The organism is Streptococcus suis, from assembly GCF_016775005.1.
Taxonomy (GTDB): Bacteria; Bacillota; Bacilli; order Lactobacillales; family Streptococcaceae; genus Streptococcus; species Streptococcus suivaginalis.
Genome location: NZ_JAEUXI010000003.1, coordinates 1 through 57,671, shown reverse-complemented (window position 1 = coordinate 57,671; position 57,671 = coordinate 1). Strand labels below are relative to the sequence as shown.

The 57,671-nt window shown below is 42.1% G+C and carries 56 protein-coding genes, 3 tRNA genes and 1 other annotated feature (1 of these 60 running past the window's edge); of the genes, 26 read left to right on the top strand and 33 right to left on the bottom strand.

Going from position 1 to position 57,671, the window contains the following annotated elements:
• The 16 genes from JNG37_RS03900 to mnmA all read right to left on the bottom strand — a co-directional run.
• Window positions 1-370, bottom strand: partial view of a polyphosphate polymerase domain-containing protein gene (locus JNG37_RS03900; RefSeq protein WP_158456193.1) — the 5' portion only. The gene continues 374 nt to the left of window position 1, outside the view; only the first 370 of its 744 coding nucleotides appear in the window; it begins with the start codon at window positions 368-370; the stop codon falls past the left edge of the window.
• A gap of 72 nt (window positions 371-442) precedes the next feature.
• The gene (locus JNG37_RS03895; protein WP_158456191.1) at window positions 443-655 is read right to left on the bottom strand and encodes a hypothetical protein; all 213 of its coding nucleotides are present in this window, start codon (window positions 653-655) and stop codon (window positions 443-445) included.
• Between the two features lie 292 nt (window positions 656-947).
• Window positions 948-2,375: a M56 family metallopeptidase gene (locus JNG37_RS03890; RefSeq protein WP_187321618.1), complete on the bottom strand. Its 1,428-nt coding sequence runs from the start codon at window positions 2,373-2,375 to the stop codon at window positions 948-950.
• A gap of 76 nt (window positions 2,376-2,451) precedes the next feature.
• Window positions 2,452-2,820, bottom strand: coding sequence for a BlaI/MecI/CopY family transcriptional regulator (locus JNG37_RS03885; RefSeq protein WP_158456187.1), 369 nt, complete (start codon window positions 2,818-2,820; stop codon window positions 2,452-2,454).
• Between the two features lie 119 nt (window positions 2,821-2,939).
• Window positions 2,940-3,953 carry a glycosyltransferase family 2 protein gene (locus tag JNG37_RS03880; RefSeq protein ID WP_158456185.1) on the bottom strand — a complete coding sequence of 338 codons (1,014 nt, stop codon included), beginning with the start codon at window positions 3,951-3,953 and terminating at the stop codon, window positions 2,940-2,942.
• Between the two features lie 265 nt (window positions 3,954-4,218).
• On the bottom strand, window positions 4,219-5,739 hold the full coding sequence (locus JNG37_RS03875) for a flavocytochrome c (RefSeq protein WP_158456183.1): 1,521 nt from the start codon (window positions 5,737-5,739) through the stop codon (window positions 4,219-4,221).
• 160 nt (window positions 5,740-5,899) lie between these two features.
• Complete coding sequence (gene rpsD / locus JNG37_RS03870) at window positions 5,900-6,511, bottom strand: 30S ribosomal protein S4 (protein ID WP_024407736.1); 612 nt, start codon at window positions 6,509-6,511, stop codon at window positions 5,900-5,902.
• A 201-nt stretch (window positions 6,512-6,712) separates the two neighbouring features.
• Complete coding sequence (locus JNG37_RS03865) at window positions 6,713-7,132, bottom strand: hypothetical protein (RefSeq protein WP_187321617.1); 420 nt, start codon at window positions 7,130-7,132, stop codon at window positions 6,713-6,715.
• Window positions 7,133-7,261: 129 nt separating this feature from the next.
• A complete protein-coding gene (locus tag JNG37_RS03860; protein ID WP_002938218.1) occupies window positions 7,262-7,513 on the bottom strand; it encodes a Veg family protein in 252 nt (83 codons plus the stop codon).
• A gap of 3 nt (window positions 7,514-7,516) precedes the next feature.
• Window positions 7,517-8,872 carry a replicative DNA helicase gene (dnaB, locus tag JNG37_RS03855; RefSeq protein ID WP_158456180.1) on the bottom strand — a complete coding sequence of 452 codons (1,356 nt, stop codon included), beginning with the start codon at window positions 8,870-8,872 and terminating at the stop codon, window positions 7,517-7,519.
• A 39-nt stretch (window positions 8,873-8,911) separates the two neighbouring features.
• Window positions 8,912-9,364: a 50S ribosomal protein L9 gene (gene rplI, locus JNG37_RS03850; protein ID WP_158456178.1), complete on the bottom strand. Its 453-nt coding sequence runs from the start codon at window positions 9,362-9,364 to the stop codon at window positions 8,912-8,914.
• 9 nt (window positions 9,365-9,373) lie between these two features.
• Complete coding sequence (locus JNG37_RS03845; RefSeq protein ID WP_158456176.1) at window positions 9,374-11,335, bottom strand: DHH family phosphoesterase; 1,962 nt, start codon at window positions 11,333-11,335, stop codon at window positions 9,374-9,376.
• 81 nt (window positions 11,336-11,416) lie between these two features.
• Window positions 11,417-13,333 carry a tRNA uridine-5-carboxymethylaminomethyl(34) synthesis enzyme MnmG gene (gene mnmG, locus JNG37_RS03840; RefSeq protein ID WP_158456174.1) on the bottom strand — a complete coding sequence of 639 codons (1,917 nt, stop codon included), beginning with the start codon at window positions 13,331-13,333 and terminating at the stop codon, window positions 11,417-11,419.
• A 2-nt stretch (window positions 13,334-13,335) separates the two neighbouring features.
• Window positions 13,336-13,791: an NUDIX hydrolase gene (locus tag JNG37_RS03835; RefSeq protein WP_158456172.1), complete on the bottom strand. Its 456-nt coding sequence runs from the start codon at window positions 13,789-13,791 to the stop codon at window positions 13,336-13,338.
• Window positions 13,781-14,212, bottom strand: coding sequence for an NUDIX hydrolase (locus JNG37_RS03830; RefSeq protein WP_158456170.1), 432 nt, complete (start codon window positions 14,210-14,212; stop codon window positions 13,781-13,783). Before JNG37_RS03830 ends, JNG37_RS03835 begins: the two co-directional genes overlap by 11 nt.
• Before the next feature lie 160 nt (window positions 14,213-14,372).
• Window positions 14,373-15,497, bottom strand: a complete 1,125-nt coding sequence (gene mnmA / locus JNG37_RS03825) for a tRNA 2-thiouridine(34) synthase MnmA (protein ID WP_158456168.1) — start codon at window positions 15,495-15,497, stop codon at window positions 14,373-14,375.
• Between the two features lie 214 nt (window positions 15,498-15,711).
• On the opposite strand from mnmA, the gene sdaAB reads away from it, so the two are divergent.
• Window positions 15,712-16,383: an L-serine ammonia-lyase, iron-sulfur-dependent subunit beta gene (gene sdaAB / locus JNG37_RS03820; protein ID WP_002938202.1), complete on the top strand. Its 672-nt coding sequence runs from the start codon at window positions 15,712-15,714 to the stop codon at window positions 16,381-16,383.
• Window positions 16,384-16,395: 12 nt separating this feature from the next.
• Window positions 16,396-17,268 (top strand): L-serine ammonia-lyase, iron-sulfur-dependent, subunit alpha, encoded by an 873-nt coding sequence (sdaAA, locus tag JNG37_RS03815; RefSeq protein WP_158456166.1) that lies wholly within the window; start codon window positions 16,396-16,398, stop codon window positions 17,266-17,268.
• Between the two features lie 39 nt (window positions 17,269-17,307).
• Here the strand turns inward: sdaAA and JNG37_RS03810 are convergent, their stop codons facing one another.
• From JNG37_RS03810 to yfmF, 11 genes are all read right to left on the bottom strand, one after another.
• Window positions 17,308-17,961, bottom strand: coding sequence for a hypothetical protein (locus JNG37_RS03810; RefSeq protein ID WP_158456164.1), 654 nt, complete (start codon window positions 17,959-17,961; stop codon window positions 17,308-17,310).
• A gap of 119 nt (window positions 17,962-18,080) precedes the next feature.
• A complete protein-coding gene (locus JNG37_RS03805; protein ID WP_158456162.1) occupies window positions 18,081-18,749 on the bottom strand; it encodes a response regulator transcription factor in 669 nt (222 codons plus the stop codon).
• A 3-nt stretch (window positions 18,750-18,752) separates the two neighbouring features.
• The gene (locus JNG37_RS03800; protein WP_158456160.1) at window positions 18,753-20,129 is read right to left on the bottom strand and encodes a sensor histidine kinase; all 1,377 of its coding nucleotides are present in this window, start codon (window positions 20,127-20,129) and stop codon (window positions 18,753-18,755) included.
• A gap of 144 nt (window positions 20,130-20,273) precedes the next feature.
• Window positions 20,274-20,816 carry an aggregation-promoting factor gene (locus tag JNG37_RS03795; RefSeq protein WP_158456538.1) on the bottom strand — a complete coding sequence of 181 codons (543 nt, stop codon included), beginning with the start codon at window positions 20,814-20,816 and terminating at the stop codon, window positions 20,274-20,276.
• Between the two features lie 130 nt (window positions 20,817-20,946).
• A complete protein-coding gene (locus JNG37_RS03790; RefSeq protein WP_158456158.1) occupies window positions 20,947-21,741 on the bottom strand; it encodes an energy-coupling factor transporter transmembrane component T family protein in 795 nt (264 codons plus the stop codon).
• A complete protein-coding gene (locus tag JNG37_RS03785; RefSeq protein ID WP_158456156.1) occupies window positions 21,734-22,576 on the bottom strand; it encodes an energy-coupling factor transporter ATPase in 843 nt (280 codons plus the stop codon). The genes JNG37_RS03790 and JNG37_RS03785 overlap by 8 nt, the downstream gene beginning before the upstream one ends.
• Entirely contained in the window at window positions 22,552-23,388 is an 837-nt protein-coding gene (locus tag JNG37_RS03780; RefSeq protein ID WP_158456154.1) for an energy-coupling factor ABC transporter ATP-binding protein, read from the bottom strand. Before JNG37_RS03780 ends, JNG37_RS03785 begins: the two co-directional genes overlap by 25 nt.
• A complete protein-coding gene (pgsA, locus tag JNG37_RS03775; protein ID WP_158456152.1) occupies window positions 23,388-23,927 on the bottom strand; it encodes a CDP-diacylglycerol--glycerol-3-phosphate 3-phosphatidyltransferase in 540 nt (179 codons plus the stop codon). The genes JNG37_RS03780 and pgsA overlap by 1 nt, the downstream gene beginning before the upstream one ends.
• 10 nt (window positions 23,928-23,937) lie before the next feature.
• The gene (locus tag JNG37_RS03770; RefSeq protein WP_158456150.1) at window positions 23,938-24,789 is read right to left on the bottom strand and encodes a helix-turn-helix domain-containing protein; all 852 of its coding nucleotides are present in this window, start codon (window positions 24,787-24,789) and stop codon (window positions 23,938-23,940) included.
• Between the two features lie 73 nt (window positions 24,790-24,862).
• Window positions 24,863-26,140, bottom strand: a complete 1,278-nt coding sequence (gene yfmH, locus JNG37_RS03765) for an EF-P 5-aminopentanol modification-associated protein YfmH (protein WP_158456148.1) — start codon at window positions 26,138-26,140, stop codon at window positions 24,863-24,865.
• A complete protein-coding gene (gene yfmF, locus JNG37_RS03760; protein WP_158456146.1) occupies window positions 26,137-27,390 on the bottom strand; it encodes an EF-P 5-aminopentanol modification-associated protein YfmF in 1,254 nt (417 codons plus the stop codon). Before yfmF ends, yfmH begins: the two co-directional genes overlap by 4 nt.
• Before the next feature lie 77 nt (window positions 27,391-27,467).
• On the opposite strand from yfmF, the gene yaaA reads away from it, so the two are divergent.
• Both yaaA and recF read left to right on the top strand, forming a co-directional pair.
• Complete coding sequence (yaaA, locus tag JNG37_RS03755; protein WP_158456144.1) at window positions 27,468-27,878, top strand: S4 domain-containing protein YaaA; 411 nt, start codon at window positions 27,468-27,470, stop codon at window positions 27,876-27,878.
• A gap of 1 nt (window position 27,879) precedes the next feature.
• Complete coding sequence (gene recF / locus JNG37_RS03750; RefSeq protein WP_158456142.1) at window positions 27,880-28,977, top strand: DNA replication/repair protein RecF; 1,098 nt, start codon at window positions 27,880-27,882, stop codon at window positions 28,975-28,977.
• A 76-nt stretch (window positions 28,978-29,053) separates the two neighbouring features.
• Here recF and guaB read toward each other — a convergent pair whose 3' ends face one another.
• Complete coding sequence (guaB, locus tag JNG37_RS03745) at window positions 29,054-30,535, bottom strand: IMP dehydrogenase (RefSeq protein WP_012028051.1); 1,482 nt, start codon at window positions 30,533-30,535, stop codon at window positions 29,054-29,056.
• 219 nt (window positions 30,536-30,754) lie between these two features.
• Complete coding sequence (gene trpS, locus JNG37_RS03740) at window positions 30,755-31,780, bottom strand: tryptophan--tRNA ligase (protein WP_158456140.1); 1,026 nt, start codon at window positions 31,778-31,780, stop codon at window positions 30,755-30,757.
• 51 nt (window positions 31,781-31,831) lie between these two features.
• Window positions 31,832-32,035 (bottom strand) — a binding site (T-box leader).
• Window positions 32,036-32,143: 108 nt separating this feature from the next.
• Between trpS and JNG37_RS03735 the strand changes: the two genes are divergently transcribed.
• From JNG37_RS03735 to JNG37_RS03725, 3 genes are all read left to right on the top strand, one after another.
• The gene (locus JNG37_RS03735) at window positions 32,144-33,007 is read left to right on the top strand and encodes a YitT family protein (RefSeq protein WP_158456138.1); all 864 of its coding nucleotides are present in this window, start codon (window positions 32,144-32,146) and stop codon (window positions 33,005-33,007) included.
• Window positions 33,008-33,070: 63 nt separating this feature from the next.
• Entirely contained in the window at window positions 33,071-34,693 is a 1,623-nt protein-coding gene (locus JNG37_RS03730) for an ABC-F family ATP-binding cassette domain-containing protein (RefSeq protein WP_158456136.1), read from the top strand.
• A gap of 45 nt (window positions 34,694-34,738) precedes the next feature.
• The gene (locus JNG37_RS03725; protein WP_158456134.1) at window positions 34,739-37,333 is read left to right on the top strand and encodes a YfhO family protein; all 2,595 of its coding nucleotides are present in this window, start codon (window positions 34,739-34,741) and stop codon (window positions 37,331-37,333) included.
• A gap of 99 nt (window positions 37,334-37,432) precedes the next feature.
• Here the strand turns inward: JNG37_RS03725 and JNG37_RS03720 are convergent.
• Together JNG37_RS03720 and JNG37_RS03715 are read right to left on the bottom strand one after the other, a co-directional pair.
• Window positions 37,433-37,505, bottom strand: a tRNA-Asn gene (locus JNG37_RS03720).
• Between the two features lie 5 nt (window positions 37,506-37,510).
• Window positions 37,511-37,582, bottom strand: a tRNA-Glu gene (locus JNG37_RS03715).
• 111 nt (window positions 37,583-37,693) lie between these two features.
• Between JNG37_RS03715 and JNG37_RS03710 the strand changes: the two genes are divergently transcribed.
• Window positions 37,694-37,767: transfer RNA gene (locus JNG37_RS03710), tRNA-Arg, on the top strand.
• Window positions 37,768-37,779: 12 nt separating this feature from the next.
• On the opposite strand, the gene JNG37_RS03705 is transcribed toward JNG37_RS03710, so the two are convergent.
• Window positions 37,780-38,454 (bottom strand): YoaK family protein, encoded by a 675-nt coding sequence (locus tag JNG37_RS03705; protein WP_158456132.1) that lies wholly within the window; start codon window positions 38,452-38,454, stop codon window positions 37,780-37,782.
• Window positions 38,455-38,486: 32 nt separating this feature from the next.
• Window positions 38,487-38,966, bottom strand: coding sequence for a 23S rRNA (pseudouridine(1915)-N(3))-methyltransferase RlmH (rlmH, locus tag JNG37_RS03700; RefSeq protein WP_158456130.1), 480 nt, complete (start codon window positions 38,964-38,966; stop codon window positions 38,487-38,489).
• Between the two features lie 148 nt (window positions 38,967-39,114).
• Between rlmH and JNG37_RS03695 the strand changes: the two genes are divergently transcribed.
• From JNG37_RS03695 to JNG37_RS03610, 18 genes are all read left to right on the top strand, one after another.
• Complete coding sequence (locus tag JNG37_RS03695) at window positions 39,115-40,314, top strand: S1C family serine protease (protein WP_158456128.1); 1,200 nt, start codon at window positions 39,115-39,117, stop codon at window positions 40,312-40,314.
• Window positions 40,315-40,375: 61 nt separating this feature from the next.
• The gene (locus tag JNG37_RS03690) at window positions 40,376-41,134 is read left to right on the top strand and encodes a ParB/RepB/Spo0J family partition protein (RefSeq protein ID WP_158456126.1); all 759 of its coding nucleotides are present in this window, start codon (window positions 40,376-40,378) and stop codon (window positions 41,132-41,134) included.
• Between the two features lie 203 nt (window positions 41,135-41,337).
• Window positions 41,338-42,720, top strand: coding sequence for a chromosomal replication initiator protein DnaA (gene dnaA / locus JNG37_RS03685; RefSeq protein WP_158456124.1), 1,383 nt, complete (start codon window positions 41,338-41,340; stop codon window positions 42,718-42,720).
• A gap of 155 nt (window positions 42,721-42,875) precedes the next feature.
• Entirely contained in the window at window positions 42,876-44,012 is a 1,137-nt protein-coding gene (gene dnaN, locus JNG37_RS03680) for a DNA polymerase III subunit beta (RefSeq protein ID WP_158456122.1), read from the top strand.
• 73 nt (window positions 44,013-44,085) lie between these two features.
• Window positions 44,086-44,967 carry a diacylglycerol/lipid kinase family protein gene (locus tag JNG37_RS03675; protein WP_158456120.1) on the top strand — a complete coding sequence of 294 codons (882 nt, stop codon included), beginning with the start codon at window positions 44,086-44,088 and terminating at the stop codon, window positions 44,965-44,967.
• A gap of 9 nt (window positions 44,968-44,976) precedes the next feature.
• Complete coding sequence (locus JNG37_RS03670; protein WP_158456118.1) at window positions 44,977-45,180, top strand: DUF951 domain-containing protein; 204 nt, start codon at window positions 44,977-44,979, stop codon at window positions 45,178-45,180.
• A gap of 103 nt (window positions 45,181-45,283) precedes the next feature.
• Window positions 45,284-45,643, top strand: coding sequence for a helix-turn-helix domain-containing protein (locus JNG37_RS03665; RefSeq protein WP_158456536.1), 360 nt, complete (start codon window positions 45,284-45,286; stop codon window positions 45,641-45,643).
• A gap of 84 nt (window positions 45,644-45,727) precedes the next feature.
• Window positions 45,728-46,843 carry a redox-regulated ATPase YchF gene (gene ychF, locus JNG37_RS03660; RefSeq protein ID WP_158456116.1) on the top strand — a complete coding sequence of 372 codons (1,116 nt, stop codon included), beginning with the start codon at window positions 45,728-45,730 and terminating at the stop codon, window positions 46,841-46,843.
• A 158-nt stretch (window positions 46,844-47,001) separates the two neighbouring features.
• Window positions 47,002-47,571, top strand: coding sequence for an aminoacyl-tRNA hydrolase (gene pth, locus JNG37_RS03655; RefSeq protein WP_158456114.1), 570 nt, complete (start codon window positions 47,002-47,004; stop codon window positions 47,569-47,571).
• Entirely contained in the window at window positions 47,571-51,065 is a 3,495-nt protein-coding gene (gene mfd / locus JNG37_RS03650; protein WP_158456112.1) for a transcription-repair coupling factor, read from the top strand. Before pth ends, mfd begins: the two co-directional genes overlap by 1 nt.
• A 50-nt stretch (window positions 51,066-51,115) precedes the next feature.
• Complete coding sequence (locus JNG37_RS03645; protein WP_158456110.1) at window positions 51,116-51,406, top strand: RNA-binding S4 domain-containing protein; 291 nt, start codon at window positions 51,116-51,118, stop codon at window positions 51,404-51,406.
• Window positions 51,375-51,746 carry a septum formation initiator family protein gene (locus JNG37_RS03640; RefSeq protein WP_158456108.1) on the top strand — a complete coding sequence of 124 codons (372 nt, stop codon included), beginning with the start codon at window positions 51,375-51,377 and terminating at the stop codon, window positions 51,744-51,746. The genes JNG37_RS03645 and JNG37_RS03640 overlap by 32 nt, the downstream gene beginning before the upstream one ends.
• Window positions 51,743-51,865 (top strand): SP_0009 family protein, encoded by a 123-nt coding sequence (locus JNG37_RS03635; RefSeq protein WP_398582963.1) that lies wholly within the window; start codon window positions 51,743-51,745, stop codon window positions 51,863-51,865. The genes JNG37_RS03640 and JNG37_RS03635 overlap by 4 nt, the downstream gene beginning before the upstream one ends.
• Before the next feature lie 25 nt (window positions 51,866-51,890).
• A complete protein-coding gene (locus tag JNG37_RS03630) occupies window positions 51,891-53,171 on the top strand; it encodes a serine hydrolase (RefSeq protein WP_158456106.1) in 1,281 nt (426 codons plus the stop codon).
• Window positions 53,171-54,436: a tRNA lysidine(34) synthetase TilS gene (tilS, locus tag JNG37_RS03625; protein WP_187321624.1), complete on the top strand. Its 1,266-nt coding sequence runs from the start codon at window positions 53,171-53,173 to the stop codon at window positions 54,434-54,436. Before JNG37_RS03630 ends, tilS begins: the two co-directional genes overlap by 1 nt.
• A gap of 4 nt (window positions 54,437-54,440) precedes the next feature.
• On the top strand, window positions 54,441-54,983 hold the full coding sequence (gene hpt / locus JNG37_RS03620) for a hypoxanthine phosphoribosyltransferase (protein WP_158456102.1): 543 nt from the start codon (window positions 54,441-54,443) through the stop codon (window positions 54,981-54,983).
• 20 nt (window positions 54,984-55,003) lie between these two features.
• Window positions 55,004-56,974, top strand: a complete 1,971-nt coding sequence (gene ftsH, locus JNG37_RS03615; protein WP_158456100.1) for an ATP-dependent zinc metalloprotease FtsH — start codon at window positions 55,004-55,006, stop codon at window positions 56,972-56,974.
• A 104-nt stretch (window positions 56,975-57,078) separates the two neighbouring features.
• The gene (locus JNG37_RS03610; RefSeq protein WP_158456098.1) at window positions 57,079-57,543 is read left to right on the top strand and encodes a sigma-70 RNA polymerase sigma factor region 4 domain-containing protein; all 465 of its coding nucleotides are present in this window, start codon (window positions 57,079-57,081) and stop codon (window positions 57,541-57,543) included.
• The last annotated feature ends 128 nt before the right edge of the window (window positions 57,544-57,671 follow it).

Genomic DNA, 57,671 nt, shown 5'->3' with positions numbered 1-57,671 from the left:
TGGTAATCGTTTCATCCACAATCGAATGATGAATAAAATCCAAAACCGATTTTGGACGAGAAGTCAACCGATCCTTCAATCCTACGCCATTTTCTTTTTTCTTAATTTCTAAAAATACCTGACTATCTTCTGTCGGATAGGCATCATAGGTCCGCATCCGAATTTTTTCTCGTTTCCACAATCTCTCTGCAGAATCTTGGATCATTTGATAGCTTGGGGTATCAAAATAAATATTGGAAATGGTAGAGGTTGGATAGTCATCTTCCACTAAATGATTTTTGAAATCATCTAAAACTGCTGCAAGCTGCTTACAGTCTAAAATATACTTGGTTTCAATTCGTTTAAATTTGGTTTCTACTTTCTTCGACATACTATTCTCCTTTTTCTACATTTGTCGTTTTATTGTGTTAAGTGAAGAGTGGTTTCCCACTCCTTGTAACATTTATCTATTGCCAACTTTTTTTGATTCCACTTTTTTCTTCATAATTTGACCAGTTATTCCGTTAATCTTGTAATCAAATTCGGAGTTATTCGCAACAGCCTCAATTTTGTACATCCCTTTTTCAAGGTCAACTTCTTTGAAGCGAACTTGACTGGCTGATAAACCTAGATCCTTTAAAGCGATGGATTTTGCTGCTTCTACTGATTTGAGCAACAGATACGGTTTGGTGCAGACCAACTGATGTTGCGACTAGTGCTGTCAATGTTAGTAATTTTAAGTGTTTCATATAGAACTCCAAGATGTTATTTCTACATTTGTAGTAAGTGTTTTTTTAGAATAGAGTGGTTTCCCACTCCACTTTCTACATCTGTAGTATAATTATATTCTACACTTGTCGTTTTATAAAGTCAAGTCTTATGCTTCAAATTTTTTTGTCTGTTCAATTTCAATAAAAAAGATCAGTAGTTTCCTACTAATCTTCTACAAAAAAGCATCTCAAACCAAACTAGTCCTCCACATCCTCTGTTTCAGTATCTTCCACATCATCCGTATCAGGTTCTTCAACTGGGGGAATAGGTGTTGGGGTTGGGGTTGGGGTGGACTGACTACTTGTTGAAGCAGGAGTAGATACTGTTGTTTGGGATTGATTACTTGTTGTTACAGTTTGAGTAGTAGAAGCAATTGTCGGCTGACTACTCATTTCTGAAACTGTTTGACTCGCTTGGCTACTACTGGTTGAGGTTGAGGTGGAAGAAGATGAAGACTCTGCTACTATCTTTAGTGTCTCTTTTTCTATTTGTGTTATTGACCTACTAGCCTTATCCACTTGAACACGGTATAGAGTCTCTTCATGGGAAAATTCAATTAGGTAATAATCTCCTTGGTCACTAGCTTGGACATCAGTCACAGCTGACGCTTCGAGAGATTGGTCCCTTAGGGATATTTGAATGGCATCCTCTTGTGTAAAGGTTGCTTCCTGTGCTTTATGTAATGGTGTTTCACTCATGGCCACTACAAATATCGAACCCGAGAAAATCAAGGCACAGCTAGTGACAAAAGTGACAAGAATAGCAAGAGAAGGCTTTGGTAAGCGGCTATCCATAATACCGATAATCCGACGCTTGAGATTGAACTTATTTGAGTAAAAACAGCTAGACAACAAAATCGGTTGCTGACTCTTATGAATCATGGTAATTATCGTCTCCCCATAGAAGGAGCGATAAGCCTGGTCTCTTTCATGTAGGACACTATGATCACAGTAGCTCTCTGCAGCCTCTTGAACCTCCTTACAGGCAAAGGCCACAATCGGATTAAACCAATGGGCAGCTTTTACCAGTAGCACCAAGAGATTGACATAGATATCCCGGTGACGGTAATGAGTTAGTTCATGCTCAAAGATCAAATCAAGCTCTTCGTCCGTATAATCTATTGCAGGAAGAAGAATGATTGGATTGCGCAATCCAAAGAGCATCGGACTTGAGACCTGCGGATAATGGAAAAGTCGAATCGACTTCTGAATTCCAAATTCTGCCTTAATAGCTTGGAAATTAGCTAAAATACGAGCATCCGCAATTGGATTTCCCCATCGTTTCAACAAATTCCGAAATTTTACATAGGCAAAGATTGCACGACCAATCACCACTAGGAACCCCGCCAACCAAACAAGCAAAAACAGTTCTACCCATGGTAACCCCAAGAAAAGTTCCCAAAGGCTTGGTTGACTGGCAGCAACTTCTGTCCCTGTTTGGCTAACACCTCTTGCTGCGCTTGTCGCTAGATTCTGACCATGTTCAATCGTGACCAATCCTTGTCCAAATCGTGGACGGAAAGGAAAAATCAAGCTAACCAATAGAACCAACCAGGTCAAGTAACGAACCCGAGCTGACACACGATTTTTCAGTACGATAAAAAGCCCACTAAACAATAAAATCAAAAATGATTTATATAAACTGATCAGCAAAAAAGATAGTAGTGCCGACGCCATAATAATCCCCCAATTATTCTTTTTCCTATTTGTTCAACAATCCCCTTAGCTCATCCAACTCATCTTCTGACAAGGCATTCGATGAGAAGAGAGTCTTCACCAATCCTCCTAAGGAGTTACCTTGGTAACGATCTAAAAAGTTTGATGTTTCAACAGCCATGTATTCTTCCTCAGAAATAATCGCTGTATAGTGGCGCTCGCGCCCATTTCGCTCACTCTTCAAAAAACCCTTTTCTGTCAGACGAGCCAAAATCGTCAGTAGGGTTTGTGGTTTCCAGTGATTATCCTCTCCTAAATGACCGATAATCTGTGCTGAGGTTACTGGGTTGGGTAAATGCCAAATGACGCGCAATACATTAAATTCCGCATCTGGCAATCGTTTCAATTCATTCATTTGTGAAATCCTCTTTTCTTTTTATTATTCTACACTTGTCGTTTTTCTTTGTCAACAGAAATAACCTGCTTCCAGAAAAAGAAAAGAAGAAAGCCCAGTTGTTCAGCTTCCTTCATTCCTTAATTAAATCCATAAATCCGTTTGGCAATCTTATAAACGGCGTTGGAGATCTTACGACCTGGATAGCCATAGAGATTGGTCAACTGACCGAGTAAACCTTTGCGAACAATCTTGAAGAGGGCTGGATTATTGTCCCGAATGTAATGCCAGAGTTCCTGCTTCTTCATCATATGCTCAGCTGTGCCACCACGGTTGAGCAGGGCACAGGAGATAATGGTGGTAATCTCCACATGATTGAGCAGATAGCTCCGCAAGTCAGGATTGGTCAACTGGTCCAGCTCCAACTGGTCCACCAAGATTTTATTGACTTTGATCTGCTGATCAATCCGTTTGATCATGACAGATTCGTTGACAGATTGGTCATTTCGGCCGATAAAGTAGCGGTAAAAATCCACCGGCAGATAGTACATGGTCTGAACTGCCTGTAAAGGTGTAAAGACAAAAATGTTATCCACATAGAAGGTATGCTCTGGCAGGACCAGACCCACTTCTCGTAGTAAGTCTGTCCTGTAAATAAGAGAATGCATCATCATGTACTGGCCCTTAGAGAAGGCACCCACATCCTCCCAGCCAAAAAGACGATTTTCAGGGAGGACATCCTGATAGGACATGGATTTTTTCCGCGACTGACCTTCTTTTTCATAGACAAAGTTGGAAATGAAGGCATCGACAGGCGTATTTTCTACTTCCAAGGCCTGTAGTTTTTCCAAAATCTTCAGATAGGCTCTGCTATCGACCCAATCGTCTGAATCCACGACCTTGAAATAACGTCCCTTGGCCTCACGAATCCCTGTGTTGACCGCTCCGCCATGTCCCTTATTATCCTGATAAATGGCACGCACATTTGGGTAGCGGGCCGCCAAATCCTCGGCAATAGCCTGGGTCTGATCGCTCGATCCGTCATTGATAACCAAAATCTCGACCGCATCCCCGCCGATGACCAGCGAGTGAACGCAGTAGTGCAGGTAATCTTGGGCGTTGTAGCTGGGAATAACAATGGTTAGTAGGGTCATCTTTCTCTCCGTCTTGGCACAATTTGTTACTATTTTATCACATTTTTTAAAATAAGGCTCAGCTTCTTTTGAGGAAAACTACTTATGCACAGCCTGTGGATAAGTCTGTGAACAAGCAGAATAAATCCCGTCAATCCAAACCTTTCCTTCCCTTTTTACTGCTTATTTAAGAGATGTTTGCCTGTAATTCCCAGAAAAATAGTGAAACTTTTCCACAGTTTTCCAAAAAAAGTCTTGAAAAAAGACCCGTCTGGGTCTTTTTCTCTTATTTCGCAAATGTAGCCGCTTGTTCTCCAGCCTGACGTCCAAATACGATAATATCTGCAACTGCATTGCCTCCAATTCGGTTTTTACCATGGACACCGCCTGTGACTTCACCAGCAGCGTACAAACCAGGAATCGCTTGTCCGTCTGCTTTCAACACTTGGGTATTGGTGTTGATTTTCACACCTCCCATGGTGTGGTGAACACCAGGTGCGACTTTGATAGCATGATAGGCTCCTGTATTCAAGGCATGGTCCATACCAGAACTTCGGCCAAATGCTGGGTCATTCTTGTCTGTCACAGCTTGATTCCAGCTATCCAAGGTAGCTTGTAGCGTAGCAGCTGGAAGATCGATTTCTTTAGCTAATTCTTCTACGGTCGCAGCTGTTTTTACCAGCCCTTTGCTTTCATACTGTGCGATGGCTTTCACACGATCCTTGAGGGCATCGTCAAAAATGACATAGGCATAGTTGGGGTCTAGGGAGTTAATGGCCGCGGAAACCTTATCTCGCGTTTCTAGTTCATTCACGAAGCGCTCACCTTTGGCATTGACCAATATGGCCCCTTCGCCACGTACGGCTTCTGTAATCAGGTAGGAAGTTTCTTGCTCAACAGTTGGGTGAATCTGGATTTGTTCCATATCAACGGTTGCTGCCCCTTTATCCTCCGCAAGAGCAATACCATCACCTGTTGACCCTTCCTGGTTAGTCGTCACGTAACCTTCCAAGGCTGGATTGAGTTTGGCAACCATGTCTAGGTCTGCCCCGAAGCCACCTGTTGCCAAAACGACTGACTTAGCTGTGATAGTTTTGCTTTTACCAGCAATCTCCACTTCAACACCTGTCACGCTACCTGCTTCTTCTTGTAGATCTGTTACTTCAGCATTGACGAAAATCGGTACTTCTCTCTCAACAAGATTGTAGTAGAGGCCGTTCACCAAGTAGCCTCCAACTGCTGAGCCATCTGCTGGTCGGTGGGTCCGTTTTTCGCTCATACCTCCAGTTGTCGTAATATTACTGAGAGTAATCCCAAGCCCATCCAGCCAATCAATAGCAGCGGCAGAATTGTCCACTAGGTAGCGAAGCAATTCTGGGTCATTTGTTCCACCGCCACCTTTGAGGGTTTCTTCGTAGAATTTGTCGTTGCTATCCGCAATACCTTCTGCTTCTTGGAACTTGGTCTGAGAAGCATTCATCCCTGCAGAGGATTTGGCTGTATTGCCCCCGATAACGGGCATTTTTTCCAAAATCACAACATCTGCACCAGCATCCTTAGCCGAAATAGCCGCTGCCATACCTGCACCGCCAGAGCCCACTACAATGACATCGTAACTATCCTTGAGTTCCGAAGGATCTGTATAAACCTTTTCTGATGCACCAGAAACCGTTTCTTCCTTACTGGATGAAGAAGTCGAAGTTGAGGACTGGGAACTGGATTGATCGGACTGAGTCTGGCTACAAGCAGCTAGAAAGACAATTCCAATAAAGCTGAGAAGCAAGCCCAACCAGTATCTTTTTTTCATAAAAAGACCTCCTGTTATATTATTATGTAACTTGATTGTACAGAATTTAGAGGCGATTTTCAAGCAGTTTTGTTTACTTTTTCACAAAAATAATCAAAATAGTAGGAGCAACAAAAAAACCAGCCTGAGATAGACTGGTTTGAAAAAACAGATATAAATCTTAGAGCATTTTGTTGTAGAATTCTACGACAAGAGCTTCGTTGATTTCTGGGTTGATTTCGTCGCGTTCTGGCAAGCGAGTCAATGAACCTTCTAATTTTTCAGCATCGAATGATACGAAAGCTGGACGTCCAAGAGTTGCTTCAACAGCTTCAAGGATAGCTGGAACTTTGATTGACTTCTCACGAACTGAGATCACTTGACCAACTTCAACGCGGAATGATGGGATATCAACGCGTTTGCCGTCAACAAGGATATGACCGTGGTTTACGAATTGACGTGCTTGACGACGAGTAGTTGCCAAACCAAGACGGTAAACGACGTTATCCAAACGACGCTCCAAAAGAAGCATGAAGTTGAAACCAAGAGTACCTTGCTTGATTTTAGTAGCTTGTACGAACAAGTTACGGAATTGTTTTTCACCCAAACCGTAAGAGAAACGCAATTTTTGTTTCTCAGCCAATTGCAAACCGTATTCTGACAATTTAGAACGGTTGTTTGGTCCGTGTTGACCTGGTACGTAGTTACGACGTGCCAATTCTTTACCTGTACCTGTCAATGACAAGCCAAGACGACGAGCTTGTTTCCAAGATGGTCCTGTATAACGTGACATAGTTATGTCCTCCTAAAATAAAATATAAAAATTATTTGTAGGAAATAACGTTTTAAGCAAACCTGATTCGTGCAGGAGGCCTTCATCGAAACAGCAACGATTACTCTTCTTGCTGACCTTCTGTTGACGAGCTTCATTTTGCTCTGCTGTTATTTCGCACAAAGATTAGTATAGCACAAAAAAAAGGCTCTGTAAAGCCTTTTAGTCATTCATTTTTTCAAATCCGAGAAAGTAAAATATCGTAGCAAACTCACTAGCCGTAGTCGTTTCGATATCCGCTAACATTTCCAAATCACCTTCTCCAACAATTTGTGAAATCATGTTAAAATCAGCAATCGCAGGGTCGATGTCAATGACCAGACGCCACACTCTTTCCCTAGGAAAATGGCTTGCCACCTCAACTCCATCAACTGTTTCCAGCTCTGCCAATTCAGGAAGGGAGTACTCATAAAATAACTCCTCTAACATATCTCCAGCTTCTTTTGGACTCGATGCTCCTATTTCACCGAGATAGGCATCAGTTAGTTCCACCTCGTAATAGACCTTGAATCGATGAAGAGCATCCTGCTCATGAGTCATACTGAAATAAGTCCAAGCATTATCTGCTTCATCTGATACCAATCTATAAATATCAGTTCTTTGCTGACCTGAAGGAGCAACCGAATTGTTGTTTACTACACATCCTACCAAGAACATGCAGCTAACCAGTAGGAGAACTACCCGTTTTAAACACTTCATCATGTCATCACATTAGTCTAAATAATGAATCAAAATCTTTTCTGTCAAAATGTCCGAGTAAGTATAAGATTCCACAAAGGTATTGTTTGGATCTTCAAACTCAACGATAAAGAGGGATTGATATACCTCCACAATACGCCCCTGCTTATTCTTCTCACGCTTACGACCATTTTCAAGGGTCAACTCAACAATTTGTCCCTCATGGTCTTTAATATCTTGTTTGATTTGCTTCATTTTAGCAACATCTGTAAATGCATCACTCATTCTCTATCCATCCTCTCTCTTGGAAATACTTGCAAATTTATTGTATTCTTTTTGGAACATGAGTTCCACGGTACCACGCGCACCGGAACGGTTTTTCTCGATGATCACTTCAACCGTATTGTTAGGAATGCCACCATCTTCTTGCTCACCACGCTCATAGTAATCATCACGATACAAGAAGGCAACGATATCCGCATCCTGCTCAATAGACCCAGACTCACGAATATCGGACAAGACGGGACGCTTGTCCTGACGTTGTTCCACACCACGCGACAACTGACTAAGAGCGATAACTGGCACTTTCAATTCCTTAGCCAAAATCTTCAACTGACGGGAAATCTCCGAAACCTCTTGTTGACGATTTTCCCGACCAGTACCTGTAATCAACTGGAGATAGTCAATCAAAATCAAACCAAGGTTTCCAGTCTCCTGAGCCAACTTGCGTGAACGCGAACGAATCTCTGTAATCTTGATACCAGGCGTATCGTCGATATAAATACTCGCACGCGCCAGATTGGCCTGGGCAATGGTCAACTTCTTCCATTCTTCATCCGACAACTGACCAGTACGAATAGAACGCGAATTGATAACCCCTTCTGCCGCCAACATACGGTCCACTAAGCTCTCCGCACCCATCTCCAGAGAGAAGATGGCAACTGTCAAGCCCAGCTTGGTCCCGATATTCTGAGCAATATTGAGGGCGAAGGCCGTCTTACCAACGGCTGGGCGAGCCGCCAAGATGATCAATTCTTCTTCATGCAGACCCGTTGTCATGGCATCAAGAGCAGGATACCCCGTCGCAATCCCTGTGATATCCGATGTCTGCCGCGACCGGATTTCTAGATTTTCAAAGTTGGTATTGAGGACATCATCAATCCGCTTAAAGCCGCTTCGACTAGCCCCCTCACTAACATCGATTAAGGCCTTCTCTGCCTGGGCGATAATCTCATCTGACTCATCCGCACCTTCATAAGCAGAATTGACCGCATCTGTCAACCGCTCAATCAGTTTCCGGAGGTTTGATTTCTCCGCGACAATCTTGGCATAATATTCCGCATTGGCGGATGTCGGTACAGAGTTGATGACTTCTGCCAAATAAGCCAAGCCACCAATACTCTCCAAATCACCATGATTGGCCAAATAGTTGCGCATAGTCGTCGCATCAATGGCCTCATTGCGGTCAGACAGGGCAATCATGGCCTTGAAAATCAGCTTATGGGCATGTTTGAAGAAATCCTCAGCCTCAATGTATTCTCGAACGAAGACCAACTTGCCTTCGTCAATGAAAATGGCACCTAAGACCGACTGCTCCGCTAAAATATCCTGGGGCTGAACCCGTAATTCATCAATTTCTGCCAAGTTCTCACCTCCTCCATCCTCTCCATTGAACTGACTGTATTAGGCTTCTTTTACGCTCAAACGAATCTCACCAGTGATGTCCTGGTAGATTTTAACAGGGACTTCAATCAAGCCCAAGGCACGAATTGGATGATCCAATTGAATGTGACGCTTGTCAATCTTGATTCCAAATTGTTTTCCTAACTCTTCAGCAATTTTCTTGCTGGTAATCGAACCAAATGTCCGTCCATCTGGACCAACCTTTTCCACAAATTGCACCAAGGTCGCTTCATCAGCCAATTTTGCCTTAATCGCTTCTGCCTCAGCCACCATCTCAGCGTGGGCTTTTTCTTTGGATTTCTCTTGGCCACGCAATTCGCTAATAGCTTGGTTGGTTGCTTCTTTTGCAAGGTTTTTCTTGATCAAAAAGTTTTGGGCATAGCCTGTCGGCACCTCCTTGATTTCACCTTTTTTTCCCTTACCTTTTACATCTGCTAAGAAAATAACTTTCATCTGCTTTACCTAACTTTCTTTTAATAGTTCTTGTATCTTATCGATAATGCTAGCCTGAATCTCAGTCATGGACTGATCGTAGATTTGAGCAGCAGCCAAGTTAAAGTGACCGCCCCCTCCCATCTCTTCCATGATACGCTGAACATTAACCTTGCTACGGCTTCTAGCGGATACAGCGATATAGCCCTTGCTATTTTTCGTCACCACAAAGACCGCCTCAATACCAGACATGCCCAAGATAGTATCTGCCGCCTTGCTGGTTACGACACTATCATAGGTTCGCTTTTCATCCCCACAAGCTACAACGATATGGGGCGTCACCTTTTGACCGCGCAAGATTAACTCATTGATTTGCTTATACTCTTCGTAATCCGTTGCCGCAATCTGTTGAATTTCCAGATTATCACTACCCCTGCTACGGAGATAGCTAGCCACGTCAAAAGTCCTGCTGGTCACCCTCGAAGTAAAATTGTGGGTATCCAACATCATCCCCGCCATCAGCAAACTAGACTGAAGACGATTGAGTTTATGGTGCTTGTCATTTTGAAACTGGATCAATTCTGTCACCAACTCGCTGGCTGAACTAGCGCCACTCTCAATATAGGTCAAAATAGCATTTGTTGGGAAGTCTGAGTCTCTTCGGTGATGGTCCACCACAACCACTTGACTAAATTCTTCGTAGAGTTCCTTGGAAAGGGTCAAACTAGTTTTCGAATGATCAACCATAATCAAGAGAGACTGATGGGTCACCTTCTTCATCGCTTCTTCAACAGTTAGGAGGTTAGAACAGTTTTCATCCGATAGTTTTTTAATGGCACGAGCAATGTCTGGTGCCATTTCATTGGGATTATAGACCGTATAGGCATTGTTCATGATATTTTGAGCGAAATACTGCATCCCTACAGCCGAACCCAAAGCATCCAAATCCAGATTTTTATGTCCTACGACAAATACGCTATCCACAGACTTAAGCTTGTCAGACACCGCCGTCATCATGGCACGGGTACGGGTACGCGTCCGTTTAACAGAAGAAGCTGAGCCCCCACCAAAGAAGATCGGTTGCTTGCTTTCATCATTTTCCTTGATAACAGCTTGGTCACCTCCACGAACCTCAGCCATGTTGAGGTTTTGAAGAGCAACCTGGCCAATCTGATGATGGTTCCCATCGCCATAAGCCAAGCCCATACTAAGGGTCAAGGCAAGTTCCAAATTTTTAGCTTTTTCACGAAACTTATCAATTACAGAAAACTTGCTTTCAATCAAACTTTCCAAGACACCATAGTCCGTGAAGAAATAGAACCGGTCCATGGTTCCCCGACGGTAGTAAATGTCATACTCATGACAGAAATCCGATACAAATTGAGCCAAGAAGGAATTGACCTGGCTAATCTGCGAATCGGTAAAATTATCCTCAAGTTCATCATAATTATCGACAGAGATAATACCGATAACTGGACGACTTCCAATCAAATGGGTCGTTGCCTTGTACTCAGTTGATGCATCAAAAAAGTAAAAGAGCCCCTGTTCAAAGTCCACATTGACAGCGTACCGTTTACCGGAAAAATTAGCATAAATCCGATCTTGATCCAGGCCAACATCAATAATTTCACGCAGTTTCTTCTGATCAAAGGTCCCATTTTCCTGAGCAAAAATGAGTTCTGCATAGGGATTAAACCACTCTACCTGGTTACTGTCCATCCTCACCTTGATCACACCAACGGGCATCTTATCCAAAAGTTGCATCAAGCCTGAATTGGCTTGATTGTTTAAGTATTCAATTTGCTCAATTTCACTGAACTCGTAAGAATGCTTTTGGTAGATAAACAAAACAATCAGGAGTAGGAGGGTGACAAAGAGAGCGAGTAGCATCAAGCTAGACGCAGGAAAAAGACTACTGATAGTTGCCAATAGTCCAAACAGTATGACACCGATCATCACAAAATGAAGTGTTACAAACCGAAATTTTTTCATTATAAACCTCTTCCTGCCATTCTACCACAAATAGTCCTAAATTGCTAGCTTTCTCCAACCTATCAGAAGAAAAGAACAGCCTTAGCGACTGTCCTTTGATTTGTTTTTAGAAATAGAACGACTGCGTCCTTCCAAGTAGACCATGAGAATGGAGATGTCCGCTGGATTGACACCGGAAATCCGACTAGCCTGGCCAATGGTTTCTGGTGAAATCAGCTTGAATTTCTGACGAGCCTCCGTCGCTATGGAATCAATGTCATCCCAGTCAATGTCGGCTGGAATACGCTTTTCTTCCATGCGTTTCATCTTCTCCACCTGATCCAAGGCCTTGGCAATGTAGCCCTCGTACTTGACCTCTGTTTCAATCAATTCAATGGTCTTGGCATCCAAGTCCTCTGCCGCAGGGCCGATAAAGGCCACCGCATCTGCGTAAGTCACATCTGGACGGCGCATGAATTCCTTGGCGGTCAAAGCGTCTGTCAAGGGCTTGAAGCCCATAGCAACAACTTTTTCATTAGTTTCCTTGATTGGCTTGAGTTTGATAGATTCCAAGCGTTTCATTTCATTGTCAAATTGATTTTTGTGAATCTGGAAAACCTGCCAGCGTTCATCATCTACCAAGCCAACCTGACGACCGATTTCTGTCAGACGCATATCGGCATTGTCATGACGCAGAATCAAGCGGTATTCTGCCCGACTGGTTAAGAGGCGATAAGGCTCCACCGTTCCCTTGGTCACCAGGTCATCAATCATAACACCAATGTAGCCGTCGCTTCGTTTCAAAATCAACTCAGACTTACCCTGTACCTTAAGGGCGGCATTGATACCAGCGATAATTCCCTGACCTGCCGCTTCTTCATAACCTGATGTTCCGTTGGTCTGACCTGCTGTAAAGAGCCCCGAAATCTTCTTAGTTTCCAGCGTCGCCCGCAATTGATGAGGCATAACCATATCGTACTCAATGGCATAGCCCGTCCGCATCATCTGAGCATTTTCCAAGCCTTTGATGGAGTGGATCAAGTCCTGCTGCACATCTTCTGGCAGACTGGTTGACAGCCCTTGTACATAGATTTCATCGGTATTACGACCTTCTGGCTCTAAGAAAAGCTGGTGGCGTTCCTTGTCGGCAAAACGCACAATCTTATCCTCGATTGACGGACAATAACGGGGTCCAATCCCCTTGACAATCCCTGAAAACATAGGGGCTCGGTGAAGATTGCCGTTGATAATCTCATGGCTGGTCGCATTGGTATAGGTCAGCCAGCAAGGAATTTGGTCCTGCAAATAATCCTCGTCCTTGGACAAGAATGAAAAGTGATTTGGCTTTTCATCGCCTGGCTGAATCTCAGTTTCTTCGTAGTTAATAGTGCGAGCATTGACACGCGGTGGCGTCCCTGTCTTGAAACGACCGATTTCAAGTCCTAATTCTTTCAGATTATCCGCCAGCGTGATGGAAGCTAAACTGTTGTTTGGCCCTGACGAATACTTGAGATCACCAATGATAATCTCGCCACGCAAGGCTGTACCTGTCGTCACCACAACTGCCTTAGCGGAGAATTTCTGGTTGGTAGCCGTGCGGACACCGATAACCTTGCCGTCTTCCACCAAAATCTCATCAATCATGGTTTGGCGCAGGGTCAGATTTTCCTGACGCTCGACCGTCCGCTTCATCTCCGCTGCGTACTCTGCCTTGTCCGCCTGAGCCCGCAAGGCACGAACAGCTGGCCCCTTCCCCATATTGAGCATCTTCATCTGGATGTAGGTTTTATCAATGTTGCGGCCCATTTCGCCACCCAGAGCATCGATTTCCCTTACCACAATCCCCTTGGCAGAACCACCAATAGAGGGATTACATGGCATAAAAGCCACCATATCCAAGTTTATCGTCGCAAGCAGGGTCTTACAGCCCATCCGACTAGCTGCCAATCCCGCCTCTACACCCGCATGCCCCGCACCGATTACGATGACATCGTAGTTTTCTGCAAATGTGTGTGTCATGTTTATTTCTCCTTTATATTCATGATGTGTTTGACTTGTCCATTCCAGTTTGGCAATTCTTGAGCCAGAAAGGCTGGTACGACATTTAGGTTGACAAGTTTGTCAAGTTCAATCCATTCACAAGCTTGTTTCAAGTTATCTTCAATCATCTCCTTAGGCATTTCTCCAATAGAATCGACAATAAAATGAAACTCGATGTTGTGAAAATCTATGTCTTCATGTGTAAACTGATTTTCAACGACAAAGGCTAGTTGGTTGACACAGCTGTCAACCCCTAATTCTTCTTTAACTTCCCGAACAACCGCATCTTGTGCAGTTTCGTTGACTGCAATCGCACCACCAATAGTATAATAACGCCCCTTAGCGTCCTTGGTGAGAAATATTTTCCCATCTTTTATAATCAATGCAGTGGCACGAACACCGAAGACCTGATTGTCAAGTCTGGTCCTAAAATCCATTCTTCCTTCTCTTTTCTAAAATTTCTTCGAGATATGGAACTAAATTTTTCTTGTTTTCATCGCGACTAGTAAACCATAGAAAATCAGTATGCTCTTCTGAATCGAGAAGAATTGTTTTGGGCTGTTCAGGAAGTGTTACTTCATAGACCAGCCTCGTAAACACCGTCTGTTTCTCTTCATCAAACTGACTATCTTCATGGATAATTGTCAGATTTTCCTTGGCTATCAAAATGCCTGTTTCTTCATAGCATTCTCGAACGGCAGCATCACGAGGCAATTCATTCTCCTCAACACAACCACCTGGAATATCCCAATATCGAGGAAAGACATTGGGTTTACCACGCTTGATCTGCGAACGCTGAATCAGCAAGTGGCTGTCTGCAACAGTCAGTAAAACATGGGCAATCAGTCTGACAGGCATGATTCCTCCTAATCTCACAAAAAATAGCCAAAACTCTCGAAAACTGCAGGACAAAAAAGCCTACAATTCCCATGAGCTTTGACCATCATAGTTCTTGTTAGAAATATTGTATCAAATTGTCCTGACAAGTCAAGTTAAACAATCTTTACATAGCTGTCAATTAGATGTACTGACAAGCAACCCCATCTTTGTAGGCCATATCGATCATGCCACCGCCCAGACACTCTTGACCGTCATAGAAAACAACGGCTTGTCCTGGGGTGATAGCCCGTTGCGGTTCAGCAAAAACAACTTCTGCCTTGTCGCCTTTTACCTTGACAGTTACTTGACTGTCTGGTTGACGATAGCGAAACTTAGCCGTGCATTCCAACGTGAATTCTTCAGGCATATCACGTGTAAAGTGTACTTGACTAGCCTGTAAAGAAGTTGACATCAAGGACTCATGATAGAAGCCTTGACCGACATAGAGGATATTTTTTGACAGGTTTTTTCCGACAACAAACCAAGGTTCATTGTCCCCACCGATTTGTCCTCCGATACCAAGCCCGCCCCGCTGACCAATGGTATAGTACATAAGGCCTGTATGTTCTCCCATGTCACGACCGTCAACCGTCATCATCCGGCCGGGCTGGGCTGGCAAATACTGCCCTAAAAATTCTTTGAAGTTCTTTTCACCGATAAAGCAGATGCCTGTCGAATCTTTCTTCTTAGCTGTCGCCAAGCCTGCTCGCTCTGCTATTTCCCTTACCTGAGGCTTTTGTAAATGGCCGAGCGGAAACATGGTTTTCTGCAGCTGTTCCTGTGAGAGTTGGCTAAGGAAATAGGTCTGGTCCTTGCCATTGTCTGCCCCACGTAGCATGTGAACGGTGCCGTCCTCGTCGCGTGACACCTGAGCATAGTGGCCCGTCGCCACATAGTCCGCCCCCAAGTTCATAGCGTAATCCAAGAAGGCCTTGAACTTGATTTCCTTGTTACACATAACATCTGGATTGGGGGTGCGGCCTGCTCGATACTCAGCTAAGAAATACTCAAATACGCGGTCCCAATACTCTTTTTCAAAGTTGACAGAGTAGTAAGGAATGCCGATTTGGTCTGCCACTGCAGCCACGTCCTTATAGTCTTCTGTTGCTGTACAGAAGCCATTTTCGTCCGTGTCGTCCCAGTTTTTCATGAAGATACCGATGACATCGTAACCCTGCTCCTTGAGCAAGAGGGCCGTAACCGATGAATCCACACCGCCACTCATACCGACAACAACACGGGTTTTAGAATTGTCAATTGACATAATCTTCTCCCATCTTTTCGTAGAAATAACGATTTGAAGGTCGTATTCCAAAATTTGATTATCCAAAAACGATTGACGATTTTGAACAACTTGTATTATACCATACAAAAAGGGTAAGCGATAGAATTTTAACATAAGAAAACACATTCATCTAGGCATATTCTCTAACTGGAAAATTTGATATAATAGTACCAAGAAAAACGTGAGGATTACTATGACAAACTTAAAATTTCAATCGGTTTTTGACATCATTGGACCGGTTATGATTGGACCGTCTTCTAGTCACACAGCTGGTGCGGTCCGCATTGGAAAAATTGTGTCTTCAATTTTCGGCGATGAGCCGACAGAGGTGGAATTTCAACTCTACAATTCCTTTGCCAAGACCTATCGTGGTCACGGTACGGATGTAGCCTTGGTAGCAGGTATTCTGGGCATGGATACGGATGATCCCCGCATTCCTGACTCTCTTGATATTGCAAGAGAACGAGGCATTAAGGTTTACTGGCGTGTCAACAAGGACAGCAATACCCCACATCCCAATACCACCAGAATCATCATAAAAAACGATAAAAAATCCATCTCAGCCACAGGCGTTTCCATCGGTGGGGGAAACATTCAAGTAACAGAGCTCAACGGTTTTTCTGTCAATCTCAATATGAATACGCCAACTATTATTATTGTTCACCAAGATGTCCCTGGTATGATTGCGAAAGTGACCGATGTCCTTTCTAAGTATGACATCAATATCGCCCAAATGAACGTGACACGTGAAAAAGCTGGCGAAAAAGCCATTATGATTATCGAAGTGGATGCTCGCCAATGTGAAAATTCTATTGCAGAAATTGAAAAAATTCCACATCTGCACAATGTAACCTTCTTCAACTAGAAAGAGAAAGACATGTTTTATACTATCGAAGAATTAGTTCAGCAAGCAGACAACTTTTCTGGTAATGTAGCTGAACTCATGATCGCTACTGAAATTGAATTGACTGGTCGTAACCGCGAAGAGATATTGACAATTATGTCAAGAAACTTGACAGTTATGAAAGCCTCCATCGTAGATGGACTTACTGAAAGCAAATCCGTATCTGGTTTAACAGGAGGCGATGCTGCCAAGTTAGATGCCTATATGAAATCTGGTAAAACCCTGTCAGATTCCGCCGTCCTATCCGCAGCAAGAAACGCTATGGCTGTCAACGAATTGAACGCCAAAATGGGCTTAGTCTGTGCCACTCCGACAGCAGGATCAGCTGGTTGTTTACCGGCCGTTCTTGGAGTAGCCATTGACAAGTTAAACTTGACCGAAAACCAACAACTTGACTTCCTCTTTACAGCAGGAGCCTTTGGGCTGGTCATTGCCAACAACGCCTCCATCTCAGGTGCAGAAGGAGGCTGTCAAGCAGAAGTCGGATCTGCCTCTGCTATGTCTGCCGCAGCGTTAACTCTTGCAGCAGGTGGAACCCCCTACCAAGCTAGCCAAGCCATCTGCTTTGTCATCAAAAATATGCTGGGTCTGATTTGCGATCCCGTCGCTGGTCTGGTAGAAGTCCCTTGTGTCAAACGTAATGCAATGGGAGCAAGCTACGCCATGGTAGCTGCCGATATGGCACTAGCAGGTATCGAATCCAAAATCCCCGTTGACGAAGTCATCAATGCCATGTACCAAGTGGGCTCCGCCCTCCCAACTGCCTTCCGTGAAACTGCTGAAGGTGGACTTGCAGCAACACCAACGGGGCGTCGCCTCGCACAAGAAATTTTCGGAGAAAGTTGACAATCCTGTCAAGACAAAAGGACCATTACGGTCCTTTTCTTATTGTTTTGTAAAGCTGATTTTATCCAAGGTAGTATCATTGGTGTCAACTTCTGTCAATGTCAAGGTTGAGCCACTCAAGCTGTAAGTATCTGCTTCGCCATCAATGTAGGCGATTTTCTTCTCAAGATCCAGAACGACCAATTCGCTATCTTGTTCTCCATCATTGTCAACTTCAACTAAACTACCTTGATTTCCTTTGATGGTCAGGGTATAGCTATCATTTCCGACCGTAGCCGTATAAGTACCATCTAACTCTGAGCTCTCAACCAGGGTAATGCCATAGTTTGCTGCAACTTGCTCAGCTGTAACTACTGTTGCAGTCGCTGAAGAAGCTGCTGTCGTACTGCTCGCCGTTGTTGTGTTAGAGCTTGCAACAACTGACTGGGCTGTCGTAACTTGATTGTCATCATCGTTATCTGATAGACCTAGACTCTGCTCAACTTGAGTTTCTAAAGCATCCAAACGGTTTTCATAGACCTCAGCTACGACAAATCCTCCTGTTACTAAGAGCAGAGCTCCTGCTGATAGTAAGATGATTGATTTTTTACTCATCTTACTTACTTTTGTTTTTAAACTGGTTAGGAGAGATGCTTTTTCTTCCGTTTGTACTTCTTGCTCGATAATTTGCTTGTTTTCGTTTTGGTTTTCCATTTGTGTTTCCTCTTTTTTACTATTTTCTTCAGCTCTTTGCTGATAAGTCTATTATAGAGGACAATTCTCAACACTTTAGGTAAAGTTTCTAAACAGTTTCTAAACAAATTCGAAAGAATTTATGCATTGAGTCGGTAACCTGCTCCCCAAACCGTTTCAATCAAATCTGCTCCCAGCTTATCCCTCAATCGATTGATATGGACCGTTACTGTTGCACTATCCCCTACATAGTCATAGCCCCAGATTGTCTCAAACAGTTGATCTTTTGAAAAGACCCGGTTGGGATGTTGAGCTAGGTGGGCAAGTAATTCAAACTCCCTATTGGGCAACTTGATCGGCTGCCCTGCTTTTTCTACCTTCCAACTCTCCAAATAAATCACCAAATCACCAACCCACAGTTCCTTCTCCTCTTTGGTAGGTTGTAGGCGTTGGTAGCGGGTCAAATGAGCTTTCACACGCGCAACCAACTCCATAGGATCAAAGGGTTTGCTGATATAGTCATCTGCTCCTAAGCCTAAACCTCTGACGACATCCATAGTTTCTTGCTTAGATGTTACCATCAGGATGGGAAAATCTACTTGGTTGCGGAGGTCGCGGCAAATATCATAGCCTGTTTTATTGGGTAGCATAACATCTAAGAGCAAGAGATTGTAAGTTTCGGTTCGAATCTGCTCTTCGACTAGAGCACCATCTGCTACGACATCAACTTGATAGCCTTGCATTTCCAAATAATCTCGCTCAAGCTGTGCAATTTCGATATCATCTTCAGCAATCAATATACGTGTCATTTCTTATCCTTTCTTAGGCAGACGAATGGTAAAGATCAAGCCAGCCTTATTTTCAACGACGATTGTGCCACCTAGACGATGCACAATATTGTTTACAATAGAGAGCCCCAAACCATGTCCATCCACTTGTTGACGGGCCTGATCTACCCTATAAAATTCTGTAAAGAGTTTGTCTAGTTGATCCTTAGATACTCCTTGGCCGTTATCAGCAAATGTCCAGACTACTTGATTGCCATCTCTAGCGCCTCTAATGGTCAACAAGAGCGGACTAGTATTGGCATATTTTCGTGCATTATCTACCAGATTATCCAAAATCCGTCTAAACTGGACTGGGTCCATTTCTACTGGTAATTCTTCTGCCACTTCTAGACGGAAATCAATCGCTTCATCTGCCAATTCTGCCTTCTTCTCACTGATATAAGCTTCAAAAAACTCCCATAAATCGACTTCTACTGTATCAAATGGCAATTTATCGGTCTCTAGTTGAGAGAAAACGAACAATTTTTCCAACAATTTCTCCATGACCAATGATTTCTGATAGATAATGGTCAGGTAATTCTGCCGTTTTTCTTCTGTGTTGGCAACTCCGTCTAAAATTCCCTTGGCATAGCCTTTAATCGATGTGAGAGGTGTCCGTAAATCATGAGAAATATCCGCTACCATCTGGGTCCGATTTTGTTCGTACAGACGATTTTTCTCTTGAGCCTCCAACAAACTTGTCTGCATTTGGTTGAAACCTTCTGTCAATTCTTCAAATTCTCGATCACCGCTATAATCTAGATTTTCCTGGTAATTTCCTTTTCGAATCCGCTCAACCCCCTTGTGGAGTTCATCCATCGGTTTCATAATTGCCTGCAGAATGCGTTTTGTAACCATCAGGTTCAAAAGTAAGATAACCACAATGCCAGTACCACCCATCAACACAATTTGTAACAGGAAGGTCTGGAATTCCGTAGCATCCTGCTGGTCCTCCGTATCCTCAATCACTGCATAGAGAGAAACAAGCTGTCCCTGTGTTTCCAATTGCCTACTGATTACAATTTCCTCATCAATGTAGGTCAAATGAGTGGTCTCACTAATTGCAACAGCTGTAACATCCTCTACATCTTCCTGGATATTGGAAAACAAGATAAAACCATCGCTCTCCACGTAGAGCTGAGCCCCTCCACTTGCTAATTTCTCCGCCAGACTGACATAATCTGTCCCCGAAAACTCTTCAATACTGGTTTGGCTCATCGCTGTTTTCTGACTTGTGGACAATAAACTACTCCGATTCAGATAGATGTTATTGACAACAAAGACACTGATGGCTAACATGGCAAGCAGAGAAATCCCTAACATCAGCATATTGAGACGAAAAATCCGTTTTTGTAAATTCATGTGCCACTTTCTTCCTTAATTTTTCAACATTATAAGCAAAATCCACCTATTTGTAAAGTTTTCTTGCTTCAAAAAAGCTAGGACAGGCAATTGCCTGTCCTAGCTATCTCATCCTAGAATATCTCATACATACTTCTGGTTAGCTTAATACCAACCATTTGCCAACCAGAAAGTCTTGGCTGCAGACCAAGAACCGTAGCGGTTTGCTACATAAGCATCTGCCACACGTTCTTGGTTTTCTGGTGAATAGTCACCATTCAAATAGGTATTGGTCAACTGATAGCGACCATAATAAATTCCGTTCTGTGCAGTATAGCTACCGCCAGATTCCTTTTGGGCAATCCATTCTTTGGCAGCTGCATCTTCTGCACTTAAATTAGAAGAATAGCTGGTAGTCGTTGCAACAGTTGTTTCACTACTTGTTTCAGTAGTAGCTGTCTGTGTGGTTGCTTCCGATTCACCGATTTCTAGCACTTGACCAACGAAGATCAGGTTTTTATCCGCGATCTTATTTTCCTCTACCAAAGCTTCAACACTGGTTTGGTACTGAAGAGCAATTTTAGAAAGCGTATCGCCTGCTTGAACTGTATAGGTTTCTGCACTAACAAGACCTGCTGTTGCTAAAGATAGGGTTGCAACCGCTCCTGTTAGAATGGGTTTTAGGTTTGATTTTAGTGAAAAATTCATCATAAAAAGTTTCCTTTCTTTCAACTGCTCCTATCATACGCCTCCTTTATTACCTTTGGATGTAGAATTTGTAACAAATGTTACAGTTGAATTGGAATTGGACTAAAAAAACGCTTTACAAAGCGCTTTTTTAACTTTTTAAAATGAATAAGACCGCACTGATTCCGAGCATAACTAAAATAGCGAGACTATCTAAGTAGGTCCATTTGAGAACGCGATACTTGGTTCTTCCCTCTCCTCCTTGGTAGCCACGGGCTTCCATTGCCGTTGCTAAAGCGTAGGCACGTTTAAAACTAGACGCAAATAGTGGAATCAAAATCGGAATCACAGATTTGACCTTTTGAATCAAATTGCCTTCTCCAAAATCAACACCACGCGCCCGCTGCGCATTCATGATGCGTGTTGTATCATCCATCAAGGTCGGTACAAAACGCAAACTCATGGACAGCATCAAGCCAATTTCATGGACCGGTACCTTGAATCTTGCCAAAGGTGCCAAGCCTGACTCAATGCCATCTGCCAAACTCAAGGGCGTAGTTGTCAAGGTCAAGAGTGTTGAAAAAATGATAATTAATACGAACCGTGCAAAGATGATGGCTGCCTGAGTCACGCCGTGTTCGGTCAATTGGAAAATCCAAAATTGCCAGTAAATCCTGCCACCACCTGTAAAGAACAATTGAAAGAAAGTGGTAAAGAGGATAATACCAATCATAGGCTTCAAGCCATTCAAGAAAAAGGAAAACTTGATGGAAGACAAACCAATCAGACCGAAGACAAAACCGATTAAAACTAGATTGGTGACCAAATTATTGGCCCAAAAAATCACCAACAAAAAGAGAAACATAGCCAAGAGTTTACTACGAGGATCCAGGCGATGCAGGAGAGAATTGCCTGGAATATAGCGCCCCAAAATGAGTTTATCCACCTGACACCACCTCCCTAAATTCGTCTATTGTAATCGGCAATTGTTCAAAAACAAACCCCCGACGTTCTAAATTAGCCGCAAATTTTGTAATTTTTGGAACACCTAATTTGATAGACTCCAAGAATTCAACCTGCTGAAAAACCTCTTTCGGCTGACCAGATACCACCAATTTCCCCTTGTCCATCACATAGACATAATCAGCGAAATCAGCGACATCATCCATCACATGCGTCACCAAAATAATGGTCATCCCTTCTTGATGCAATTGTTTGAAAATCGCCATCAACTCACGTCTTCCCAAGGGATCTAAACCAGCTGTTGGTTCATCCAAGACCAAATAGTCCGGTTCCATAGCCAAAATTCCTGCAATCGCGACCCGACGCATCTGCCCGCCTGACAATTCAAAGGGACTTCTCTCAAACAGTTCTTTCCCAATACCAACCAAAGCCAGTTTTTCTGCTGCAATAGCCTGAGCTTCTTCTTCAGAAATACCAAAATTCTGTGGTCCAAATGCTACATCCTTCAAAACTGTTTCATCAAAGACTTGACTTTCTGGAAATTGGAAAACCAAACCAACCTTTTTCCGAATATGCTTAATATCCTTGGTTTTTGATCCAGCAAGGATTTCCACACCATCTACCAATACACTACCACTTGTTGGCACATGCAAGCCATTTAATAGCTGTAGAATAGTAGATTTTCCTGATCCTGTGTGCCCAATCAAGGCAGTATAGGAACCCTCTTTGATTTCCAAATCCACACCAAATAGGGCACGACCTTCAAATGGCGTCCCTACTTGGTAGGTATAGCTTACATCTTGGAGATTAATTCCCATACTTCTTCTTCCAATTCTTCTTCCGTAAAATAGCCTGATGGTAGAGCAAGGCCTGCCTGCCGCATTTTTTCTGCTAACTGGACTGAGAAAGGTGCTTCCAATCCAAGTTGATTCAGGTCAGATCGTAAAAATAGTTGACCAGGGCTACTGATGGACTCAATTTGCCCTTTTTTCATCACAATAACCCGGTCACTCAAGGCAACCTCATCTAGATCATGCGTGATGGACAGTACCGTAATCTTGTACTTTTCTTTAATTCTTTGAACAACCTTTATCAGCTCTAGGCGACCTTCAGGATCCAGCATGCTGGTTGCTTCATCCAAAATCATAATAGCTGGACGCAAGGCAACAACTCCAGCAATGGCGACCCGTTGTTTTTGACCACCGGATAGCCTAGCAGGTTCCTTGGTTTTAAATTCAGACATCCCAACCAATTCCAGGGCTTCTTGAACTCTTTCGCGCATTTCTTCGAGGGGAATACCTTGGTTTTCCAAACCAAAAGCAACATCATCCTCAACAGTTGCCCCTACAAATTGGTTGTCAGGATTTTGAAAGACCATTCCAATCTGCCGACGCTTTTCCCAAACATTGTCTGGGGTCAATAAATCGCCTGAAATATAGATTTCACCTTGATTGGCTTCCAAAAGCCCATCAATCAAGCGTACCGTCGTTGATTTCCCTGATCCATTGTGACCAATAATCGACAACCATTCCCCTTGTTTCACGTGAAACGAGACCTTATCCAATGTCCAAAATGGGGCATCTTCTTCATATTTGTAGGATAAATCTTTTACTTGAATTATTTCTGTCATTACTTAAACGTGTCCTTAAATAAGAAAGACGCTCCTTTGAAATAGTCATAACCCGAATACAAGGTAAAGAAGAGGGCTACATACAGAGTGATTTGTCCCAATAACTGCCACTGCAAGAGGAGGAAAATAATCGCAAACATTTGCGAAAATGTCTTAATTTTACCAGGCATAGCTGCTGCCAAAACCGTCCCACCATTTTCCACTAAAAGCAGACGCAGACCTGTCACTGCCAACTCACGGCAGATGATAATCGCAACCACCCAGGCTGGAGCTAGGGATAGTTCCACCAACATGATAAAGGCAGTCATCACTAAAATCTTATCCGCCATCGGATCAGCAAACTTACCGAAATTCGTTACAACCTGCCATTTCCGTGCCAGGTAGCCATCTAGATAATCTGTCGCACTTGCCAAAGCAAAGAGAAGGGCAGCAAAGGCCATCCCAGCTCCTGACTGCCACAGGGTAAGACTAATAATAAAAATTGGGATAATTGCAATGCGACCTAAGGTAAGGGCATTGGGAATATTTTCTTTTTTCATGTAAATTCCTTTATTCTAGGGTCAAAACCAGACTAGCAGCTGTGTCATTCAATGAGGAGGTGTCAACCTTCTGACCTGCAATTGTCACCTCAACACCGTCCACAACACCTAAAATAAGTTCTGCTGCTGTGCTTCCTTGGTAAATAGTTGCTTCTACCTTGGGATTCTCTGGACTCAACGTCACCCCACCAGCGATATCTGAATTGGAAAGACTAACCCAGCTAGTTGCATCTGTAACGGATAGTGTGACTGTTACCGCTGTTTCTTGATGAGGTACTGTCACATAGAGGACTTGGCCACCTCCTGAACTGGTCAAACTTGTCGTTGAACTAGTTGTAGTCGAACTAGATGTCGCACTGGTTGAACTGGAACTGTTCGAAGGAGAACTTGATGCTGTTGAGGAGCTTGAAGATGACACCACATATGAAGAGGAAGTCTGTTGATTCACCAACAATTGCATCTGATAACGTTGATAGACGACATACGTCACAAAAATCAAAATCATCAAAGCAGACAAAAGCAGATAAACCAGCGGTAAAAAGGACTTGCCTTTTCGCTTAGTTTTCTGACGTCTCCGCCATTTGTGTTCAATATCCACTTCTTCACCAGCCTCGAAATACTGGACAAGACTTTGGTGTTCAAAAGCATCTACCAAGACATCTGCATCCAAGTCCAAAACATCTGCATAAGAGCGCAAGACAGAAATCGTCGTCTCTTCGTCCGGCAGATAATCAAAATCATTGTATTCTAAAGCCTGCAAATAATTGGAGTGAATTTTTGTCATTCGTTGAACTTCCGCCAAAGACCAGTCACGACTTTCCCGAGCAGAACGCAATACTTCACCGATACTTTTTTGCCTCATAGTAACCTCGCACATTCTCTAGTTTCAATACAATATTGTAACAAAAATCCCCAAAAAATTCGATGATTGGTACCTAACTTTTTGGAAAAATCGTGAAATCTGCAAGGCTAGCCTCTTTAAGAAAGTCCCTACCAATTTTCCTGACCATTTCCAAATCAATTTCTGCTAAAATCCTTGGAAAATCAATGGAATCCACTGAAAAAGGGGACTGTTCAGACAGATAGGTTCCGAGAAATTCAACCGAGTTCACCGACTGCAAAAATTGTCCCAACCACTCTCTCTTGATTAATTCTAGATGCTCTTGGCTGAAATCCGCACTTTTTTCAAACGAAAACAAAGTTTTACGAATCGCAGAAGCCAGAGAAATCGGCTCCGCCGTATCCCCACTGATCACCAAATAGTGATAAGAAGGATGGACATCAACATAGAATTGAAAAGAAGAATCGATTTTCCTCTCACGGTACCAAGCTTGGTAGCGCTCTGACGTCCACCCAATAAGAAGAGCCAAAAAGAGACGCAGGCCCAGTCGATAGGTCGGTAACTCTTGAATAGATTGTGGCGCCAAACTTCGCATACCAAAAGCCAACTTCGGTGTCGCCACATCCAACTCTATATGACTATGCGCGACTGGGTCTTTTGTTTCAAAATGATGAAGTTGACAACCATTGGCTAGGGAAGACTGAGCAGGCATCTCATAAGTTCTTAAAAATGTTTCAATATCATTGACATCCATATCTCCGATGCAAACCAAGTTCATCTTGTTAGGCTGGTAAAAATAACTGTAAACTTCTTGTAAAGTTTGCACATCGATTTCTTGAATGGAGTCAACGGTTCCCGCAATATCGACTGCTAAAGGACTTTCAGGAAACAGGCTTGCTACGATACCAAGATGCAATCGATGATCAGGATCATCCAGATACATCTCAATTTCCTGCTCGATGACTGCCAGCTCCCTTTCAACTGTCTCTTGTGTAAAACCTGGTGTCAATACCAGTTGCAATAAAAGGGCAAGAGATTCCTTGGTCTCACCCGTTGTAGAATAAAAATAGCTGGTCTGTGTCTGACTGGTAAAGGCATTCACTTGGCTACTGAAGAGGGCAAACTCCTTCACCATGTCTCTCTTATCTGGCATGTCAAATAGACTATGCTCCAAAAAATGGGCCATCCCTTTAGGAATAACTTTTCCATTTTCCTTGACAAGTTTGTCAACCGAACCAAACTGACAGGTCAGAATCCCGTAGGATTCCTGTATTCCCTTTTTAGGCAATAACCAGACTGTCAATCCGTTGTCAAGTTCGAAACTACTTATTTTCTCCTGTGTAAAGGATAGAGTAATTTGTTTGGTTTTCATGAATCTACCCCTTCTAAAAAGTAAATGGCTTGTAAACGAATTGGTTGCGCCAAGTTGACAATATCCTCAATCGTCACAGCCTCTATGGAAGCAATCCAGTCCTTCAAATCAACCGATTCCAGCTGAAAGAGTTCCTTTCGATACAAGAGTTCCATTTCATGATCTTGACTATCACGACCAAGCTTGGCTGCTGCAATCAATAATTTTTTCGTCATACTAAGCTCTTCTTCCCCAATCTTCCCCTTTTTAATGGCGAGTAAAGATTGGTGGACTGCCTTCATCACGGGCAAACGATTGGAACGATCGATTCCTGCTGTAACTTTCAATAAACCTGTAAAGATTGACAGAGAACTGTCAATGCTATAAGCTAGCCCTTTTTTCTCACGAATATCCATAAATAGCTTGCTATGAGACATGCCACCAAACAAACCATTGAAAACAAGTAGGACCGGGTACTGGTCATCTCTGTAAACCACCTGTAAAGGGTAAGCCAATTCTAAAATTGATTGATTGACTTCCTTACGTTCCACCCGCTCCTTAATAATAACAGATCGTTCTTGTCTAAAGGTCGGGGAAAGTTTTGGATTTCGGTAGCCAAAATCCATCGCTTCCACAAAATCAATCATACGTTGACGATCAAACTGACCTGTAAAGAAAAAGTCAATGCGATCGGATCGAAGCATATTGCGATAGGCCTGATAAGTCGACTGGGAACTGGTCACTGCTACCAAGTCAGGAGTTGCGTAAGACGGTAATTTGATTTCTTCCTCTGTATAAAAAAGATCTCGAATTCCTCGATCAGCCAGATAAAAACTATCTTCCTCTTCCGACAATAGAAAAGATAAGAGGTTCTTCTTTTCAATCTCAAAGAGATGAGAATCAAATTCCTTCCTCTTCTTCAAGGGTCTAAAAAGACTGGCACGAAGCAGCTCCAATAGTTCCTCTGTGACATCACATTTGTCTGGTAAAAAGTCTGACTGAACATAGGTCAAATTGAGATCAACGAGATGGTTATTTCCCATCTTAGATACCTGAGTTTGAAGCTGACTTCCGTATAATTTTGCCAACTGCCTTCTTAGTTGCAGGGGATTTGGAAAATCTTGGTTAGCCTGTTCCAACATATTGGCTACTAATACCCTATCCGCAATACTAGAAGACTGTAAAGGTGCTGTAAAGCGAACCTTGATTGTATTAGTTGTAAACTGTTTACTTTCGATAAAATGAAGATAAACACCTTCTTGAATTTTCATCTTTACTCTCTTTCTTTTGCTTGCCCTCCATTATACCATTTTATGGTATAATATTCTGAAACGAGGTAAGAGAATATATGGAATACAAACTTTTTGATGACTACATCACCCTACAATCTTTATTAAAAACAATAGGCTTGTTGCACTCTGGAGGAGCTATCAAATCCTTCTTGGCTGAAAAACAAGTCTTGGTCAATGGCCAGGAAGAAAACCGTCGTGGTAAAAAATTAAGAGTCGGAGACCTTGTAGAACTACCAGAACAGGCTAAAACAATCACCTTGGTGGCTCCAAGTCCAGAAGAAATACAAGAACATGAGAATGATCTTGCTGAAAAAGCGCGCGTAGCAGCGATTGTAAAGGAAATGAACAAGCAAAACAAATTGCAAAAGCAGGAAAAGGTTGGAAAAAAACAAGCAAGGGCTCCAAGGCAAACTAAACATACCTCAGAACAAACTGACAGAAGACCTGTCCGCTTCCCAGGTACCTAATATGTGGCTAAAATCTCTACAACTGCAGCATTTTCGCAACTATGAACAACTGACCATTGATTTCCATCAGGGGCTAAATGTCTTTTTGGGGCAAAATGCCCAAGGTAAGACCAATATCCTAGAAGCAATCTATTTTCTAGCACTCACACGCAGTCACCGGACAAGAACAGACAAGGATCTCCTTCAATTCAATCAGTCCACCCTCAGTTTACAAGGAGTCTTAGAACGCACTAGTGGAACCATCCCTCTAGACATTCATTTGACAGAGAAGGGCCGCATCACTAAAGTCAATCATCTCAAACAATCTAAACTTTCCGATTACATCGGCCATATGAACGTTGTCTTGTTTGCACCAGAAGATTTACAGCTAATTAAAGGAGCTCCAGCCCTTCGAAGAAAATTTATGGATGTAGAACTGGGCCAAATCAAACCTATCTATCTATCTGACTTGACCAACTACAACCATACGCTCAAGCAACGGAACGCCTATCTAAAATCAACAGAAAAAGTTGATGAGAACTTTCTTTCCGTCTTAGATCAACAGCTTGCAGAATATGGCAGTCGTGTCATTCTCCATCGACTCGAATTTCTAAAGAAATTAGAAGAGTTTGGTAGTCAAAAGGTTTATGAACTTTCCAACCATATTGAACAATTGACCATTCAATACCAGGCTAGCTTTAACTTTACAGACACTGACAATTTGATTGACACTTTTTTGACAGAATTGTCAAATTGTCGTAAAAGGGACCTTTTCAAAAAAAATACAGGTGTGGGGCCTCATCGGGATGATATTGCCTTTTTCATCAACGATATGAATGCCCACTATGGCAGTCAAGGTCAACACCGCAGTCTCGTCCTCTCTCTTAAATTAGCAGAGATTGAACTAATGAAAGAAATCACCAGAGAGTACCCTATCTTACTATTGGACGACGTGATGAGTGAGTTGGACAATGAGCGCCAGTTGAAATTGCTCGAAACCATTTCTGATACCATTCAAACCTTTATCACAACTACCTCACTAGACCATCTAGTCAATCTCCCAGAAAGTTTAAAAATCTTTCATATTCAGGCTGGAAACATCTCTGATACACAAGAATAACTCTTTACACTTTTGTAAATTTTGTTTACAAAAGTGTAAAAGACCCTGTCAACCAGGGTCTTTTTTTATTGTATCATTACTGAACTGAATAGTTTGGAGCTTCGTTTGTGATTTGAACATCGTGTGGATGGCTTTCTTTCAAACCAGCACCTGACATTTCGATGAATTGTGCATTTTCATGCAATTCAGTCAAGTTACCAGCACCTACATAGCCCATACCTGAGCGAAGTCCACCAACCATTTGGAAAATCATATCTGCAACAGAACCTTTATAGGCTACACGTCCTTCAATTCCTTCTGGAACAAGCTTATTAGCTTCATTGACAGAGGCTTGGAAATAACGGTCTTTTGAACCTTGTTTCATGGCTGCGATAGAGCCCATACCACGATATGTCTTGAACTTACGACCTTGGAAGATTTCTGTCTCACCTGGTGCTTCATCTGTACCAGCAAACATAGAACCAAGCATAACGGCATGACCACCCGCAGCAAGTGCCTTGACAATATCTCCCGAATACTTGATACCACCGTCAGCAATAATGGTTTTTCCATATTCACGCGCAACACCAGCTGCATCATAGATAGCTGTCACTTGTGGTACACCGACACCTGCGATGACACGTGTTGTACAGATTGAACCTGGGCCAATACCGACCTTGACAACATCAACACCAGCTTCATAAAGAGCACGAGCTCCTTCAGCTGTGGCAATGTTGCCGGCAATCAAGGTACGAGTTGGGAAGTGGTCACGGATTTCTTTGATCTTACGAAGAACGCCAGCTGAGTGACCGTGAGCTGTATCGATTACAATCGCGTCTGCACCCGCTTCAAAAAGGGCTTCTGCACGTTCAAAAGTATCAGATGTGACACCAACAGCACCCGCAACCAAAAGACGACCAAATTCATCCTTTGCAGCATTTGGGAACTCAATCACTTTCTCAATATCTTTGATAGTAATCAAGCCTGACAAACGACCATTTTCATCAACCAATGGCAATTTTTCAATACGATGCTTGTGAAGAATAGCCTCAGCTGTCGCCAAGTCTGTTCCAACTGGTGCTGTTACCAATTCATCACTTGTCATGTTGGTAGAAATTGGCTGTGAATAGTCGGAAATGAAACGCATATCACGGTTGGTAATGATACCAACCAATTTACGATTTTCCAATGTTTCAACGATTGGCACACCGGAAATACGATAAGTAGCCATCAATTTCTCAGCTTCAGCAATGGTGTGTTCTGGGGTTAAGAAGAATGGATCGATAATAACTCCATTTTCAGAACGTTTTACCTTACGCACCTCATCTGCCTGCTCCGCGATAGACATATTCTTATGGATGACGCCCAAACCACCTGCACGCGCCATAGCGATAGCCATTTTGCTATCTGTTACTGTATCCATGGCAGCAGAAATAATCGGAAGATTAAGGGTCAAATTTGGTGCTAACTGCGTTTTCAAATCAATATCATGTGGCAATACATGACTTTCAGCCGGAATAAGTAATACATCGTCGAAGGTAAAGCCTTTTTTCAAAAATTTAGTGTCCCAGTTTGACATTTTCTTCCTCTTTTCTCTATTAGTGATTGTTTTTTATTTTATTTATGATAACATTTTGAAATCATTTGTCAATGATTATTCGCTTTAATCTCTTCTTAGATAAAAATTCAGAAAATTCATTCCTACTTTCTTTTAGAAAATCGAACGTTTGGTTTTTACTTACTTTTAAAAAACATGAAAAAAGCAACGTTTTTTCAACATTGCTCTTTGATTGTTAATCTATTTGAAATAGTTGATTCCCATAGCCCCTTTGACTTGATCAAGGGTAGTAGCTGCGACTTGACGGGCCTTGCGACTGCCTTCTTCTAGCATGGCATAGACCTGTCCCATATCCTGTGCAAACTCCAAGCGGCGTTCACGGATTGGTCCCAGTTCCCGTTCTAAAATATCAAGAAGATAGCGTTTAGTTTTCACATCGCCCAAGCCACCACGCTGGTAATGCTCCTTCATAGCCTCAATCTCAGCTTTATCTTCTTCGCGTCCGAAAACATCAAGATAGTGGAAAACCATATTTCCTTCAATCTTACCTGGGTCTTCTACACGAATGTGGTTAGGATCTGTGTACATGGACATGACTTTCTTTTTGAGTGTATCCATGTCATCTGCCAAGTAAATCCCATTTCCAAGTGACTTAGACATCTTAGCATTGCCGTCCAAACCTGGCAAGCGACCAGCTGCTTCATTTTCAGGATAGATACCCTCTGGCTCCACCAAAATATCCGTCTGATAAGCATGGTTAAAGCTACGAACGATTTCACGGGTCTGCTCAATCATCGGTTTCTGGTCATTTCCAACAGGGACAAAATTTGCCTTAAAGGCTGTAATGTCCGCCGCTTGTGATACAGGATAGACCAAGAAACCAGCTGGAATTCCTTCGCCAAATCCCTTCTGAGCAATCTCCGTCTTAACCGTTGGATTGCGTTCTAGACGTGCAACAGATACCAAGTTCATGTAGTACATGGTCAACTCTGCCAATTCAGGAATTTGACTCTGGATGAAAATCGTTGTCTTAGCTGGATCAAGTCCTGCCGCTAGATAATCTAGTGCTACGTTTCCAACGGATTCAACAATCTTTTGCGGTTCCTTTGCATGATCTGTCAACGCTTGTTGGTCTGCTAAAAAGACAAAAAGTTCATGTTGACCTGCATCCTGTAATAAAACACGATTTTTCAACGAACCAACATAATGTCCAATATGTAATTTGCCTGTTGGACGGTCTCCCGTCAAAATAATTGGTTTGGTCATTCCTTCACCTCATCTGATAATTTTCATAAAAAAAGCCCCGCACAGAAACTGTGCAAGGGCGTCAAGGACACGGTACCACCTTACTTAGGAGAACATACTCCCATCTCTATGCACATAAGGCCTGCTAGCCGAATCCTTATTGGTTCGAATTCATTACAAAATCAGTCCATTCACTAATCACCATTACCTGTTTGCAGCGACCACAAGCTCTCTAAAAATGGAAGATTACCTACTCTTCTGATTGAATACAATTATACCGCTTAAAAATTAGAAAGTCAATACTTCCAAGCCTTGACGAGACTGTCTGAATCAGCGATAATAGAGATTGAGTTTATAAGAAAAAAAGGTGAGGTATTGCGACCTATGCAACAAAAACTAAAAGACTTTGCACTTGTGACAGCTGGTTCCATTATCATGGCTATTGGGTTCAATAGTCTATTTTTAGGAAATAATATCGTATCCGGTGGTGTTGGAGGTTTGGCTATTGCCCTCAACAAACTCTTGGGCTGGAACCCTTCTGACTTTGTCCTGTACTGCAACATTCCCCTCTTGATACTTTGTTGGGTCTTTTTAGGAAAATCTGTTTTCATAAAAACCGTTTACGGTTCCTTGGTTTATCCATTTTGTATCAAGTTGACAGCTGGTTTACCAACCTTGACAGACAATATCTTTCTCGCAGCTATTTTCGGAGGCATCATTATCGGATTTGGACTCGGATTGGTCTTCCTTGGGAATTCTTCCACAGGAGGAACAGGGATTGTCATCCAATTGCTCCACAAATATACACCTCTTCCGCTCAGTCTCGCTATGTCAATCAGCGATGGAATTGTTGTCGGACTTGGTTTTATTGCCTTTGATCCAGATACCGTCATGTACTCGATTTTGGCACTAATGACCATTACCTATGTTATCAACCGTATGATGTCAGGTACAGAATCTTCTCGAAACATCATGATTATTTCAGAAAACTTTCCTGAAATTAAAAAATACATTACCGAAACAGCAGATCGCGGGGTGACCGAACTCCCTGTTGTCGGTGGGTTTACAGGTAAGGAAAAACGCATGCTGATGACCACTATTTCCATCCATGAATTTCAGAAGATTGAAACAGCAGTTTTAAACATTGATCAAACTGCCTTTATGGTGGTCATGCCTGCCAGCCAAGTTCGTGGCCGTGGCTTTAGCTTACAAAAAAACTACGATCAAGACATTTTAATTCCAATGTAATTCATTGAAAATTCACCCACTTTCTAGTAAAATGAATCCAATAGATAGAATATAGGAGAAACTATGCTTACAGTATCAGACGTGTCGCTCCGCTTTAGCGACCGCAAATTATTTGACGATGTCAACATTAAGTTTACAGCTGGAAACACCTACGGCTTGATTGGTGCCAATGGCGCTGGTAAATCAACTTTCTTGAAAATTCTTGCAGGCGACATTGAACCATCAACAGGCCATATCTCACTCGGTCCAGATGAACGCCTATCTGTATTGCGTCAGAACCACTTTGACTATGAAGATGAGCGCGTAATTGACGTCGTTATCATGGGAAATGAGCAACTTTACAGCATCATGAAAGAGAAAGATGCCATTTACATGAAGGAAGATTTTTCTGATGAAGATGGTGTTCGTGCCGCTGAATTAGAAGGTGAGTTTGCTGAACTTGGTGGTTGGGAAGCTGAAAGTGAAGCTTCACAATTACTCCAAAACCTCAACATTTCAGAAGACCTCCACTACCAAAACATGAGCGAATTAACCAACGGTGAGAAGGTTAAGGTCCTCTTGGCTAAGGCACTTTTTGGTAAACCAGATGTTCTTCTTTTGGACGAGCCAACCAACGGTCTAGACATTCAATCCATCAACTGGCTCGAAGATTTCTTGATTGATTTCGAAAATACCGTTATTGTCGTATCCCACGACCGCCACTTCCTCAACAAAGTATGTACCCACATGGCCGACCTTGACTTTGGAAAAATCAAGATTTTCGTTGGTAACTACGACTTCTGGAAACAATCAAGTGAATTGGCTGCCCGTCTGCAAGCAGACCGTAACGCAAAAGCAGAAGAAAAAATCAAAGAATTGCAAGAATTCGTTGCCCGTTTCTCTGCCAATGCTTCAAAATCCAAACAAGCTACCTCTCGTAAAAAGATGTTGGATAAGATTGAGTTGGAAGAAATCATTCCTTCAAGCCGTAAGTATCCATTTATCAACTTCAAGGCAGAACGTGAGATCGGTAACGACCTCTTAACAGTTGAAAACTTGAAAGTTGTCATTGATGGCGAAACAATCTTAGACAATATCAACTTTATCCTACGTCCAGGTGATAAGACTGCTCTCATTGGTCAAAACGACATCCAAACAACTGCCCTCATTCGTGCTCTTATGGGAGATATCGAATACGAAGGAACTGTCAAGTGGGGTGTCACTACTAGTCAGTCCTACTTACCAAAAGACAACACTCGTGACTTCGATAGCAATGAATCCATCCTTGATTGGCTTCGTAATTTTGCCAGCAAGGAAGAAGATGACAATACCTTCTTGCGCGGTTTCTTGGGCCGTATGCTCTTCTCTGGCGATGAGGTTAACAAACCTGTCAACGTCTTGTCAGGGGGAGAAAAGGTGCGCGTGATGTTATCAAAACTCATGCTCCTCAAGTCAAATGTCTTGGTCTTAGATGATCCAACCAATCACTTGGACTTGGAATCCATTTCCAGTCTGAACGATGGTTTGAAAGCCTTCAAAGAGTCTATCATCTTTGCTAGCCATGACCACGAATTTATCCAAACACTTGCTAACCACATCATCGTTATTTCAAAAAATGGCGTCATCGACCGTATTGATGAAACCTATGATGAATTCCTAGAAAATGCAGAAGTACAAGCAAAGGTACAGGAATTGTGGAAGGCCTAAATAAGATAGAACCAAGGCGAGTCAGCTCGCCTTTTCTTATAAACTATGAAAAAATTTTTTAAAAAATACCCAACCTTCTTTCCTTATTTCCTTTCATTTTTCCTACCTGCAACTATTATGGTAGCTATTTTAGCAAGCAAGGGAATCTGGTGGGGAAGTGATACGACAATTTTAGCAAGTGATGGCTTCCATCAGTATGTCATTTTCCATCAGGCCCTTCGGAATGCTCTACATGGAGATGGTTCTTTATTCTACACCTTTACAAGTGGACTCGGTCTAAATTTCTATGCCCTCTCCTCGTATTATCTAGGTTCTTTCCTCTCTCCTCTTGTTTTTTTCTTCGACGTGGAGACTATGCCAGATGCCATCTACCTGTTAACCATTGTCAAGTTTGGCTTGATAGGACTGTCAACCTACTTTAGTCTAAAACAGTGTTTTAAAAACCTTCTGACCAATCTCTTGCTACTGCTGTCAACTAGCTTTTCCTTGATGAGTTTTGCGACTAGTCAGTTAGAAATTTCTGTTTGGTTGGATGTCTTTATTCTGGCACCATTGATTTTGTTGGGCTTGCACTGGTTGATTCAAGGAAAGGGAAGAAAGCTCTACTATCTTGCCCTCACCTGCCTTTTTGTTCAAAACTACTACTTTGGCTATATGATGGCACTCTTTCTCTGCTTATGGTTCCTAGCTCAAGTTAGCTGGCAGCCAAGCCAGTGGAAGAAAAATTGTCTAGACTTTACCCTGGTCTCACTCTTAGCTGCCCTAACTAGTCTCATCATGTTGTTACCAACCTACCTAGATTTAAAAACACACGGCGAGACATTTACAGAGTTGTCAAGAACGTTTACAGAAAACTCCTGGTATCTTGACATCATTGCCAAGAATCTAGTGGGCGCCTTTGATACCACAAAATTTGGCTCCATTCCAATGATCTCTGTTGGACTTTTTCCTGTAATTGCAGCCCTTTGTTTCTTTACAATCTCTACAATCCCAAGTCGGGTTAAACTCGCTTATGCAGGTGTATTTGCTGTCCTCATCGCTAGTTTCTATTTGCAATTCTTAGACTTACTATGGCAGGGAATGCACGCGCCAAATATGTTTCTTCATCGCTATGCTTGGCTCTTTTCTCTCTTACTAATCTTTACTGCAGCTGCGGCCTTAAACAGGGCTTCTGATATTTCGAAATCAGCTGTCTATGCTATTTTTGGCTTCTTATTAGCAGGTATCGGAGCAACCTATTTATTCAGAGAACACTATGCATTTTTAGAGACTGTCAACTTCCTTTACACCCTTGAATTTCTTTTCGCCTATGCAGTCCTTTTCTGGGTCTTGGTCCATCGAAAACTTTCTTTCCAGCTATTTGCTCTGTCTAGCTTACTCTTTAGTCTTTTAGAAATCTCTCTCCACTCCTACTATCAAGTGACTGGACTAGCCAATGAATGGCATTTTCCGAGCCGTTCCAATTATGAAGAGCAGTTGACAGACATTGACAATCTTGTCAACTATACAAAAGAAGAGCAAGAAGAATTCTATCGAATGGAAAGACTGTCGCCACAAACTGGTAATGATAGCATGAAATTCAACTATAACGGGATTTCGCAGTTTTCTTCTATACGAAACCGATCCTCCAGCTCTGTTCTGGACAAATTGGGCTTCCGTTCAGATGGAACCAATCTGAACCTCCGTTACCAAAATAATACCATCATTGCAGACAGTCTCTTTGGTATTCGTTACAATTTAGATGAAACAAATCCTGAGAAGTTTGGCTTTCTTTTCGAAAAAAGTACGGACACCATTAGCCTCTATGAAAATCAATATGCACAAGGACTTGCCATTCTTACAGAGGGTGTTTACACTGATTTTGATTTGACCAAAATGACCTTGGATAACCAAACCAACTTCCTTAATCAGCTGACTGGACTTGATCTCCGTTACTTCTATCCTGTCTCTATCCTAGCTTCTAGCAATACAGAGGTATTAGAAAATCGTGTGACTGTCAATCAAGTTGATGGACAAGAAATGGCTTCAGCTACCTATACACTCCATGTGCCTGCGAATAGCCAAGTCTATCTCAATTTGCCACACCTAACCTTTACCAACAGCAACTCAGAATCCATCCAAATTTCTGTTGCTAGCACCAGTCTGCAGTATGGGATTGACAATAGCTTCTCCTTCTTTAACGTAGGCTATTTCCAAGAAGAGCAAGAAATCACAGTCACCCTCTCCTTCCCTCAAAATAGCCAGGTTTCTTATGACCAACCTCAATTTTTCCAACTACATACCCAGAACTTTCTTGAAGCTGTCCAAGTTTTACAAGAAAAGGACATTACAACAACAGTTTCAGGTAATCAGGTAGATATCTCCTATACGAGTCAAGAAGAGGCATCCGTCCTCTTGACCCTGCCTTATGATAAGGGTTGGTCTGCTACACTGGATGGTCAACCTGTCACAATCAAAAAAGCACAAGGTGGCTTTATGAAAATAGATGTCCCTGCTGGCCAAGGCAAACTCCAACTGACCTTCATACCTCAAGGATTTTTCCTGGGACTAGGACTCTCTATTCTGGGACTGCTTGTGTTTATTCTCTATGAATGGCGGAGAAGAACAAGGAAACAGGAACTTTTAAAGCCTCAGACCTAGTCTTCTCATCCCCATGTTTCAACAAAAAAAGAGGTCGAATGATTCGACCTCTTTTCAATCTCCACTGCTGAAAAAGAAAAAGCACCTCACGGTGCACTACTCCGCCAACAGGGCTCGAACCTGTGACATCATGATTAACAGTCATGCGCTCTACCGACTGAGCTATGGCGGATGATACAGTCCGTACGGGATTCGAACCCGTGTTACCGCCGTGAAAAGGCGGTGTCTTAACCCCTTGACCAACGGACCATAATCAGAACAATATCTAGTATAATCTATTCAAAATTCTTTGTCAACACTTTTTTTCATTTTTCTCAACTTGACATCCAAAGTTCTTTGATGTACAATGAAAGAGTTGTCGGTTCCATAGCTCAGCTGGATAGAGCATTCGCCTTCTAAGCGAACGGTCGCAGGTTCGAATCCTGCTGGAATCAAAAAAAGAGTCTTCATTTTGAAGGCTCTTTTCGTTTTTCCATCCATAATTGATAGTTGATAAAGAGGGCAGGTACTAAGAGAAAATAAAGGGCCGCTTCATTAAAACGAGTAGAAAGCTGGGTCGATACCATGACGCCACAAATAAAAGAAAGAATTGTATAAAAAATAGCCAAGCCCTGTTTCAGATTAGTTGTATTCTTTTCCATAACTCCTTTAAACCAAAGGTAAGAAGCATTTTTTACATTTCCAGTCATCATAACATTGGCATAGGGATGTCCTCTTAGGTGTCGAAAACTTTCAACCTGAATAGAAGCTGCAAAAGCAAGGATGGCAATCGTAAAAAGTGGGGGAAAGAGATGTGTCAACAAACAATCTAATAATAGCAAACCTGTTATGACCAGGCTAGATGAAAAATGCCAAGGCCACTTACGTTCTATGAAAGCCCTCTTCATCAGATAAGTAAACCATTGTCCCAGACAGAAAAAAATAATGGGTACCAAAAAACTAAAGGCCTGGTAGAGATTTCCTAAGGCCAGATGATAGGCTAAGTAGATAACATTTCCTGATTGCACACCAGCAAATCGCCCTTCTTGGGTCAAGTAAGTAAAGGTATTCAGATAGCCACTCATAAAGGTCAAACTCAGGGCAATCCGCAATCCTTCATAGACTCGATATGTTTTTTTCATTTTCTAAACTCTTCCTTGTTTCACGTGAAACCTTACTTATGGTAAGGACTTCCTTGTTGAATCATAAATGCTCGATAAATCTGCTCCACCAAAACAAGTTTCATCAACTGATGGGGCAGGGTCAGTTTTCCAAAGCTCAGCAACAAATTCGCTCTGCTTTTTACAGAAGGATCCAAACCAAGGCTACCTCCAATCACAAAACTAATGGTAGAGTAGCCTTGCAAGGCAGCACTGGCCAACTGTTTACTAAAATCCTCTGAGGGAAATTGTTTTCCTTCGATAGCTAAGACAACAACAAAATCCCGTTCTCCAATTTTAGGAAGAATCCGGTCTGCTTCTTTTTTCAGAATAGCCTGATTTTCTGCTGAACTTGCCTTATCCGGTGTCTTTTCATCAGCTAACTCAATTAGTTCTAGCTGGGCAAAGCGAGAAATTCGTTTACTGTACTCAGCCAAGCCATCTTTCAAATATTTTTCTTTTAGTTTTCCAACACTAATCACTTTTACTTTCATATATCTAGTGTACCACAAACTCAGAGTACTGGACTGATAAATATTAAACTGCTTGTCCACAAAAGTTATCCACAGCTTGTGGATTGCATTTTTGAGCGTTTAAGTTATAATTAAGAAAACGGTTATATGATTAAGAAAAACTTAAGAAATATGGAGGAGTACTTATATGAAAAAATACCTCAAATATATCATTTTATTCCTATTTGGTTTTGGTGGTGGCTTGGCTGGTGCCTTAACGCTTGGTCTTTTCCAGGGGAATTCATCTAATCAACAGTCTGGAACGACCCAGGTCAGCACGGTCAGCTATGATAATGAAACCTCTGTCACTCAGGCTGTGGAAAACGTACAAGATGCTGTTGTATCGGTTATCAACTACCGACAGGCAAGTGCCTCAACATTTTCTTCTATTTTTGGAACTAATACAGCAAGTTCAGATGAATTACAAGTTGCTGGTGAAGGTTCTGGTGTCATCTATAAAAAAGATGGAGATACTGCCTATATCGTAACCAATACTCACGTAATTGATGGGGCTGAAAAAATTGAAATCTTGCTGGCCTCTGGCGAAAAAATCCAAGGGGAGTTGGTCGGATCGGATACCTATTCTGACCTAGCCGTTATCAAAATTTCTTCTGAAAAAGTGACAACAGTAGCAACCTTTGCAGATTCTGATACCATTAAAGTTGGAGAAGTGGCAATTGCTATCGGTAGCCCGCTCGGCAGTGTCTATGCCAACTCTGTGACACAGGGAATTGTCTCTAGTCTAAGTCGTACGGTCACTTCGCAAACTGATGATGGTCAAACCATTTCGACAAATGCAATCCAAACCGATACAGCCATAAACCCTGGTAACTCTGGGGGTCCTTTAGTCAATATTCAAGGACAGGTTATCGGAATCAACTCAAGCAAAATTACATCTAGTTCAACTTCTGGACTTGGGGTCTCTGTCGAAGGGATGGGATTTGCGATTCCATCAAATGATGTGGTCACTATTATCAATCAACTGGAAAGTGCTGGCAAGGTCACACGTCCGGCTCTCGGTGTTCATATGTTTAACTTGACAGATCTCTCAACTAGTCAGCTAGCAAGTGCTGGTCTCGACAATCTCTCCATTACATCAGGAGTTGTTATCGTTTCTACACAAGCAGGACTTCCTGCTGATGGGGTATTGAAGCAATATGATGTCATTACAGAGATCAATGACCAAGCAATTGAAAATAAGAGTGATTTACAAAGCGCCCTTTATAAACACAGCATTGGCGATAGCATAGAAGTGACTTTCTATCGTAACAATCAAAAACAAACTGTTTCCATCAAGTTGACACACTCAACAGAAGACTTGACAGAATAGTCAAGACCAACTCTACTTTACACTATTGTAAAGTAGAGTTTTTTTTGCTAGAATTAGCCTTATGGAAGAATTACTCTATCTATCTCCAACTGATATTATTCCCAATCCCTATCAACCACGCCAACAATTTGATCCTGACAAGCTTCAGGAATTGGCCCAGTCTATTCAGATGAACGGGATTATTCAACCCTTGATTGTTCGAAAATCGGCTATCCATGGCTATGAATTGCTGGCTGGTGAAAGACGGTTGCGAGCCAGTAAACTAGCTGGCTTAGAGACAGTTCCTGTTATTGTCAAGGAGCTGACAGATAAGGAGTTGCTCAATCAAGCCATTATCGAAAATCTCCAGCGCTCAGATCTCAACCCTATCGAGGAAGCCCATTCCTATCAACGGCTCATTGAGCGAGGTATGACCCACGACGAGATTGCTGGACAAATGGGAAAATCACGGCCCTATATCAGCAATATCCTCAGACTCTTGCAGCTCAGTCCAGCCAGTCAAGAAGCAGTCGAAAGTGGCAGGCTAAGCCAGGGACATGCTCGACTTCTCATCGGATTGTCTGAAAAGGAGCAGCAAGACTGGATTGAGACAATTGAAAAACAGGAAATGAGTGTTCGAAAACTAGAAAGTATCTTGGCTCCTCGAAAGAAAAAAGGAGTAGCTAAACAAGATCTGTTCAAACAAGAAATCGAAAACCAACTACGCAAGCGTTTTGGAACTCTGGTTCAGATTCACCAAAAAGCAAATGGGCAAGGAAAGCTATCCATCCACTTTTCAAACCTAGAAGAATTAGAAAGACTTATCAACAACTTAAAATAACCCTGTGAGTGGAAATTTTTCATCGACAGGCTTGTACACAGACAAAAGAAGCAGAAAAGGCTGGTCTTACCAGTCTTTTTTGTATTTTCCACATATTGTGGAAAACTTTTTTAAACAATGTGAATTAGTTTTTTTGTCTGTGGAAAACTTTTGGGATTTATGGTACACTAGGGGAAAGCATTTCTCATCGAAAGGAGGCAGTCATGACGAAAGAAGAAGAATTTTGGTCTATTTTTATTGAATTAGCTAAGGAAAATATTCCAAAAAACATCTATGAATTCTATATTGTTGGTGCAAGCCTGGCCCAAATCACCGATCAAGAAGTAATGATTCAACTTCCAAAAGAATTCAAACAACGCTATTGGGAAAAATCAAAGAACTTTAAAGAATTGATTGATGCTGCCAGCTACGAAGTCTATGGCAGAGATTTTCAACTCGGTTTTAAAATTCTCGAAAAGCTGGACTCAACAACGGACACACAGCCAGCCCCTCTGAAACAAGAAGTAACAGTAGCTAGAGTCGTTCAAGAAGAATTGATACCACCAGCTGTTCAGCAAGGACATCCTGATATCAAATCTCAATATACTTTTGATAATTTTGTCCAGGGTGACAATAACATGCTCTCTAAAGCTGCAGCCTTGGCCGTAGCAGATAACCTTGGAGGCTATTATAATCCACTCTTTATCTATGGGGGCCCAGGATTAGGAAAAACCCACCTCCTCAATGCAATTGGTAATCGTGTACTTGAAGCTAATCCTCACGCGCGTGTTAAATATGTTACTTCCGAGACCTTCCTCAGTGACTATGTCGAGCACAATCGTCTGGATAAACTCAAGGACTTTGAGAACATGTACCGCAATCTTGACCTGCTCCTAATTGACGATATCCAGACCCTAAAAAATAAAAAGGCGACACAGGAAGAATTCTTTAATACTTTCAATACCCTGCACGGGAAAAATAGCCAGATTGTTCTAACCAGTGACCGCAATCCTAAAAACTTGGATAACCTAGAAGAACGACTAGTCTCTCGTTTTAGCTGGGGCTTGACCAATGAAATCTACCCACCTGATTTAGAAACTCGGATTGCTATTTTACAGAGTAAAATCCAAGACAGTCCTTATGTCTTTCCGATGGAAACCTTGAAATACATCGCAGGATCCTTTGAATCCAATGTCCGAGACCTAGAAGGAGCACTGAAAGATATTGACTTACTGGCTAAAATAAAGAATTTGGATGAAATCAGCGTGGAAGTGGCAGCAGAAGCAATTCGATCGCGCAACCAGTCCAATCCTCGCAATACAGTCATTCCAATTGAAAAAATCCAAACAGAAGTCGGTAATTTCTACGGAGTCAGCCTAAAGGAAATCCAGGGAGCAAAACGTGTGCAGCATATTGTGCACGCGCGTCAGGTAGCCATGTATTTGGCACGTGAAATGACAGACAATTCCCTTCCAAAAATTGGTCGAGCTTTTGGCAATCGTGACCATACAACCGTCATGCATGCCTACAATAAGATTCGCAACATGCTGGTGGACAGTGATAATCTAGAAATTGAAATCACCAATATCAAAAATAAAATTCGCTAGCTGTGGATAAGTTTTTATTTTCTTCCACAGTTTTCCACAAGTTGTGAACAAGCTAGTTTTTCAGACTTGACAAGGGTTGAACCTATTTTTCCACACTATACACAAGACCTACTACTACTACTAATCTTATTATTAATAAATATAAAGGAGAATCCATGATTCAATTCGCTATCAATAAGACAGTTTTTCTGCAAGCATTGAATATTACCAAAAGAGCCATCAGCAGTAAAAATGCAATCCCTGTTCTTTCAACTGTAAAAATCGATGTTACAACTGACGGTATCAGCCTTACAGGTTCAAATGGTCAGATTTCAATTGAAAATTATATTTCCGTTCAAGATGAAAATGCAGGACTTTTGGTTAGCCAAACAGGCTCCATTCTTTTAGAGGCTGCCTTTTTCATCAATGTCATTTCTAGTCTTCCAGATATTGTTGTTGATTTTACTGAGATTGAACAAAAGCAAGTTGTGTTAACCAGTGGTAAATCAGAAATCACTTTGAAAGGAAAAGAAGCAGAACTCTATCCACGTTTGCAAGAAGTTCCAGCAACAACGCCTTTGGTATTGGAAACCAAGTTATTGAAACAAACCATCAATGAAACAGCCTTCGCAGCATCGACTCAAGAGAGTCGCCCAATCTTGACTGGGGTTCATTTTGTTCTTTCAAACCATACAGAATTAAAAACAGTTGCAACAGACTCCCACCGTATGAGCCAGCGTAAACTCCAACTTGAAAAAGCAGGAGATAATTTCAACGTTGTTATTCCAAGCCGTTCCCTCAGAGAATTTACCTCAGTCTTTACAGATGAAGTGGAAACTGTTGAAGTCTTCTTCTCTAATAACCAACTCTTGTTCAGAAGCGAGCATATCAGCTTCTATACACGTTTGCTTGAAGGAACCTACCCTGATACTGACCGGTTGATTCCAGCAGAATTTAATACCAGCGCAGTATTTGACACCGCAAATCTCCGACATGCAATGGAGCGTGCCCGTCTCTTGTCAAATGCAACACAAAATGGAACAGTGAAGTTGGAAATCAAAGACGGTAGCGTAACAGCTTACGTTCACTCACCTGAAGTCGGAAAGGTAAATGAAGAATTGGATGCCCTAGAAGTGACTGGGCAGGATCTTGTCATTAGTTTCAACCCAAGTTACTTGATCGATTCACTGAAAGCTGTTGCTAGCGAGCAGGTAAAAGTTAGCTTCATTTCTCCGGTCCGTCCGTTCACAGTTGTGCCAAATAAAGAAGACGAATCCTTTATTCAATTGATTACGCCAGTTCGGACCAACTAAAATCTTAAAAAACGTTCTTCTAAGGACGTTTTTTTATGTTATACTAGAAAAAAATCTTAAAAAAGAGTATTGTATGAAGCTATTTATTTTAGCCAATCCTCAGGCAGGGAGTCAGGGAGCACAGTCGCTTATCCAAGAGGTAAGTGATACCTATCCACAGCTAGTCCCTACTATTTTTTTGACCAGGGGAGTGGATGATGAGTACAGTCAGATTCAGGCTATCTTGGCGGAGTTCGAACCAGACCAGGATGCTTTGTTGATTTTGGGAGGAGATGGAACCCTATCAAAAGCCTTAACGGCCCTGCCGGAGAACATCCCTTTTGCCTATTTTCCGACAGGATCTGGAAATGATTTTGCTCGTGCCCTTGCTATCAAAGATATCCATCAAGTGATGGAGGCGCTGATAGAAAAGCGCACAACCCCTATCACAGTTCTCAAATCGAATTTTGGAGTTGTCGTCAATAGTCTGGATTTAGGATTTGCTGCCCAGGTTATCGCCTATTCAGAAGGATCGAGGACCAAAAGATGGTTAAAGACAGTTGGTTTAGGGAAACTAGCCTATCTCTTGTTTGGTCTAAGAAGTTTATTTGGTCAATCCCCTCTGTCAGTCCAAGTGGAGTTGGACGGGGAGCAGATGCGTTTAGACCGCCTATTCTTTCTATCCTTGGCCAACAATCCCTATTTTGGAGGGGGAATCATGATTTGGCCGGACGCTAGTCCCTTTCAAGCTCAGTTGCACCTGGTTTGGTTTGCTACTGGTTCTCTCTTTTATCGAATAACGGCGCTATTGGAAATGATTTTTCATCGTCATAAATCGTCTAAGATTATCCAACACTGCATAGCCAAGGAAGTCACTGTCATAGCAGATGAAGTAATAGCCATCCAAATAGATGGTGAGGTAGTAGAAGCTAGAGAGATTGTTTTAAACTGTCAAGAACGAAGGATATACCGATAAGGAGAAAGTATGTATCAATTAGGATCATTTGTCGAAATGAAAAAGCCTCATGCCTGTGTCATCAAATCGACCGGCAAGAAGGCCAATAAATGGGAGGTTATCCGTCTAGGAGCGGATATCAAAATCCGTTGTACCAACTGTGACCATGTAGTCATGATGAGCCGGCATGATTTTAAACGAAAAATGCAACAAGTGCTGCCTAGTGAAACCTAGTTGACAGTTTGCAACTGCTGGTTGCGAATATTTCCTAAAAAGTGCTAGTCAACTGTTCCTTTCTAAACTATAATAGACTTATAAAAAAGAGGAGGACATGAACATGAATCAGTTGGCACAGCAAATTCGAGTTTTACGCACAACCAATAACCTATCCCAAGATGAGTTGGCAGAGAAACTCTATATTTCCCGTCAGGCTGTTTCAAAGTGGGAAAATGGTGAAGCAACGCCAGACATCGACAAACTGGTCCAGCTGGCAGAAATCTTTGGTGTCAGTCTGGATTATCTGGTTTTAGGAAAAGAGCCTGAGAAGGAAATTGTGGTGGAACAGCGAGGAAAAATGAATGTTTGGGAATACTTGAACGAAGAATCCAAACGACCTCTTACAAGAGGAGATATTATCTCTCTCATTTTTGTTGCAGTTGTTGTTTTAGGTTCATTTTTCATTATGCATTATTTTTAACGAAGCTTGCCAAACAGCAAGCTTTTTCTCTACTTTTCTGCTATAATAGTCATGATTGAATTTTTAATTGGAGAGTAAAAAAACATGGCTTTAACAGCAGGAATCGTCGGTTTGCCAAACGTTGGTAAATCAACCCTATTTAACGCAATTACCAAGGCAGGAGCAGAAGCTGCAAACTACCCTTTCGCGACCATTGATCCAAACGTCGGCATGGTAGAAGTGCCTGATGAGCGTTTGCAGAAGTTGACAGAACTCATCACTCCTAAAAAAACAGTCCCGACGACTTTTGAATTTACCGATATTGCTGGTATCGTAAAAGGTGCCTCTAAAGGTGAAGGGCTTGGAAATAAATTCTTGGCCAATATCCGTGAAGTTGACGCTATTGTTCATGTGGTGCGTGCCTTTGACGATGAAAATGTCATGCGTGAACAAGGCCGTGAAGACGCCTTTGTGGACCCAATCGCAGATATTGATACCATTAACCTGGAATTGATTTTGGCGGACCTAGAGAGCATCAACAAGCGTTATGCGCGTGTAGAAAAAATGGCCCGTACGCAAAAAGACAAGGATTCTGTCGCAGAATTTTCAGTTCTTGAAAAAATCAAACCTGTCCTAGAAGACGGAAAATCTGCTCGTACAGTTGACTTCACAGATGAAGAACAAAAAATCGTTAAACAACTCTTCCTCTTGACCACCAAGCCAGTCCTCTATGTTGCCAACGTCGATGAAGACAAGGTAGCAGATCCTGACTCTATCAGCTATGTGCAGCAAATCCGTGACTTTGCAGCAACAGAAAATGCAGAAGTGGTAGTGATTTCTGCGCGTGCGGAAGAAGAAATTTCAGAACTCGATGATGAAGACAAGGGTGAGTTTTTGGAAGCCCTTGGATTAACAGAATCTGGCGTGGACAAATTAACACGTGCAGCCTATCACTTGCTTGGACTTGGCACCTACTTTACAGCAGGGGAGAAGGAAGTTCGTGCTTGGACCTTCAAGCGCGGTATGAAAGCCCCTCAATGTGCTGGTATCATCCACTCAGACTTCGAAAAAGGCTTTATCCGTGCCGTCACCATGTCCTATAATGATTTGATGACCTACGGCTCTGAGAAGGCAGTCAAGGAAGCAGGACGCCTCCGTGAAGAAGGAAAAGAATACGTCGTTCAAGACGGGGACATCATGGAATTCCGCTTTAATGTATAATAGACAATCAGGTTGGAAAGTATTTTCCAGCCTTTTGGTATTTCTAGTCGTTTAGTTTGCTTTTAGTACTAGGCAACGAACCGTAGGCAGTACTAGAGTACGGCAAGGTGAGTTAACGAAGTAATAAAAGATAAACTAAGTGACGATAAGGAGAAAAAATGACACGATTGATCATCGGCCTGGGCAATCCCGGGGACCGCTATTTTGAAACTAAGCACAATGTCGGCTTTATGTTGCTGGATAAGATTGCCAAGCGTGAAAATGTGACCTTTAACCACGACAAGATTTTCCAAGCGGACATTGCCACAACCTTTATTGACGGTGAGAAAATCTTTCTGGTTAAACCAACCACCTTCATGAATGAATCAGGCAAGGCTGTCCATGCCCTGATGACCTATTATGGTCTAGATGAAACCGATATTCTGGTGGCTTACGATGACTTGGACATGGCTGTTGGGAAAATCCGTTTCCGTCAAAAAGGCTCAGCAGGTGGTCACAATGGGATCAAATCCATTGTCAAGCATATTGGGACACAGGAGTTTGACCGCATTAAGATTGGCATTGGCCGTCCAAAAGGAAAAATGAGTGTTGTCAACCACGTCCTATCAGGTTTTGACACAGAAGACCGTATCGAAATTGATCTAGCTTTAGAAAAACTTGACAAGGCTGTCAACTTTTATCTAGAAGAAGATGATTTTGATACCATTATGAGAAAGTTTAACGGATAATGAACCTATTAGATTTACTAGGTCAAAATAAGACCATTCAAACCTGGCAGGCAAACCTGAATAAATCGACCAGGCAACTTGTCATGGGCTTGTCAGGCAGTAGCAAGGCCCTGACCATTGCCTCTGCCTATGACTCCCTTTCAGAAAAAATCTTACTGGTAACAGCCAGTCAAAATGAAGCTGAAAAACTGGCAGGAGATTTGGCAGCCATTTTAGGTAATGAGGTGGTTTACAACTTCTTTACAGATGATAGTCCCCTTGCTGAATTTGTTTTTGCTTCAAAGGACAGAACACAAGCCCGAATTGATAGTCTAAACTTTCTACTAGATCCAACAGCAAGTGGGATTCTAGTTGCTAGCATGGCAGCCTGTCGGATTCTACTTCCCAGTCCAAGTGCTTTTCGCCAAGCCAAACTAGATTTGTCCATTGGACAAGAAATAGAAGTTGACAAACTTGTCAACCAGTTGACAGCCATTGGTTATAAAAAGGTATCACGTGTACTGAGTGCAGGAGAATTCAGCCAACGTGGTGACATTTTAGATATTTTTGATATCAATGAAGAGCTTCCCTATCGATTGGAATTCTTTGGAGATGAAATTGACGGTATTCGGACCTTTGATGTCGACAGTCAAAAATCCTTAGAGAGCTGTGATCAGGTGAGGATTTCCCCCGCTTCTGAGATGATTTTCTCAGCAGAAGACTTTTTGCGTGCAAGTGAGAAGCTAGAAAATGCAATCGAAAATTCTCAGTCAGAAGAACAAATCTCTTACTTAAAGGAAGTCTTAGCAGATGTAAAAATATCTTACCGTCACCCTGACCTAGCACGATTTTTATCCTTCTTTTATGAGCAAGAATGGACCTTGTTGGACTATTTACCAGCAGGCTCTCCTGTTTTCTTAGATGATTTCCATAAGATTGCGGATCGACACGCTCAGTTTGATAAGGAAGTTGCTGGTATCTTGACAGATGATTTACAAAAGGGTAAAGCAGTGTCAAGTCTTAATTACTTCGCCTCCTCTTATCAACCGCTTCGGAAATATAAACCAGCGACCTTCTTTTCTACCTTTCAAAAGGGCTTAGGAAACCTGCGTTTTGACGCTATTCACTCTTTTAACCAACATCCTATGCAGGAATTTTTTAATCAAATTCCCCTTTTGAAAGATGAATTAGCCCGCTATGCCAAGTCAAATTATACGGTTATTATCCAGGCAGAATCACAGACATCTTTACAGGCTTTACAGAAAACGTTACAGGAATATGCCATTCAGTTACCTGTCTATGCACCGCATGAATTGGTTGCGGGTCAGCAACAAGTAACCATTGGCTCCCTGGCTAGCGGCTTTCATTTCCTAGATGAAAAACTAGTCCTTATCACAGAACGCGAAATTTTCCATAAGAAAATCAAGCGGAAGGTCAGAAGGAAAAATATTTCCAATGCCGAGCGATTGAAGGACTACACAGAGCTGGCTGTTGGGGATTACGTTGTCCACCATGTACACGGAATTGGTCAGTATCTGGGGATTGAAACCATTGTCGTATCCGGTATTCACAGGGATTATCTGACCATTCAGTACCAAAATTCTGATAGGATTTCCCTCCCTGTTGACCAGATTGACCTGCTGTCCAAGTATTTGGCATCAGACGGAAAAACTCCTAAAGTCAACAAGCTTAATGATGGCCGTTTCCAAAAGACCAAGCAGAAGGTGCAGAAGCAGGTGGAGGACATTGCTGATGACCTGATAAAACTCTATGCCGAACGTAGTCAGCTCAAGGGCTTTGCCTATTCTCCAGACGATGCCAACCAGACAGAGTTTGATGATGCCTTCGCCTATGTGGAAACCGATGATCAGATCCGTTCCATTCAGGAAATCAAGAAAGATATGGAGAAGGATTCTCCTATGGATCGTCTCTTAGTCGGAGATGTCGGATTCGGTAAGACTGAGGTAGCTATGCGGGCAGCTTTCAAGGCAGTCAACGACGGCAAGCAGGTGGCCATTTTGGTACCTACCACTGTCTTGGCCCAGCAGCACTTTGCCAATTTTCAAGAACGCTTTGCAGATTTTCCAGTCAATGTCGATGTGATGAGTCGGTTTAAGACGAAGGCAGAGCAGGCTGCGACCTTAGAAAGACTGAAAAAGGGTCAGGTGGATATCCTGATCGGGACCCACAGACTCCTGTCACAAGATGTTGTCTTCGCAGACCTAGGTTTACTGGTTATTGACGAAGAGCAACGCTTTGGGGTCAAACATAAGGAACGATTGAAGGAACTCAAGAAGAAAATCGATGTCTTAACCTTGACAGCGACACCGATTCCACGCACCCTTCAAATGTCCATGCTTGGTATCCGCGACTTGTCTGTTATTGAAACTCCGCCAACCAATCGCTATCCTGTTCAAACCTATGTTATGGAAACCAATACAGGTGTCATTCGTGATGCAGTTTTGAGAGAATTGGACCGAGGTGGACAGGTTTACTACCTTTACAACAAAGTTGACACCATTGAACAGAAGGTTTCTGAGTTGAAGGAGTTAGTCCCAGAAGCCTCTATTGGTTATGTTCACGGACAAATGTCAGAAATCCAGTTGGAAAATACCCTCTTTGCCTTTATTGAAGGGGAATACGATGTCTTAGTGACCACCACCATTATCGAAACAGGTGTCGATATTCCAAATGCCAACACCCTCTTTATCGAAAATGCTGACCATATGGGTCTGTCAACCCTCTATCAATTACGAGGTCGTGTCGGTCGTTCCAATCGGATTGCCTATGCCTACCTCATGTATCGCCCAGACAAGTCCTTGACAGAAGTGGCGGAAAAACGTTTGGAAGCCATTAAGGGCTTTACAGAACTAGGCTCAGGTTTTAAGATTGCCATGCAAGATTTGTCCATTCGCGGTGCGGGAAATATTCTGGGAGCTGCCCAGTCTGGTTTTATTGATTCGGTTGGATATGAACTCTACTCTCAGTTGTTAGAACAAGCTATTCTTGATAAACAAGGCAAGAGTCAGAAACGGCAGAAGAGCAATACAGAGATCAATTTGGCAATTGATGCCTACTTACCGAGTGATTATATTACAGACCAGCGTCAGAAGATTGAAATTTACAAACGAATCAAGCAAATTGACACTCGTGTAAACTATCAAGAATTGCAAGATGAATTGATGGACCGCTTCGGAGAATACCCAGATGTGGTGGCCTATTTACTTGAAATCGGCTTACTAAAAACCTTTCTTGATCAAACTTTTACCCAGTTGGTTGAACGAAAAGACCATCAGGTTACAGTGCGATTTGAAGCAATGGCTGGTCAACATTTCTTGACACAAGACTATTTTGAAGCTCTTTCTGCGACTCAATTGAAAGCCCGCATTGCTGAAAATAAGGGGCAATTAGAAGTCATTTTTACTGTAAGAGGGAAAAAGGATTTTGAGATTCTGGAAGAATTGATGCTATTTGCCGAAAAACTAGTTGAAATCAAGCAGAGAAAAGCGGGATAATTCCCGCATTTTCACTAAAACATGATAAAATAAAGAGATGAGGTGAAATCATGAGATTAGACAAATATTTGAAAGTTTCCCGTATCATTAAACGGAGAACAGTTGCAAAGGAAGTTGCAGATAAGGGCCGGATCAAAATTAATGGCATTTTGGCTAAATCTTCAACAGATGTCAAGCTAGAGGACCAGATCGAAATCCGATTTGGGAACAAATTATTGACTGTAAAGGTTCTTGAAATGAAGGACAGTACCAAGAAAGAAGATGCACTGAAAATGTATGAAATAATCAGTGAGACAAGGATAGAAACTGATGAAGAAGTCGAAAATCGTTCAAATCAATAATTCTTATATCCAGAACCAACGTGAGAAAAGCAAGCTGACCTTGGCAGAAAAGCGTCAGAAAAATCGCTTTATGGCCTCCATTTTGATTTTAGTGGTCTTTTTGTTCATTTTGCCAACCTATAACCTAGTTCAAAGCTACCAAACTTTGAAAGACAGGGAGAGCCAGTTGGTAGAATTGGAAAACCAGTATCAAAATCTTGTGGCTGAGCAAGAAGAGCGCGCAGCTTTGGTCAAACAATTAGAAAATGAAGACTTTGCAGCCAAATATGTCCGCGCGAAATACCAATGGTCTAAGGAAGGGGAATTTATCTATAATATTCCAGGGATACTACCGCAATGATGTCATCTATCTTTGAAACAGTTGAAAAGTTCTTGCAATATTCTGATGATAAACTAGAAGAGTTATCTGAAAAAAATAAGGAATTAAAACTGGCACAAGAAGAGCCAGACGAAAACTAATGAAGAAGTATGGAAAGGAGGGGACATGCAGTTCGTTTTATTGCTATTGCTATTGCCAGTGCTGTGGAATGCTACCAAGGTAGATAGCACAGAACTTCCATTTCAACTAAGCAACCAAGCCCGCTATCAGTTGAATTATAAGTCGTATAATACGGATTTTCAAACTGTCCCATCCAATCCAAATGTCTTTGCTACAATCTCGACATTTTCCGACCAGGCCTTGACCGAAAAAGTGGGAACGATTGAACCCAATCAAGTCTTTAGCATTGTCGGAGTCAGTGTCAATGACCAGCAAGTCTTGGTTTTTCAATTAGAAGACCAGACCTACATTGCAGCAGATCCGACGCTGATTTATGATGATTGCATACTTTCGAACCAAGATGTGGATCAAACTTATTGGACAAAGGCAGATGCGGTTTTCTATACCAGCCCGATTGCCAATCAAGCCCAAGTGAGTCAAAAGCAGAAAAAGGCCTATCAAGCTGTTCAAGTGGATCAATTAGCAGAAACACATTGGGGACACTTTGCTCATGTAGAAGGACTAGGCTGGATTGCCATGGAAGATTTGTCTGTAACAGACAATCGCATGGAAGCTGTTCAGCAGTTATTAAAAGAAAAGTATAACAAAGATACTCTTTCAATCTACGTTCAGCAGCTTGAGACAGGTCAAACAGCTGGAGTGAATGAAGATAAACTCATGTATGCTGCATCCACTAGTAAATTAACGACCCTTTATTATGCTCAAGAAGTCATTAATGCTGGAGAATTTCAACTAAATCAACCTTTAACCTACACCAAGGAAACATTGGAATTCTATGGAGCATTTGATGCTTTTGGAAGTGGTTCTCTTCCAAAAACAGCTAATAATAAAGTGTATAGTGTCGAGGATTTGATTAATCGGACAGCCAAAGAATCCGATAATGTAGCTAGCAATATTCTTGCTTATTACACAAGCCATCAGTTTGATGCGACGTTTACCGCTACCATTGAAGGCATTGTTGGCCAAAAATGGGACATGGAAGAACGACTCGCTTCTGCAAAAATGGCTGGAAAAATGATGGAAAAACTCTATGAACAAAATGGCTATGTTTTGGAAAGTCTGAAAGAAACCAAGTTCGATAACCAACGGATTTCTAAAGATATTCCCGTTCCAGTTGCCCATAAGATTGGAGATGCCTATGATTTTAGACATGATGTGGCAGTCGTTTATACAGACAGTCCCTTCATTCTTTCTATCTTTACAGAAAAATCTACCTATGACACGATTTCACAAATCGCAAAAGATGTGTATGAGATTCTAAAATGATAAAAAAACAATTTTTAAAAGTGACACAAGATGGTCACTTTTTTGATAAACACAAACGCGTCCTCTTGGCAATTTCAGGAGGAAAAGACTCTATGAACCTCCTTCAGCTTCTCTATCATTATCGCAAGGACTTAGGAATTGAACTGGGGCTAGCTCATGTCAACTATAAACTCCGACCAAGTTCTGACCAGGAAGAAGCCTATCTCCAAAACTGGGCCCATCAACATGGACTGGCCTTTTACTGTCGGTCTTTTCAAGGTGTCTTTACAGAAGAACGGGGTCGAGATTTTCGTTACCAATTCTTTAAAGACATCATGGAGACAGAGGATTATAGCGCTTTGGTGACTGCCCACCATGCAGATGATCAGGCAGAAACCATTTTTATGAAATTGGTGAGAGGCAGCCGTATGATTCATCTGGCAGGCATGCAACCAGTCCAAGAGTTTCCACCAGGCCAGTTGATTCGCCCGCTCTTACACTTTAGAAAATCAGATTTAGAGGACTGCTTTCATTTTGAAGACCAATCTAACCAGTCACCAGCATTTTTTAGAAATCGAGTTCGAAACAACTACCTTCCCCAGTTGGAAAAAGAGAATCCCGCCATTTCGCAAGCCTTGATTGACGTAGGTCAAGAAAGTCATATTTTTAAACAGGCGCTGATCGATTTGACAAAGGAGATGGATGTGACAAATCTTGCGACTTTTTTGGGACAAAGCAGAGCAGTACAATATATTTTACTCCAGCTTTACTTGCAAGAGTTTCCTGACCTTCATCTTTCAAAAGCCCAGTTCAAAGAATTGCACCATATAATAGTAGAAAAGGCAAATGTTCACACCTATTTGAAAAATGGCTACTGGTTGAAAAAAGACTACAAGACCATGTCTATTCAAAAAATAGGACCTGAGACGGATAGTGCACCCCAAGACATTGTGATAAAATCAGATGGTATTTTTCATTGGGGACCCTATCTGGTCACTAAAAATCAGCCCCTTCCTGATGCTTGGAGTATTGCTTTACCATCAGAAAAGCCTATCCTATTACGGACCTGGCAACCAGGCGACCGAATTCTCTTAAATGGGATTCAAAAGAAAGTGAGTCGCTATTTTATAGACAATAAAATCCCATTTTCTGAACGTCGCAGGGCAGCTGTGATTGAACAAGATGGAAAAATTCTTGGAATTTCCAATAATGCTACTAGTGATTTGAGTAAATCTGCAAAAAATGGTATAATCAAAGCTACATTATACATAAAAATGAAAGAGTAGACTTATGCTGGAAAAAGACATTAAAAAAGTTCTGATTACGGAAGAAGAGATTGCTGCCAAGTGTAAAGAATTAGGAAAAGTTCTGACAGAAGACTATGCAGGAAAAAATCCAATTCTTGTTGGTATCTTGAAGGGCTCTATTCCTTTCATGGCAGAATTGATCAAACATATCGATACACATATCGAGACGGACTACATGGTAGTGTCTAGCTACCACGGTGGTACAGAAAGCAGCGGAACTGTAAAAATCATCAAAGATTTGGATAACAGCGTTGCTGGTCGCGATATTCTCTTTATCGAAGATATCATTGACACTGGCCGTACACTCAAAGAATTGAAAGAGTTGTTTGCGCTACGTCAAGCAAATTCAATTAAAATTGCGACTTTGATTGACAAACCTGAAGGCCGTGTAGTGGAAATTGAAGCGGATTATTCAGGCTTTACAGTTCCAAAAGAGTTTTTAGTTGGATTTGGATTGGATTACAATGAAAACTATCGTAACCTTCCTTATGTCGGAGTATTGAAAGAGGAAGTCTATTCAAATTAATAGAAGGTTTTTGCTAATTTATGAACAAACAGCCCAATAAAGGATTTATTAGAAATCCTTTTCTCATTATTCTCATCATTGCGACACTGATTACAGGATTCCAATTCATGAATGCTGGCAGTCAGGTAGCAACTCAGGAAATTTCCTACTCAACCGTTCTAGAAGAATTAAAGAATGGAAATGTTACGGAACTCACCTACCAACCCAATAGCAGTATTATCGAAATCAAGGGTACTTATAAGAATGCAGTAGAAGCAAAAAGTGAGCTAGCTTCCTCTATCAAGCTCTTCCAGGTATCCGACACGCAAACCTATAAAAACTTTAGGTCAACGATTTTAGCTTCCGATTCAACCTTGTCAACCCTTCAAAGTCTAGCGGATGAACAAGGTGTAGATGTGACAATCAAACCAGAATCTTCTAATAGCTTGTGGTTAAATATCCTGCTGAACCTATTTCCGCTTGTCTTGTTCGGCGTCTTCTTCATGATGATGATGAACCAAGGTGGCGGAGGTGCACGTGGTGCCATGAATTTTGGCCGCAATAAAGCCAAAGCCTTGGAACAGAGCAATATCAAAGTTCGATTCTCAGATGTTGCAGGAGCGGAAGAAGAAAAACTAGAATTGGTAGAGGTTGTAGAGTTCCTGAAAGATCCAAAACGCTTTACCAAACTAGGTGCCCGGATTCCAGCCGGTGTCTTGCTAGAGGGCCCTCCAGGAACTGGTAAGACCCTTTTGGCAAAAGCTGTCGCTGGAGAAGCAGGAGTTCCATTCTTCTCTATTTCTGGTTCTGATTTTGTTGAAATGTTTGTCGGTGTCGGTGCTAGCCGTGTTCGTTCATTGTTTGAAGATGCGAAAAAAGCTGCGCCAGCAATCATCTTTATCGATGAAATCGATGCTGTCGGTCGCCAACGTGGTGTTGGAATGGGCGGCGGTAATGACGAACGTGAACAAACCCTCAACCAACTCTTGATTGAAATGGATGGTTTTGAAGGCAACGAAGGAATTATTGTTATTGCTGCAACCAACCGAAGTGATGTTCTCGATCCAGCTCTTTTACGTCCAGGACGATTTGACCGTAAGGTACTTGTCGGCCGTCCAGATGTGAAGGGCCGTGAAGCAATTCTGAAAGTTCATGCAAAGAATAAACCATTGGCAGACGATGTCGATTTGAAGTTGGTTGCCCAACAGACACCAGGTTTTGTTGGTGCTGATTTGGAAAACGTACTGAACGAAGCAGCACTTGTTGCAGCACGTCGCAATAAAGACAAGATTGATGCGGCAGATATTGATGAAGCAGAAGATCGTGTTATTGCAGGTCCTTCTAAGAAAGATCGCCAAGTTTCAGCCAAAGAACGAGAAATCGTGGCCTATCATGAAGCCGGTCATACAATTGTCGGGCTTGTCTTGTCAAATGCCCGCGAAGTCCATAAGGTAACAATTGTGCCACGTGGCCGTGCAGGTGGCTATATGATTGCACTTCCTAAAGAAGACCAAATGCTCCTATCTAAAGAAGATATGAAAGAGCAATTAGCAGGCCTGATGGGCGGGCGTGTCGCAGAGGAAATTATTTTCAATACTCAAACAACCGGTGCTTCAAATGACTTTGAACAAGCTACTCAAATGGCACGTGCTATGGTAGCTGAATACGGAATGAGTGAGAAAATGGGTCCGATGCAATACGAAGGTAGCCATGCCATGTTTGGTGGACAAACAACACAAAAATACATCTCAGAACAAACAGCCTACGAATTGGACACAGAAGTTCGCAATTTATTGACAGAAGCTCATAATAAAGCAGCTGAGATTATCCAAGATAACCGTGAGAAACACCAACTCATTGCGGAAGCCCTTCTTAAGTATGAAACATTGGATAGTGTACAGATTAAAGCCTTGTATGAAACAGGTCAGATGCCAACGGATAATGAATTAACCGAAGGTGAAGAAGTACACCCACTTTCTTACGATGAAATAAAAGAAAAACTAGACCAGTAAAGGTTTAGTTTTTTTGGTATTTAAGAGTAATCGGACATTTATGTCCTGTTCAGGAGATGACATAGGTAGTAGAATGAAAACAAAAATAGGAAGAGGTAGACAATATGTTTTCATCAGAGTACCGAAAAGTTAAGGGAATAGTTGATAAAACCCGCAGAGAGTATTATTTAAAAGGCTGGGAAGTAAGCGATTGGCACCAAGAGGGTATGCTCATATTCTATCAACTCATACAGGAGTACCCAGGTCTTAAGGACAGTCAGAACCTATACGGCTTCTTCAAAGTCCGGTTTCGGAACTATATAAAAGATAAACTCCGCCAACAAGCCAGCCAAAAACGGACCTTTGATCGTATGCAGCATGAAGAGATAGGAGATCTGAGCCATTGCTTACGCAGTCCAGGGCTCTTACAAGATGACTTATTGACACTACGAGATGGATTACGAAGCTATTATGACCAGCTATCCCCAACCCAACAAGCTAACTATATGAAACTAATCCGAGGCGAACGGTTCAAAGGCCGACAAGAGATGGTGAAAGCACTCAGAGAAGTCTTGAAAGATTTTAGATGACAAGGGGATGAAGAAAAAGGAAAAGAAAAAATAAAAAAAGTTTCAAAAAGATATTGACAAAGGTAGGTTAAGGTGATAGAATAATGGAGTTGTCTCGAGCGATCAGTTAACAGTGAAGAAACGAAATA

Excerpts from the sequence above, each read along its gene's own strand:
- JNG37_RS03885 (WP_158456187.1), bottom strand. The coding sequence starts at position 2,820 with ATGAATGAATTGAAACGATTGCCAGATGCGGAATTTAATGTATTGCGC.
- JNG37_RS03880 (WP_158456185.1), bottom strand. The coding sequence starts at position 3,953 with ATGACCCTACTAACCATTGTTATTCCCAGCTACAACGCCCAAGATTAC.
- JNG37_RS03875 (WP_158456183.1), bottom strand. The coding sequence starts at position 5,739 with ATGAAAAAAAGATACTGGTTGGGCTTGCTTCTCAGCTTTATTGGAATT.
- rpsD (WP_024407736.1), bottom strand. The coding sequence starts at position 6,511 with ATGTCACGTTATACAGGACCATCTTGGAAACAAGCTCGTCGTCTTGGC.
- JNG37_RS03860 (WP_002938218.1), bottom strand. The coding sequence starts at position 7,513 with ATGAGTGATGCATTTACAGATGTTGCTAAAATGAAGCAAATCAAACAA.
- rplI (WP_158456178.1), bottom strand. The coding sequence starts at position 9,364 with ATGAAAGTTATTTTCTTAGCAGATGTAAAAGGTAAGGGAAAAAAAGGT.
- JNG37_RS03845 (WP_158456176.1), bottom strand. The coding sequence starts at position 11,335 with ATGAAAAAATTTCGGTTTGTAACACTTCATTTTGTGATGATCGGTGTC.
- mnmG (WP_158456174.1), bottom strand. The coding sequence starts at position 13,333 with ATGACACACACATTTGCAGAAAACTACGATGTCATCGTAATCGGTGCG.
- JNG37_RS03835 (WP_158456172.1), bottom strand. The coding sequence starts at position 13,791 with ATGGATTTTAGGACCAGACTTGACAATCAGGTCTTCGGTGTTCGTGCC.
- JNG37_RS03830 (WP_158456170.1), bottom strand. The coding sequence starts at position 14,212 with ATGCCTGTCAGACTGATTGCCCATGTTTTACTGACTGTTGCAGACAGC.
- mnmA (WP_158456168.1), bottom strand. The coding sequence starts at position 15,497 with ATGTCAATTGACAATTCTAAAACCCGTGTTGTTGTCGGTATGAGTGGC.
- sdaAB (WP_002938202.1), top strand. The coding sequence starts at position 15,712 with ATGACAAACTTAAAATTTCAATCGGTTTTTGACATCATTGGACCGGTT.
- sdaAA (WP_158456166.1), top strand. The coding sequence starts at position 16,396 with ATGTTTTATACTATCGAAGAATTAGTTCAGCAAGCAGACAACTTTTCT.
- JNG37_RS03810 (WP_158456164.1), bottom strand. The coding sequence starts at position 17,961 with ATGGAAAACCAAAACGAAAACAAGCAAATTATCGAGCAAGAAGTACAA.
- JNG37_RS03805 (WP_158456162.1), bottom strand. The coding sequence starts at position 18,749 with ATGACACGTATATTGATTGCTGAAGATGATATCGAAATTGCACAGCTT.
- JNG37_RS03800 (WP_158456160.1), bottom strand. The coding sequence starts at position 20,129 with ATGAATTTACAAAAACGGATTTTTCGTCTCAATATGCTGATGTTAGGG.
- JNG37_RS03795 (WP_158456538.1), bottom strand. The coding sequence starts at position 20,816 with ATGAATTTTTCACTAAAATCAAACCTAAAACCCATTCTAACAGGAGCG.
- JNG37_RS03785 (WP_158456156.1), bottom strand. The coding sequence starts at position 22,576 with ATGGGAATTAATCTCCAAGATGTAAGCTATACCTACCAAGTAGGGACG.
- JNG37_RS03780 (WP_158456154.1), bottom strand. The coding sequence starts at position 23,388 with ATGACAGAAATAATTCAAGTAAAAGATTTATCCTACAAATATGAAGAA.
- pgsA (WP_158456152.1), bottom strand. The coding sequence starts at position 23,927 with ATGAAAAAAGAAAATATTCCCAATGCCCTTACCTTAGGTCGCATTGCA.
- JNG37_RS03770 (WP_158456150.1), bottom strand. The coding sequence starts at position 24,789 with ATGAGGCAAAAAAGTATCGGTGAAGTATTGCGTTCTGCTCGGGAAAGT.
- yfmH (WP_158456148.1), bottom strand. The coding sequence starts at position 26,140 with ATGAAAACCAAACAAATTACTCTATCCTTTACACAGGAGAAAATAAGT.
- yfmF (WP_158456146.1), bottom strand. The coding sequence starts at position 27,390 with ATGAAAATTCAAGAAGGTGTTTATCTTCATTTTATCGAAAGTAAACAG.
- yaaA (WP_158456144.1), top strand. The coding sequence starts at position 27,468 with ATGGAATACAAACTTTTTGATGACTACATCACCCTACAATCTTTATTA.
- recF (WP_158456142.1), top strand. The coding sequence starts at position 27,880 with ATGTGGCTAAAATCTCTACAACTGCAGCATTTTCGCAACTATGAACAA.
- guaB (WP_012028051.1), bottom strand. The coding sequence starts at position 30,535 with ATGTCAAACTGGGACACTAAATTTTTGAAAAAAGGCTTTACCTTCGAC.
- trpS (WP_158456140.1), bottom strand. The coding sequence starts at position 31,780 with ATGACCAAACCAATTATTTTGACGGGAGACCGTCCAACAGGCAAATTA.
- JNG37_RS03735 (WP_158456138.1), top strand. The coding sequence starts at position 32,144 with ATGCAACAAAAACTAAAAGACTTTGCACTTGTGACAGCTGGTTCCATT.
- JNG37_RS03730 (WP_158456136.1), top strand. The coding sequence starts at position 33,071 with ATGCTTACAGTATCAGACGTGTCGCTCCGCTTTAGCGACCGCAAATTA.
- JNG37_RS03725 (WP_158456134.1), top strand. The coding sequence starts at position 34,739 with ATGAAAAAATTTTTTAAAAAATACCCAACCTTCTTTCCTTATTTCCTT.
- JNG37_RS03705 (WP_158456132.1), bottom strand. The coding sequence starts at position 38,454 with ATGAAAAAAACATATCGAGTCTATGAAGGATTGCGGATTGCCCTGAGT.
- rlmH (WP_158456130.1), bottom strand. The coding sequence starts at position 38,966 with ATGAAAGTAAAAGTGATTAGTGTTGGAAAACTAAAAGAAAAATATTTG.
- JNG37_RS03690 (WP_158456126.1), top strand. The coding sequence starts at position 40,376 with ATGGAAGAATTACTCTATCTATCTCCAACTGATATTATTCCCAATCCC.
- dnaA (WP_158456124.1), top strand. The coding sequence starts at position 41,338 with ATGACGAAAGAAGAAGAATTTTGGTCTATTTTTATTGAATTAGCTAAG.
- dnaN (WP_158456122.1), top strand. The coding sequence starts at position 42,876 with ATGATTCAATTCGCTATCAATAAGACAGTTTTTCTGCAAGCATTGAAT.
- JNG37_RS03675 (WP_158456120.1), top strand. The coding sequence starts at position 44,086 with ATGAAGCTATTTATTTTAGCCAATCCTCAGGCAGGGAGTCAGGGAGCA.
- JNG37_RS03670 (WP_158456118.1), top strand. The coding sequence starts at position 44,977 with ATGTATCAATTAGGATCATTTGTCGAAATGAAAAAGCCTCATGCCTGT.
- JNG37_RS03665 (WP_158456536.1), top strand. The coding sequence starts at position 45,284 with ATGAATCAGTTGGCACAGCAAATTCGAGTTTTACGCACAACCAATAAC.
- ychF (WP_158456116.1), top strand. The coding sequence starts at position 45,728 with ATGGCTTTAACAGCAGGAATCGTCGGTTTGCCAAACGTTGGTAAATCA.
- pth (WP_158456114.1), top strand. The coding sequence starts at position 47,002 with ATGACACGATTGATCATCGGCCTGGGCAATCCCGGGGACCGCTATTTT.
- mfd (WP_158456112.1), top strand. The coding sequence starts at position 47,571 with ATGAACCTATTAGATTTACTAGGTCAAAATAAGACCATTCAAACCTGG.
- JNG37_RS03645 (WP_158456110.1), top strand. The coding sequence starts at position 51,116 with ATGAGATTAGACAAATATTTGAAAGTTTCCCGTATCATTAAACGGAGA.
- JNG37_RS03640 (WP_158456108.1), top strand. The coding sequence starts at position 51,375 with ATGAAGAAGTCGAAAATCGTTCAAATCAATAATTCTTATATCCAGAAC.
- JNG37_RS03635 (WP_398582963.1), top strand. The coding sequence starts at position 51,743 with ATGATGTCATCTATCTTTGAAACAGTTGAAAAGTTCTTGCAATATTCT.
- JNG37_RS03630 (WP_158456106.1), top strand. The coding sequence starts at position 51,891 with ATGCAGTTCGTTTTATTGCTATTGCTATTGCCAGTGCTGTGGAATGCT.
- hpt (WP_158456102.1), top strand. The coding sequence starts at position 54,441 with ATGCTGGAAAAAGACATTAAAAAAGTTCTGATTACGGAAGAAGAGATT.
- ftsH (WP_158456100.1), top strand. The coding sequence starts at position 55,004 with ATGAACAAACAGCCCAATAAAGGATTTATTAGAAATCCTTTTCTCATT.
- JNG37_RS03610 (WP_158456098.1), top strand. The coding sequence starts at position 57,079 with ATGTTTTCATCAGAGTACCGAAAAGTTAAGGGAATAGTTGATAAAACC.